Here is a 57,301-nt window from a genome sequence, read left to right on the forward strand (position 1 = left end):
ATCTCAGGGAAACCATGCCCAGCTTAGACGACGTATTTTCGGGCGCTGGTCTGCTTGCGAAGACCATTGATGGCTTTCGTCCCAGGCAAGCACAAACTGATATGGCCAATGCCGTTGCCAACGCTATCACTCACAGTGACAGCCTGATTGTAGAGGCGGGTACCGGTACCGGTAAAACCTTCGCGTATCTGGCACCGGTGTTATTGTCGAAGGGCAAAGCCATTGTGTCTACCGGTACCAAGAATTTACAGGAACAGCTTTTTCACCGGGATTTACCGCTGATCCGCAAAGCGCTGGCCAGCAATCGTAAAACGGCGCTCCTTAAAGGCCGGGCCAATTACCTTTGCCTGCATCGTCTTGCCCAACATGGTGGTAACTCTACGCTGGTCGAAGCCGATGTGCTCAACGAGTTATCAACGGTAAGAGCCTGGGCGAATACCACTAAATCCGGCGATATTGGCGAAATCAAAACTCTCCCGGAAGACGCCCGCGTGATCCCGCTAGTTACCTCAACGGTGGATAACTGTTTGGGCCGCGAATGCCCTGATTACGAAGACTGTTATTTGGTAAAGGCCAGAAAAAACGCCATGGATGCCGACATAGTGGTGGTTAATCATCACTTGTTTTTCGCCGATATGGCGCTGCGCGACACCGGTTTTGGTGAGCTTATTCCAGAAGCCGACTGCATTGTATTTGACGAGGCGCATCAGATACCGGAAATTGCCAGCGAGTATTTTGGTGAGGCCATTTCCACCCGCCAGTTAACCGAGATTTGTAAAGAAATCACCTTGCTTTACCGCACTGTGCTCAAAGACGCAGAACAGCTTGAACGCGCCGGTGAAAAGGTGCGCATGCAGGCGGCTGATTTACGCCTGTTGTTTTCTGACAAATCCCAGCGCGGCCACTGGCTGGAAGCCATGAAACGCGACGAAGTAGCCACCCAGGTGAGCCGTCTGGAAGACGCGGTCGGGGTGTTGTACGACATTTGTAAGCTGCATTTGGGCCGCGATAAAGATCTCGATAACCTGTTTGACAGGATTGTACAAAGTCGCGAAAAGCTGGCGTTGTTTACCACTAAAGAGCACGATGGAATGAGCTTATGGTACGAAACCACGCCGCGCCATATTGTCTTGCACATGACCCCGCTTTCTATCGCCGCAAAATTTCGGCGCTTTGTAGAGTCTGACGATCGTGGCTGGGTATTTACTTCTGCTACCCTGGTGGTGGATGGTGAGTTTACTCACTTTCAGCGCCGCATGGGATTGGAAAATGCCAAAACCATGTTACTTGATAGCCCCTTTGATTATGCCAAACAGGCCATGCTGTGTGTACCGCGCTACCTGCCTGAGCCGCACCAGCCGGCCATGCGCTCGCAGTTAGCTGATATTGCTAAACGCTTAATTAAGGCCAGTGGTGGGCGCTGTTTTCTATTGTTTACCAGTCATGCCGCGCTGCAAGAGGTTGCCGCTACTTTACAGTCGCAAATAGATAATCCGGTGCTGGTGCAGGGCAGTACGTCCAAGCAGGCGCTACTGAGGCAATATCTGGCCGATCCGGCCGCCGTGCTGCTGGGCACGGGTGCCTTTTGGGAAGGTGTTGATGTGCGCGGCAACGATTTGGTTTGCGTTATGATCGACAAGCTCCCCTTTGCCGCACCAGATGATCCACTGTTGCAGGCGCGGCTGGAGGAATGTCGTAAAAAAGGCGGAAACCCCTTTGGTACAATTCAGATCCCCCAGGCTGTTATCACTTTAAAGCAGGGCGCAGGGCGTCTTATTCGGGATCCCAGTGATGCCGGCGTGCTGGTGATTTGTGATAACCGCCTGGTAACAAAGCCTTATGCACAAACGTTTTTGGGCAGTTTGCCAGCCATGAAGCGCACCCGTGATTTGGCCGAAGTCGAATCCTTTTTAGCGGCGATTGAGCATCAGTCAGGCTCGTCGCAATCAGATAAAAGCAAAGAAACAACTAAAGAGTCAGCAGAAGAGCAACAATGAACATTTTAACGATTGATACCGCCACCGAAGCCTGCTCTGTTGCGCTGCAGTACAACAATGCATTGTATACCCGCTACGAGGTATGTCCGCAGCAACATAGCCAAAAAATACTGCCCATGATTGACGCTGTCATGCAAGAAGCAGGAGCCAGTATTGGCCAACTCGATGGCCTGGGATTTGGCCGCGGACCAGGCAGTTTTACCGGCGTACGTATTGCCACGGGGATCATTCAGGGGCTTGCATTTGGCAGCGAACTGCCGGTGGCAGGCGTAAGTACGCTGGCCGCTATGGCCCAGCAGGTCATCGACTCAACAACGGCGAGTGACGTGGCCGTTGCAATCGATGCGCGTATGAACGAAATTTACTTTGGCCGCTTCAGTAACCAGGATGGACTGGCTACCCTGCAAGGAGAGGAAGTGGTTATCGCGCCGGAGGCAGCCCTGGAGCTGCTAGACGACGCACCAGCTGCTTTTGCCGGCACTGGCTGGGCAGCGTATCCTGTCCTCACCGCGCAATTACAAGCGCATGAGGTTAAGGTAAGTTATCCTTATGCTCGTTTTATGCTGCCACTGGCCGAGCGAGCATTATCTGCGGGACAGGGGCAACCAGCTCACGCGGTGACACCTGAATACCTCAGAAACACGGTTACCTGGAAAAAGCTGCCGGGCCGCTAAAACGGCGCGTTTTTTGTATAATTTTATTAGTAGTTGTAGAGGCACGTATCTACCCATGGGTTTGAATGTGGGTATAAAGCGCTATACTGCTAAAAAGCACGCGGATGGGGTTTTTGCTGTGGCACGACACCGCCACAGTTTGTTTAACCCAGATTATTCAATGACTTATTGGTATCATCATTAATCATGGAGATTCGTCAGGCTCTCATTGCGCCATTAATTGAGCGCAATAATAACAGCCCTAAACCTGCATCGCGCACCAGCGATGGGGCGACGCCTGCGCCAGGAAAAGTCGATGCCAAACCAGCGGCACAGCCATTAACCGGTGATGCAGGATCGCATGCAAAAGCGGATGCCTTCAGACGTTCATCCGGTTACGACAAGCCCCAGGGGCCGGCTATTTTAGCGCTCGAAGCCTATGGCAGCCATGAGCGCGAAATAAAGCGGGCAGCAATCCGTGAAATGATGGGGGTGGATATCTATGCGTAAATCCGGCCATCAATTATGCGGTGAGCGGCGGTCAATTCAGCTTACATTCAGTTTTATTTCAGATACTATGTAACAGTAAAAGTGCAAGATGCTGTTTTCTGATCCGAACCAAAGTATTGCGCTGTATAGGATATAGAGTCTTAAATATCCGCAGTAATGCAAACATGGATCCGGCGCTGTTTCCTTAAGTAGTGCTGACTTTCGGATATACGCTGCAACAAAAGGTTTACTATGATATTACGCACAATAGTTGTTCTGTTTGCCCTGAGTTTGTCTGCTTGTGCAATCGTTCCCGAACCAATAAAAGTCGCCGATGAAAGTCAGCTTACCGGATACAATAAAGCGGTGGTTGCCGATGATACTATCGTTGGAACACCAGCGCGGTGGGGCGGCATTATCACCAAAGTAGAAAACAAGCCCAATAAAACCTTGATCGAAGTAGTGCATTTCCCGCTTAATCATTATGGCAAACCCAACACCTCAGAAGACACAGTGGGCCGCTTTAAAGCGGTCATAAATAAATTTGTTGATCCCATTATGTTTGAGGAAGGGCGTACCATAACGTTTGTCGGTACCGTGGGAAAACCCCTGGCTGGCATGGTGGGGGAACAGCCATATATGTTTCCTGCGTTGAATACCGAAAATTATTACATGTGGCGCCAACAACGCATGTACGACACCTCCGGCGTATTTTTTAATTTTTACAGTGGCTGGTACTCGCCGTTTTATCATCCGTTCTGGCGTCCGTGGGGATTTCATTATCCGCGAGCGGTCATTTTACGTTCCAATGACAACCCGCGCTTTAATGGTGGCAGATTTAACGCGATTGCGCCCAGTAACGGCCAAATAATGGGGCCGCTGCGCCGGGACAACGTAAGTCAGTCATCAAGCCGAGCGTTCAGAGGCAACCAGCCAAGCGCCGGCGTGAACAGGCGACAGGTGGAACAACACTGATTTTCGCCCCTCGGGGCAAAATTGGGGCAACAACTGACGGCAGTCGTCTGCCCTTTAGCGGCAACCGATTGGCGCGGTAAGGCAATATCTTGCCGCCCGCCGCTACTCAATTACACAATCGCTGATAGCCAACCCTTCAGTAGGACCGTTAACGTCCAGCCATCCTGATATCGTATTTCGCCTGTACCGCTGTTAAACTTCGTTTCTTTGAAGGTTATGGTGTAGGCAAGGTACGGCAATGCAGCAATGTGAGTTTTTATTATCTGGCGGCGCACTGCGCGGTTTAACTAACGGTGGCACCGGCCCTGTAGTATTAGGACTGCATGGTTTTCTCGATAATGCGGCGAGCCTGGCTTGTCTGGCGCCGGCCTTTAAAGACTATCAGTTTATTGCTCTGGATTTACCCGGTCATGGTAAAAGTTTTCACCGGCCAGCCGGTGCGCAGTATAACCAGCTCGATTATGTGCAGGATATTCACGAACTGGTATTGTCACAGGATTGGCAAAACGTATTTATTGTTGGTCACTCGCTGGGCGGAATTTTAGCCAGTATTTATGCTGCGGTGTTTAGTGAGTATGTCACCGGCATTGCGTCGATTGACGCCTGCGGCCCCTTAACCCTGGAAGCCGATACCACCACTGAACAAATCAGAGCGTCGTTACTGTCCCGTCTGCCCAAACCCAAAAGCGTTGAGCGTGCTACCCCCCGTATTGTCAATCTCGAGTCAGCAGTGCAGGCACGCTGTCAAATGACCGATACCCGGGAAGAACATGCCCGGCAAATTCTCAGCCGCAACATTAAACAGCTGGACTCAGGCGAGACGACCTGGTCGAGTGATCCGCGCCTGCGAACCAAATCAACGCTGCGTTTAACAGCTCAACAAGCGGAAAACATTATGCGCAACATTGCGTGCCCGGCATGGTTCGGTGGCGCGTCAGACAGCTTTAAAAATCTGCAGGATGTCTATGCGGTGCGCAAGGTGTGGTTAAAAAGTAGCCGGTTTGAGTTGTTTTCTGGCGGCCATCATTTTCACATGGTTAATCCAACAGCGGTCGGCGTGGCAATTTGTCAGTTTGTTGAACAAATGTAAACAACAACATTTATCTTTAGATGATCATCCTATATCATAGGCAACAAGTCAGACCAGTAAGCATAACTGGCTGAGTAACACAATAACAAGAGTCGCAGAAAAGACTGACGTTGACAGGAGAGATTGGTGGAAAAAATCTGGCTTGAGCATTATGACTCAAGAGTAGCAGCGGATATCGATCCGGATCGTTACTCTTCTATTATCGAAATACTCGATGAGTCGGTGGCTAAATACGGTGACAAGACGGCCTATATTAATATGGGCCAGACCATGAGTTTCAGCGAACTGGATGCATTATCCAAACAGTTTGCCGCCTATTTGCTCAATAATGGCTTTGAGCCCGGTGATGCTATCGCCATCATGATGCCCAACTTACTGCAATATCCTGTTGCTATGTTTGGTATTTTGCGGGCCGGCATGACGGTGGTAAATGTTAATCCTTTGTATACGGCTCGCGAACTCAAGCATCAGCTCAATGACAGTCAGGCCAAAGCCATTATCATTGTCGATAACTTTGCCCATACGCTGGATAAGATTATATCTGAAACCGGTGTGCGCGAAGTCTTGTTAACCTCGTTAGCCGATATGCTGCCGGCTCCCAAGCGTTGGGTGGTTAACTTCGTGGTTAAGTACGTTAAGAAGATGGTGCCCGATTATGGCCTGCCCGGAGCTAAGTCATTTATGTCGGCAGTTAAAGCGGGCGAAAATCTAAGCTACGAAAAGCCGGAAATGAACGGCGACAGCCTGGCATTTTTACAGTACACCGGCGGTACAACCGGGGTATCAAAAGGGGCCATGCTGACGCATCGCAATATGATTGCCAATCTTGAACAGGTATCCGGTATTTTATCGACAGTGATCACCCCGGGCAAAGATTTAGTGGTCACCGCCTTACCGCTGTATCATATCTTTGCTTTGCTCGCTAACTGTCTGTTGTTTTTAAAGTTTGGTTGTCCTAACTTACTGATCACCAACCCCAAGGATATGCCGGGTTTTGTTAAAGAGTTGAGTAAGTATCCGTTTGCTATTTTGCCTGGCGTTAATACCCTGTTTAATGGCCTGCTCAATACGCCGGGCTTTAGTGAACTGGACTTTTCGCAGTTTAAGTTTGGCCTGGGTGGCGGTATGGCGGTACAGCGACCGGTAGCCGAAAAATGGCAAAAAGTCACAGGTACGGTGTTACTGGAAGGTTATGGTTTAACGGAGTGTTCGCCGGTAGTTACTGTGAACCCGCCGCAGCTCGAAGCGTACAAAGGCGCTATTGGCCTGCCGGTACCGTCAACCGATATTAAACTGGTTGATGAGCAGGGCAATGAGGTAGGTCCTGGCGAGTCAGGCGAATTGCTGGTAAAAGGCCCGCAGGTCATGACCGGTTATTTTAACCGTGCGGATGCTACCGCAGAGATACTTAACGACGGCTGGTTAGCAACGGGTGACATCGCCCGCGCAGATGAACAAGGATATTTCTACATTGTTGACCGGAAAAAGGATATGATTCTGGTGTCCGGGTTTAATGTATTCCCGAATGAAATTGAAGAAGTCGCAGCCATGCACGACCAGGTGCTCGAAGTCGCAGCAGTTGGCGTTCCTCATGATGTGAGTGGTGAGGTGGTCAAATTGTTTATCGTGAGAAAAGACGATTCGCTGACAGCGGAAACCGTTATCTCACACTGCAGAACCCACCTGACCGGGTATAAAGTCCCTAAACATGTTGAGTTTAAAGACGAACTGCCCAAAACCAATGTTGGTAAAATTTTACGGCGCGAGCTGAGAGGATAACCTCTGCTAGCGCCGCCAGGCCTATAGAGAGAGTAGAACCGGCCACGTGCCGGTTTTTTGTTATGGATTATATTTATATTCAGGATCAGGCAACCCTTGATGCCATGTGCGCACAAGCGGCGCGCCAAAAAGCCATCGCCATTGATACGGAATTTGTTCGTACCCGAACACTGGCCCCTGAGCTGGGCTTAATACAGCTGTATGACGGCCACCAACTGGTGTTGATAGACCCTCTCGCCATCGGTGATATGTCCTCGTTGGTTGCCTTGCTGACCAACCCCGATGTACTCAAAGTGTTGCATTCCTGCTCCGAAGATTTAGAAGCTTTTCTGGCAACTTTCAATACGGTGCCATCGCCCATTTTTGACACCCAGTTTGCTGCCAGTTTGTTAGGCTTGGGCGCAACAATGGGTTACGCCAGGCTGATTGAAACGCTGCTCAATAAAGAGCTGGATAAGGGCGAGTCGCGCACCGACTGGCTGGCCAGGCCTTTGTCAGACAAGCAGTGCCGTTATGCTGCCGATGATGTACTGTATTTATTACCCGCATTTGAGCAGCTCTTCGCCATGGTCGAGGCCAAAGGCAAGGTCGATTGGGTGATTTCTGAGTCGGCGTGTTTAGCCGTTAAAAAGCAGGTCAGGCTGCCGCCTCAGTATGCGTACCTGCAGGTCAAGAATGCCTGGCGCTTGTCGAGCCAGCAACTCACCGTGTTAAAACACCTGGCTGCCTGGCGGCTGAGCCGGGCACAAGAGCGCAACATGGCACTTAATTTTGTGTTTAAAGAAGCGCATATGTATGAAATTGCCCTGCGCTTACCGCAGAGCAAAGCGGCGTTATCCGCCATTCACTGCTTAACTCCTCAGGAGCGGCGGCTCAACCCGGACATGGTGTTAAATGCGGTGAGAGACGGGCTGCAGGAATATGACAACGCGGCGCCTGATGAGCGTTTGGAGCGAATAAAACGGCTCATCGATTTTCCAGCCTATAAACAAATCCTGGCGCGGTTTAAACAGGCGGTCACTGCTCTGGCTGCTGAGCACGATGTCACTGAGGAAGTACTGGCCTCTAAAAAACAACTGAATCAACTGTTAAAATACTATTGGTTCGACATCGAGGAGTGCCAGCTCATGGGGCTAAAACCCGATGTGCTGTCGGGTTGGCGAGCGCCGATTTTTACGCCCTTGGTAAACTCCATACTGGATCAGGATAATACTTGTTGAATATGTTAATTGCTGTTTATAAAACGTTGAAAAAAGAAGGAATGTACTTGTATGTTCCTAATAAAGATGATTTTTCGGCCGTGCCTGAGCCATTAATGGCACGGTTTGGTGAGCCGCAGCTGGTAATGATGCTGCCGATTGCAAAGCGCAAGACGCTTGGTGGTGTTGATAAACAAAAACTGCTTGATGCCATGGACGACCCCGGCTTTTATTTACAGGTGCCACCCAAAGAAGAAAACTGGCTGGAAGCCCACCTGATTGAACAAGGAAAGTCACCACGCTCAGCAGAAGGTTAAGCCATGATACGCATTATGTTGTCGTGGTTATACGTATCACTATGTGTAATCGCGTTACCCACCCTTGCCGGCGATGATAATACCGAGCTGGCGAAATTCGACCACTACAAAACACAACTGTACAACGAAGCCCTTGAAGCTGGCTTTGCGCCGCAGTTTGTCGAAGACGTATTCGCGACGGTTTATTACCGGGCGACGGTAGTCAAAGCCGATAAAAACCAGCCAGAAAAGAAAATCACGCTGGATACTTATCTTGAAACCCGCGTGCCAGACTGGAAAGTAGAACAAGGCGTTACGCTGCTCGAAGCGCACCGGCAGCTACTTACAAAAATTGGTCGCGAGTACGGCGTTCAACCACGTTTTATTGTGGCGTTGTGGGGCAATGAGTCTAACTTTGGCCGCTTGCAGGGCAGTTATCCGGTACTCTCTGCATTGGCGTCGTTAGCCTTTGAGGGGCGCCGGGAAGCGCTGTTTAAAGCGCAGTTTATGGCCGCGCTGACTATTTTGCAGGAAAACCATATCGCCATTGAAGACTTTAATGGCTCCTGGGCCGGCGCGATGGGGCAAAGTCAGTTTATGCCCACTTCATTTTTGCAATACGCGGTTGATTACGACGGCGATGGTCGCAAGGATATCTGGGGGACACCAGCTGACGTTTTTGCTTCGATCGCGAATTTTCTATCCTCTGAAGGCTGGCAGAATGATGCAACCTGGGGCCGACAGGTAACAGTTCCGGCTGATTTTGATGCGCAGCTTAGCGGTTTGGATAAAAGCAAATTTAAGCCATTGGCGTTCTGGCAGCAGCAGGGCGTGAGGCGCTTTAACGGTAATGACTTACCCGACGTTGAGATCAACGCCTCGTTAATTATGCCAGATGGGATTAACGGCCGTATTTACCTGGTTTACCAAAACTTTCATACACTAATGAAATGGAATCGCTCCAGTTATTTTGGCATATCTGTGAGTTACCTTTCTGAGCGCATAAAGCGGGGGAATTAATGTATCAGCACCGTAAACCTGATGGTGAGACAATGGCTCTGCCGGTTGGTAAGGTGGTCTGTGTGGGACGTAACTACCTTGACCATATTCAGGAGCTCAACAATGACGTGCCTGAAGAACCATTGTTGTTTATGAAACCCGCAACAGCGTTGTGCGACGTGCGCGAGCCGCTTGCGATCCCGGCCGGATTAGGCGAGTGCCATAATGAATTGGAAGTCGCGGTGTTAATCAGCAAGCGTTTAACGCGCGCCGATGCAACACAGGCCGCCAGTGCGATTGGCGGTGTGGGCTTAGCCCTCGATCTGACCCTGCGTGACGTGCAACAGCGTTTAAAAGACAAAGGCCAGCCCTGGGAGCGCGCCAAGGCGTTTGATAACGCCTGTCCTGTGAGTCCGATGATTGCGCTTGATGATATTGCCCGGCTAGCTGATTTGTCATTTACATTGCACATTAACGGTGAGTTACGCCAACAGGGCAATACCAGGATGATGATGCGTGATACTCTAAGCTTATTGTGCGCTATTTCTGAGGTGTTTACGCTGGAACCCGGCGATATAGTGCTCACCGGCACACCCAAGGGGGTTGGCCCACTTCACAGCGGCGATACATTGACACTAACGATGCCGCCCTGGCTACAGATTGAAACACGGGTAGAATAAATTAATGACAGACCGTTTTTGGGAAACCAAGTCCCTCGATGAAATGACGCAGACAGAGTGGGAGTCATTATGTGACGGCTGCGCCAAATGTTGTTTGCATAAGTTTATCGACGACGATGCCGCCGACGCGCCAGCCACCACCAACTATGTTCAGCAAAGCGAAGAAATTCACTTTACCAGTATTGCCTGTGACTTGCTCAATACCAAAACCTGCAGCTGTACTCAGTATGCCAGGCGCACAGAGCTGGTGCCTGACTGCGTTAAACTGACCAAGGATAATCTAAAAGAGATATTCTTTATGCCGACCAGTTGCAGCTACCGGCGATTGCATGAAGGACGAGGCCTGCCATCCTGGCACCCGCTGTTAAATCGCGGTAAAAAAACAGCTATGCATCGCGAAGGTATGTCGGTGCGCGGTAAAACGGTGGCCGAGGCTGATGCTGATTTGGATAATTTTGAAGAATACATTGCGCTGTGGCCACTGCAGGATTTGGATTAGCTTTACTGCTGGCTGTTAGCCGCTGGCAAGACCAAGCTGAATAACAACGCATCCTGATTTAAAATACGCCGTTTACACACACCTTCTTTTTGTGCTCCGAGGGCTCTGGCCAACTTTATCGACGGTTGGTTGTCGGGTAATGTGAAGTATTCCAGGCGGTGTAATCTGAGGGTTTCCTCTGCTACCTCAATTAAGCGTTTGCACAGCGTGATGCCGAGCCCTTTACCACGCGAATCAGGCGTGAGCCACAGTCCCAGACTGGCATTTAAGTGAACCGGATGGATATAGTTCAGTAAGCCCATCCCAAGACACTGATCATCCCATATCAGCAGGTACACAATACCGTAACCAATGCGGCGCTGGTGCTCTATGGCGTCGAGTGTGTGTTCTGCGTTGCGAAGGGTGGTTGGCACCAGTTCAGAACCCATCCAGGGTTTAACCGAGGGTTGGGCGATTTTGCCCGCTTCGGCGAGCATTGGGGCGTATTTCTTGTGTGCCCGGATGATTTTAACGGGCCCCTTATCTGTCATGATAGGGGCCAGCCTGATAGGTAAGGTAGTAAGGTCGATCAAAAGAGTTTCTTGTCGATAATTCTGGACAGTAATACAACAACCAGGGTCGCAAAATAAACACCGAAAATAATCTGCATCCACTCGGCCATACCCATCGACATAAACTGCCAGCTGTTTTCCAGACAATCGCCTTTGGCTGCGAACACCGCCGGTAACCACTCATGTAAGGGTGCCCATTCCGGAAAATTCGGGAATATTTCGCAGGTACCAAAAAACGGATCGTCAGACTCGATGATCTCGATATGTTCAGAGGCTATCAGGAAGCCACGTACCGCGCTATATCCCCAGATTGCGTAGCCCACCAGACGCGTGAGAGGGTGGTTGGCTAACAGTACCAATGCACCGGCCAAAACAATACCCCACATAGCGGTGCGCTGGTAAATACACATAATGCAAGGCTCTAAGCCCATACCATGCTGAAAATAGAGCGCTGTCAGTTCCAGTGCTAATGCGCTAAGAAACAACACCAGCCAGGCAGACTTTTGCTCTGCCCAACTGCTCAGTCCATGAAATAATTCCATGTCGTTTTATACTCCTAATGACCGCTATTTTCGACGCCGGGTAACGCCGTGTGATGCTCAATTAAGTGCATGTCATAAAGCCACTGGGTGGCGTCAACCAGTCCTATATAGGTAGCAAGCAGGCCAACCACAGCCAACACAATGGTGTAAGGCAGGGCCATGATGACCATGCGGCCGTAGGATAAGCGTAACAGCGGCGCAATCGCTGAGGTCAGCAAGAATAAAAATGCTGCCTGACCGTTGGGCGTGGCAACACTTGGCAGGTTGGTACCCGTGTTAATAGCAACCGCCAGTAAGTCGAACTGATCACGTGTGATTTCGCCATTTTGCAGTGCTGTGGTGACCTCAGTAATATAGACCGAGCCGACAAACACGTTATCACTCACCATCGACAGTACCCCATTCGCCAGGTAGAACATCACCAGCTGTGTGGTACCTTCAAATTCCAGCACCCAGTGAATCACCGGCGCGAATAACCCCTGGTCAATAATTACCGCGACCACCCCAAAAAAGACACATAGCAGGGCGGTAAAAGGCAGGGCTTCTTCAAACGCTTTGCCAAGTGCGTGTTCTTCAATGACGCCGCTCATAGAAGTTGCCAGTACAATGACCGACAGGCCAATCATGCCCACAGCAGCTAAGTGCAGGGCCAGGCCAACGACCAGCCACACACCAATTAATGCCTGTACGCCTAATCGCGCGTTGTCACGCACGGTGCGGCCTTCATCCATGTGTTTGTCGTAATCCACCAGAATATGGCGAACGGCCTCAGGTAACTTTGCGCCATAGCCAAAGAGCTTGGTTTTCTCGAGCAGTACCGTGGTTAAAATACCCATCAAAAAGACCGGTATGGTAATAGGCGACATGCGAATAAAGAACTCAACAAAGTTCCAGCCGGCTTTATCGGCGATGATCAGGTTTTGCGGTTCACCCACCATGGTCATTACACCACCCAGTGCAGTTCCCACAGCAGAATGCATCATTAAGTTACGCAAAAAGGCGCGAAAGTCATCCAGATCGTTGCGGCCAAGCTCTTCCTGAACCGTCTCGTCGCTGGTGTGGTCGTGTTCATGATGGAACTCTTTGCCCGATGCGACTTTGTGATAAATCGTGTAAAAACCAAGGCCTACTGCAATGATCACGGCAACCACCGTGAGCGCATCCAGGAACGCCGATAAAAATGCTGAGGCAATGATAAAGGCCAGTGACAATACGGTTTTATTCTTAACCCTGATAACCAGTTTGGTAAACAAGAACAGCAGCAGGTCTTTCATAAAGTAAATACCGGCTACCATAAATACCAACAACAACAGCACGTCGAGGTTTACCTCGATTTCGTGGAGCATGTGGTCGGGGGTTGTCATACCTATGAATAACGCTTCTATCAACAATAAACCGCCCGGTTGAAGGGGATAGCATTTCAGCGCCATGGCAAGCGTAAAGATAAATTCAATAACCAGTATCCATCCGGCCAAAAAGGGATCGAGCATAAAAATTATCGGGTTGGCAATTAAACAACCAATAATGGTCTTTTTATACCAGTCTGGGGCGTGACCCAGAAAATTCTTATAAATCGCCATGATCATAGATGTTTGCATGGAACTATTTCCTTTTTTATCACAGGCTTAATTTGTTGTTCTTTGGTAATAATAGACGACTACTGCGTTTTTTTTTCAATAACTTTGTAATTTGTAAAACGAGATTGCTGGGATACCAGTGCGATGTCGTCTAAGTATGCAAAGACTAACCGAATTTTTGAATGACAGGAAGCAGTAAAGCGCGCCAAACGTTGAACTCAACGCGTATTCCGACGATTTATTCGTTGTGCTAATGAAAACGCATCTGGTACAATCAGTTTACAAAATAACAATAAGGTTCAGTGGCGAGCAAATATGATATATAAGGCACAAAGTCCGGCTGGTTTTGCCGAAGAATACATCGTTGAATCTATCTGGAGCGGCCGTTTTCCTCCGGGCACTATTCTTCCTGCCGAACGTGAGTTGTCTGAATTAATTGGTGTTACCCGCACAACCCTGCGTGAAGTTCTGCAGCGTTTAGCTCGCGACGGTTGGCTGACTATTCAGCATGGTAAGCCCACAAAAGTGAACAACTTTTGGGAGACCTGCGGTCTGAATATTCTGGAAACACTGGCGCGTCTTGACCAGGAAGGTATTCCCGAATTAGTGGATAACCTGCTGGCTGCCAGAACCAACTTAAGCGCGGTGTTTATCCGTAATGCAATTCGCAACAACCCTCAGGAATCTGCCGATATTATTGCCCGCTATAAGACGGTTGAAGAGGACGGTCTGGCGTTTGCACAATTTGACTACCAGTTAAACCACGATTTGGCGTTGGCATCGGGTAACAAAGTATTTGTGCTCATGATGAATGGCTTCCGCGGACTGTACTCGCGCATTGGCGGCTTTTTCTTTTCAGACCAGCGCGCCCGTGACGTGGTAAAGGATTTTTACGCAAAGCTGCTGAATGCCGCTGAGCAGGGTGAGTACGAGAATGTTCCGTCGATTATTCGCGAATATGGAATTGAAAGTGGCAAGGTGTGGACCGAAGTTCGCGATACCATGCCGCAGGATCTCGTCGACTAAACCACCTGCTCGCCGAGACCTCTCACCTGGGCTACGCTGGTCGTAGCCATCCCCCCTTATTATTTATTCGCCATTTTGGTTTTTAGTATGTGATTTCTAAATTCTTCTTTTACACTGACTACAGTTAGCAAAAGGAGACCAAATCATGGCCGCTAAAGACGATATCAAAAGTAAAATTACTGAAGCTGAAGAATTTGCCCGTAAAATCTGGTTAGCCGGTTTAGGCGCCTACGGGAAAAGTGTTGATGAAGCACAGGGGCAGTACGAAAAACTGACCACTGACGCCAATAAAATGTTTGACGAGCTAGTTAACAAGGGCGAGACACTTGAAACGGAAGCCAAAGACAAGTTTAAAGAAACCACCAGTGAAGTAGAAAGCCGGGTTGCGGATGTGCGCAAAAAACTTGGCCTGGATTCTGACGACACCGATCAAAAAATCGAAGAACTGTCGGCCAAAGTTGATGCGCTGACCGAAGCGGTAGCAAAGCTGGCAGCCAATAAGTAATCACTTGGTAGGCAGCGGTGACGCTGCCTCACCGGTAAGGAGTTACCATGTCAGACAAAAAACCATCATCACCTCTTTTGGGTTGGTTTGAGGCCGGCCTGGGGTTAATGGCCGATCAGATTACCGAGGTCAATAAGCAGGTACAGCAAAAAGTGAGCGAGTCGCAGCAGTCTCTCGATGAACTCGCCTCGCGCGGGGCCGAGGTTGAAAACCAACTGCTCAAAGCGACCGATCCTAACCAGTGGCTTGAGTTGTGGCGTCAATCGCCGCTTCATCATTGGTTACCATCGTTGACTACGCCAAAGCAAAAGCGTGCTATGCGACTGGAAGCCTTATCGGCTAAAGTCGATTTATTAGTTGAGCAGGTAGCACTGCTGGCGGCTAAGCAAGCCGCTGACAAAGCGGCAGCAGATAAAAAAGCCGCCGCAACCAGCACCCCGCGCAAGACTGCGGCTAAAGCGACCAGTAAACCCGCTGGAACAACCAGGACAGCCTCGACCAAGACTGCTGGCAAAACCGCCACTAGTACTGGCAAGCGAGCGCCGGCGAAGCCTAAAGCTAAGCCACAAGAGACCGAGCCTAAAAAGTAGCTATAGCAGCGTACAATGTAAAAACGCCGGCGATATTTCGCCGGCGTTTTTGTTTTTGTCGTTGTTACGGCTTAACAGGCAGGTTAACGCGCTTGACTGTGCGACGTCTTAAAGCATGTGCTTTAAAAACGGCACTGAACGCATATTAATTGCTTTCCCGTTTGGCCTGCAACTCCTGGCGGTATTCCTCAGATAAAGCCTGCAGTTTGGGCATCACCGATTGCATCATGTTTTGTGATATCTGCATCGAACCGGCCATAACGGCAGGCATCTTGTCGACCATCGCTTTACCGACATCAGATTGGTAAAACGCCAGCATGCCGTCAATTTCCTGGTCGGTATAATGGGTTAAGTACAGTTCTATCATGGGGTCGCGCAATTGTTGCCAGCCCATTTCCTGGCGCATTAACCGCTGCACTTTTTGCATATGTGCATTAAAGGCAGGACGCTCGGATTCTTTTATATTGTACTGCTTGGCCATGTTGGCAAACATTCCGTCGAGGCTGGTGTAGATTTGATCGATGACGGCATCGGCGTTAGTGGCTTCAAGCAGTGCTGCTACTTTTTCGCGCCGGGCATCATCGGCCGCGCTAACGGCGTTTGAAAAACAAACTGTGAGTAAAACTAACCAAAAATATTTCATAAATAATCCCTATAGAGTGATAACAATCCAGTGTTGATTCCCCAACAGTTTAGTTGAGTGTCAGGCTTTCGTCGATAGCAATAAACTCGCTGGCCGATTTTATTAGCGAACCGGCGGTTAGCTGAGGTACGCCGTATACTTCAACGCGTTTACCTTTTTCACGCAGTGTATTGCACAGCAAGTCAAAATCACCGTCGCCAGACACCAGTACAATAACGTCGGCATGCGCGGCATACTCAAGGGCATCAATGGTAATGCCCACATCCCAATCACCTTTGGCGGAGCCATCGGCGCGTTGAATAAACGGCTTTAGTTTTACTTCAAAGCCGATGGCGCGCAGGATATTTTGAAATTCATACTGTTTTTGGTCGCCCCGGTCGGTGGCGTAAGCAAAAGCTTTAACCAGCTCTCGGTTGGCCGTCACTGTGGCCCAAAATGCATTGTAATCAAAATTTTTGCGGTATGTTTGCCGGGTGGTGTAATACACATTTTGAACGTCTACGAATATGGCAACTTTGTGCATGATGTTATCCCGGTGAGTAATGTGTGCTAGGGTCGCCAGTAGAGCACACACAGCGCACCGATGCCAGCCCACCTCGAGGCCAGAGCAACTGCCGCGGCGCGTCATTACATTTTTTTACATTTACAGCTGTTGATTTGTTGTACGGTGACGGGATAACAGGATAGGCTGGTGGTTCGGCAAAAGTGCGCCATGGCAAAGCCCTTCCAACGCAACAATTTGCGCATTCGGAATAAAAATAACAGGAATGTTACTATGCCAAACTCTAATTACGTTCACAGGTTTTCAGCACTTCACTCATTGAAGTGCCTGGCTATGCTGGCACTAATGGTGTCGATGAATACCCTGGCGGCAAAGTCAGATAATCTGCATAGCAGTATCGCGCAACATGCTACTGAAATTAACGATGAGCTGATCAGCTTACGTCGCGATCTCCACCAACACCCGGAATTAAGCGGAAACGAACTGCGTACCGAAAAAATGATTGCCGAGTACCTGCGTGCCCTTGGCCTTGATGTGATAACCGGTATCGGCGGCCACAGTGTGGTGGCTAAGTTAGACACCGGAAAGGCTGGAAAACACATCGGCTGGCGCGCCGATATTGATGCCATTGCGGTTAAATCTCACAACGATTTGCCATTTTCGTCGGTTAACAAGGGCGTGGGGCATCATTGTGGTCATGATGTACACACAGCCATTGCGTTGGGAATGGCCAATGTGCTCGCTTCGCTAAAAGAAAGCTTAAGCGGCACCTATGTGTTTGTTTTTCAGCCAGCTGAAGAGGACTTTAGCGGCGCAAAAAGTATGATAACGGCGGGGGTATTCGACACCATTTCCCTCGATGAATTCTACGCTGCGCATATATCGCCGATGCCGTCGGGTGTGGTGGCGTCAAAGCCCGGGTATTTATATGCCGATTATAAGCAAGTCAATCTTACCTTTGATGCGCTGGCTAATAACGAAGCGCTGATAGCCACGGCTAAACAGACGATACTGGATCTGCAAACCGTTGCGGCCGACAGCCCGATTTGGGACACTAAAAACCTGATGGACCCGCAAATAGGCCTTGGGCACCCGCAAACCGTATTTCAGAATTATCGCACAGTAGATAACTACTTTAAGGTTGAACATAACGGCAGCACTGTGACTGTGAGCGGCTTTGTCAGCAGCAGTAATCCGGGGTTGATGGAGGCGGTTATACCAGCGTTAAGCAGCGCTATCGCGCAAACAGACTTTGCATCAAACCTGCAGGCAATCACTTTTAATTCTGAGCAAGTCGGCTTTTCTACTGAGCGACCTAATATTAATAACCACCCACAGCTGACCCGGCGAAGCTTAAATACCTTGTCTGAACTTTACCCGGAGGCGGCCATTCCGCTGTATGGAGTGGTGCCCGATGGCCGCGGCGATGATTTTGCCAGTTTCCAGCAGCAGGTGCCGGGAACGTATTTTTTCCTGGGCGGCTCAGACTTCAGTAAGGGAATTATCGCTATGCCTCATGCTGACAACTTTCGTGTAGATGAGAGCACCATTGGAAAGGGTGTGAAATACTTTTCGTCACTGCTGGCGGAGCGTGCTGCCGCTGCATCAGACTGAGGCTGTTAAGACAGGCGCTTAGCTGACTTTCCAGGGCGGGTTTAAACGGTTTTCGCCTGCCCAAAACAGCTTTATTTTGTTACCTGACGGGTCATGTAAAATAGCCTCTTTCCACAGGTAACGTTGGTCGGTGGGCAACTGTTCAAACTCGATCCCCTTACTGAGTAAATCGTCAACCAGCTCATTGAGCTGCTCATGCTCAAAATAAATCACCGAACTGTTGGTAAATGCTTCGCTGTGTAGCGATAGCGAGAAAGTCGCATTGCCATCGGGGCAGCTAAAACGAGCGTAGTGGGGCGTATCGACTATCAGCGTAAAGCCGAGGGTGCGGTAAAATTCAACGGCCTCAGGCATATTATTCACCGGCAACGTAACCTGATTTAATTCCATTTTGGTTCCTTTGGAGGCGTTTGACTTGCCATCACTTAAGTCAGGGCTACGCCGTTGTTAACTGTAAATGCAAAAGCGGATAAGGGTTGCCCTGGCCGTCCAGTTCGCTGCGCCCTGTTACAACAAAACCGATACCCTGGTAAAAACCGAGCGCTGCCGGGTTTTGCTCATTAACGTCTACCCTTGTGGCTTGTTGACGGGCAATAGCATGTTGAGTTAACGCTTTACCAATGCCTTTGCCCATCGAGGCCGGAGACACGAACAGCATTTCAATGTTGCCATCGAGTACGCCACAAAAACCGACAATATCACCGCTCTCAGTGACGCTGCAGGTTAATGATACCGCGTCAAAGTACTGCTCCAGTATAAGTGGCTTTAGGGCGGCGATTTCGCTGTCGGGCAAAAAGTCGTGGGTGGCGCGCACCGAAGCTTCCCAAATGGTGATGAGTTGCGAATAGTCTGCCTGAGTGGCTTCTCGTAAAATTATAGTCACGATGATGTTTCTCAATGAAGTGTCGGTCGCGTTTATCCGGCTACTTTTTTGCTATCGGATAAATTGCGACTTTACATAGGACGTTAATCGCTGCCTTACTTGCGGGGTGAGGCCTAAACTCACCAGCCCGGCAGAAAAGGTGGCAATAAAGACGATACTTTTTATAATTTTTACGCCGGTGAACACCGCTACCAACACAAGAAACATGGTGTAGAGCAGACCAATGCCGCCCAGGAAAAGACATAATCCTTTAATATCGTTATTCATATCAATTGCTCTTTGTTGCATATCCATAACAAGGAAAGGGAAAATACTGGCATACTTTCACAATCGTGCAATTTTTAATTGTTTCAGGTTGTTGCAGGAGTTTAGCCTCGCAATAGCTCTTAGTTAAAAGTCGTTAAATACAAGGCTTCTACCTTGTCCCGTGCCCATTGCGTTTTACGCAAAAATTTAAGCGAGGATTTAATCGACGGGTCGTTACTAAAACAATTGACGTTGATGTGTTGGTACAAACCATCCCAACCGTAATGGCCGTGCAGTCGGGTGAGAATGGTTTCAAGGGTTAAACCATGTAAGGGGTTATTGGGTTGTTGTTGATTCATAGTGTGGCTTACAAAATAAGTGGATGCTAAAAGTTTACCAGACACATTAACGTTAACCACGTTTAACCTGCAATTTTTAGCTCGGTGGTATAGCCCCGTCAATTTGGTAACAGTAATGCAACCAGCTCGCTAACAAAGAACAATCTTGTGTAGTTTAACCGTCTGGCTAGCCGTTTAACTGAGTAATATGTAATAGCTCGCCAGCGGGACCCCACAGGTAAAATACCTGGCCCCATGACTCCTGCTGTATCGCTGTTATCTTGGTTTTGTCGCTGGATTTTGCACACAGCTCATAAGCTTGTTGTATGTCTGATACACAAACCTGAAGCATAAAGTTACTGGCTAAGGTCTGGTTATAAAAGCGCTGTAAGAAAAACCAGCAATCGCCATTTTGAAACAACGTAAGATCGTCAGAAACGTACTCGGGCTTAAAGCCAATGTCAGTGTAAAAGCGTTGTGATACTACGTAATCTTCGCTTGGGACGAATGCCTTTATATCAGTAACTTGCATTACCTTTACCTATTTTTTGAGTGCCTGAGGTGAGCCACTTCGCGCTGCGGCAGGCCCGCGTTTAGCCGCAGGCGATTTCAACAAAAACCTGCTTGTCAGCGATTAGTTGTTTCGTGTTCAGTGAAAAACAACGTTCGATGTATACAGATTTCCGTCATTTTTGTATCGGTTATGTGCATTGCGTACTTGTGAATACCGAACTACAAACTATAGTTTATAAAAATTACGCGGTGAGGCCATTATGTTTTTAACAAGACTTATTTATACCAGTACCATTGCGCCGTCTTTTTCGGCAGATAGCATTGAAGAGATTTTAGTCACCGCTCGTCGCAATAACAGCAGAAATAATGTTACTGGCATGCTGTGTTTTAACAGAAAGTATTTTCTGCAATGTCTCGAAGGCTCGAGAACCGCTGTTAACAACACCTACCATAATATTTTAAACGATCCGCGTCATAGCCACATCATCATGCTGGACTACAAAGAAATTGTTACCCGGGAGTATGCAGAGTGGTCGATGGGCTATATGCCGGAATCGGGCTTTACTGCAGGGCTTAATCTCAAATTCTCCGGAACGCCAGGCTTTAACCCCTATGAAATGTTAGGAGAAAGCGCGCAGCAAATGATGCTGGCCATGAAAGAAATCGTACCAAGCAAGAATAAATGCTAGCTGCCTATAGCGCTCAAAGCGGAATACGCGCAACGTTAAACCCATCCTTGCGAGGGGCGCGTGTTTTATAGCCACTAAACTATGAGCGCAGCCTAAGCGCTGTATTATAGTTTCTCACTCAGCGCCAGTTTTAGCCCGAGTCCGGCAAAGCTTAAGGCAAACAGTTTTTGCATGGCCACCGTTGCCTTTTTGGAATTAACGATAAACTGGCTAAAGCTACCCGATAAAACGCCATAAATCACAAAGACAATAAGTGTCATAAGCATAAAGGTGCCGCCTAGTAAGAGCATGTTTATCAATACGTTTGCTGTATTAGCAGGGATAAATTGCGGAAGAAACGCCAGAAAAAAGATAGACAGCTTCGGATTTAATATGTTGAGCAAAAAGCCCTTAAGCGCAATGCTGGTGTACCGGGTGCGGGTACCTGTTGTACTTACTGACAACGCAGAAGAGGACCGCCACATTTGCCAGGCGAGATACAGCAGGTACGCAACCCCTAAATACTTAACCACCTGAAAAACGAGCGCGCTGGTATGAAACAATGCCGCTAAACCCAAGGTGCTTGCCAGCAAGGCGGGAATTATGCCCAGCGTACACCCCAGCGCGGCAACTAAGCTGGCACGTTTACCAATAAAAAGTCCTGTTGCCACGGTATATAAAACCCCGGTACCGGGAATTAGCACAACAACGAGCGATGTAAGTAAAAATTCGATTGAAATCATGTGAGAGTTCCTTTCCCTTTGCAGGCTGTTAGTTTCAATTAGCCGAATGGTGCGTGGCTGACGGCATTGACTTGTTTGTATTCCCCTGAGCTAACATTGTGATACCCAGTAATAAAAACCAAATAATCTGAGTGATACCAAAAATTTCGGTGAAGAGCTCATCGGGGTATAGTGTTGCAATACCAGAACAACCAACCATGACGCCAAGGTAATTGAGTCCTCGCGGAAATTGTTTTGCTTTTATAGCCACTATACTGATCAACAAGACCCAAAGTCCACCAACCAGTTCATTGCCTCCCCCAAGACTTTCTATGAGCACTGAAATCAGGTTCCACGTATCAAGGGCTTTCCCGGCGGATACGTCATTCAGTTTGAGGGCGTGAGAGAGACCGACAGTAGCCAGCATACCACTAGCCATAACCAGAACAACCCACACAACTCCAAACACAGAACCCACTTTAAGCATCGGATCATTGGTTTGTTTTAGTTTCTCATATAAGCCGACAACAAGAATCGCGAGAAAAATACCAAACACGGCATACATCAGAAAATAAAACAGTGAAAATACCAGTTGGTTGTCGGCCAGATAGGCCATTTTATCAGGTGCGCTGCCTTCTGCGGGGTAGCGCCAAAATGCCCCAAAATACACGAAAGCGGCAATATAGATGAATGCCTCAAAAATAGCCGAAAGGCCCGCAATTTTTTGTAGACTATTCATTTATCTCTTTTCCGTATTAGTAACTGTATTCAAACCGCATTACCGGCGTGAAGCGAACATCGCCGGCGCCGAGTCTCTCTTTGTATTTAGCTTAGCGCGCTCGCAGGCAATCGCCCGGCGGCGTACTAGCCAGTTCTAACCACTAACATTAAACCCGAGGCCCATGCCATGCGAACGGAGGTATACCCGGGCAGCGCTTCGATTTGTTCAACCAGTTCCTGCACCAGAGGTGCGTGGCCCTCGGGCCAGTTTGGTTGAGGGAGAAGGTCATCAATAATGTACATACCGCCGGTATTAAGAATATTCAGGGCAAGCGGCAGGTGAGAAAATTTACCGGGCCATGCATCAGCAAAAATAAAGTCGTAGCGCTTATCCTGATGGGTTGCCAGCCATTCTGCGCCATCAGCGCATATTATGCTAAAACGTGGGTCATCTCCGAGGTATTCAAACGCAACACCCTGAGCGTTTTCATCGCTATCAATGCTGACCAGCGTTGATTGTTCATCCATTCCCTTTAACATCCAGGCAGCAGACAACCCGGTGCCCGTGCCGATTTCCAAAAAGCGACCGCCTGGTTTTGTTGCAGCCATCGTTTTAAGGAATGCCCCGGTTCTGGGTTCGGAGGCCATATCAAAGCCAAGAGACTGTGTCTCGTTGACAATCTTGCCAAGCGCTGGTGGGGACTCATAAATTATGTGATCGTCCATGTCCTTCCTTTATTGTCCAAAACCTGTCACTAACAATAAGAATAGTAGCGGTGGCAGGTAAACATCTTGCAAACTTTAATAGCGCATTAAAATGCTGATACTAAGCGCGTAAGCCTACTTATGTGTTTCGTTATGGCGTTTGGTTAACTCTTTCGTCGAGGGCTTTAATAATGGCCGTTTGTTGTGCTTTATTAAAACGACGCAGTTCAAAATAAATATTTTTCTTTGCTCCGTACACCGTTATTGTTTTGGAGAACCAACCATGTATTGCATAGGTTTTAAATTCTGACCAGGGAATAATGTCGAGGCCCGCCAGGTGCCCGTACCTAAATTCTCTGTCGGTGAGTTCTACAAAGTACTCGTCGATGCGTGACTTGCCGGAGTTAAAAAACACTAACCATAGTGTGAGCAATGCTGGTATACCAAACATTAACAGGAGAGTTGTACTAATGATACTTTGGGTGTTCGGGTCGTCAATATCGACGACTAAGAACAAAAGTAATAGTAAAAAAAAAGACGGCGATAATACATTTTTAGTTCTGAAAATGATGCTTTGTAGCCTGCTTTGAGTGTATTTCATTGGTTCGATCCTTCGTGCTTATCTGGCGATACCGTCATGTAGACTTAAAACCATTGAATGGCTTTTTAGTAACGAAGCAGCTTGCTGCCCCTCGATGTTTCCCGCATATTCAACCCCTGCTGATTGGTAAAGTAATATGGCTGCGGCGTTTGACGGGGTAACGGAAAGTTCGAGCCAATCCAGCTGCGCAGCCCGCGCCCATGCAATGACAGCGTCTAATAATTCCCGACCGACGCCATTTCCCCGGGCGTCGGCAGCAACCCACATCTGATAAATATATCCGGCTTTGTCATTGTTGCTATGTTGTACGCCCCACACCAATCCCTGCGGTTTTCCGTCAATTTCGGCAACAAGAGGAATGGCCATGGTTTTATGCTCTCCCCGCTCCAGTTTTGCCATCCACGCAGAATCCTGCAGCATAGATTCACTTGCAAATGTGGAATCGAATGCCTCAGGTGAATCTTGCAAGGCTCTCAATCTCAATGATTTATATAACGCCCAGTCATTGACTGATAGAGCGCGAATGCTGCACTTACTCACTCTATATCCTTATCATTGTAATGGGTCGTACAGGGTCATATTGCAGTTGTTATACGCTCGTCCCAGACAACACACGGTTTAAGCCTTTGCGGATAAGCTTACCTTGTAAATATCTATTTAATAGCATTGCCCCGACAATACTAATTCCCGATGCCAGAATGGTTGGTAGTGATAATGGCCCTGAAAATGTTAAAGCCAGCGCAACCGGAGTAAAAAACAGCGCAAGGCTACCAAAAAAGTAAGCGGCGCTTATACCATTGAGCTGTAACGTCGAAAAGGCCTCATACCTGGCTTGTTGTAAGATTTTCTCCTGCTCATCGACAGGTAAATGGCGTATTTCTGTATAGTAGTTGATATAAGCTTTACTCATGATTTACCTGTCGATGTAATGAAATAAGTAACGGTAACTATGCAATCTGTATGGCGACATACAGCGGCGCAAATCTGCCTGAACCTGCGCCAATCGCTTTTTTATGTCGCTATTTGTTTACTATGAGCCATTAAGTAATAAAGCAGGTACGTTAAGCCAGTGGCTATTACCATCCCCAACAATACGCTAAGTAAATTTTAAGTTTCACACATTGCCCCTGAAATTCCTCATTGTTCCGGCGAGCTTGATAGCGATTAAAGCGGTTCATTACGCGTTCGTCTCATCCGCACTATAAATATCATCGAGCACACGTTTGAGTAGCAGGGCACAACCCCCTAATACGGATATCGGAGACACTAAAATGAGTAAGGAGTCCGTATTGCTGCTTTGCGCAAAGTGACCGATTATTTTGATAAAAATCACGGGGGATAATGTCGCTAAAAGAGCCAGACCAAAGTGCCTTTTTATTGCTGTTTCAATTTTCTTGTTTGCTTTAATACCCACCACTTTCTTCCTTTATAGTTTGTCGAGCATATGACTAACTTGTTTTATTTAATAAAAAAAATACCAGATTTTTATATTCTTGCATTGTTTTTATATTCTTGGTCACCGGCTTGTATTTACCGTTAATAATTAATGTCGGTACGCCTGTAAAACCCTGAGCGCGAATATCCCCGGTGTTTTTTTGCATCTGTTTAGCTTTCGCGTCTACAGAAAAACTTGAAAAAGTCTTGTTGAATTTATCTCCTGCTACGCCATTAATAATAAACAGGTTTTTTATATCTTTCTCATTCGTAAAGTCGGCTTTGCTTTCATGAATATAGTTAAAGATGGCTGGAACAAGCCTTTTATCAACGTTTAAATGCTCAGCGGTAATCAATGCCTTCGTCAGCAGGTACTCTATTTCAGGTTTTCTTCCTGGCATACCGTCAACATGATTTTTATTGAAAACGCTATCATCAGGTATTGACGCTTTAAGCTCATTCATAAATGGTTCTTGCCTGAAGCAGGCGGGGCAGTAAAATGAAAAAAATTCTGTTATTTCTTTTTTTTCAGTCAGGTTTCCTGCCAGCTCCAGGTAGTGATCGCCCTCGTTAAACTGTGCAGATTGCGCCCCTAGAAGTGGGCAAAAAAATGAAATGAACAAGATTAATCTGTAAAGCATGTTTTTTCCTTTGGTATGCCAGCACCCATTGACGGGCACAAATATAAAAGCTAAATCAGTTGGTAAGGCAATGTGAACCTGGATGTTCAAAGCTAAGATAACGCTCTGAGCGACTATGTTGAATTACCCAAAGCCCTTGCTGGTAGCGCAGTGTGACTTACACAGCTGTTATGCGCCGGAATCCTCACGGTGTTTTTTAATTGATTGAGAAACCGCTTTGGTTGTAGCTTGTGAGCGCTTTTGACAGGCAGCTCTATCCTCGGGGTGACCAAACGAGCAACTGTCCTTAGCTGACTCGCCTTTAATCACGGCCGAGGTTGTATTGTATATTGCGTCCACAGCGTTGTTATGTGTATTAATTGTGCCGCAGCCCGGTAAACAACAAGCTATGATGGATAAAGCGAGGTATTTCATTTTTAATAATCCCTTAATGTGAATCGCATCCTGATGGGGCGATGCAAACTTGTATTTAAAACCGCCCTGGTGTTTATGTCGCAAAATTTTACTCTTCAACGCCGCAGACTAATTTGCTGGTATCTTCATGATTACGCAGCTTTATAGGCGTTGGTAACGACAGCAGATATGTCACTATAAGCAATAATTGAGCGCCAGTACACCCCACGGAAATGGCTTAATACCAACTGATTGACACCTGCAGCGGCAGCGGTCTTTGGCGCGACCTTAACTCTTTGCGCCGCTTCGTTTGCTGGTCAGGTTTACTTCCATTTAATGCCCATTGTTACTTTTTCAAATACTCTTTGTTTAGCAACGCTATGCACCAACGCTCTTGGAATTGGCTCACTGATAGCAAAGCGAATGGTGTTTTGCGAGGAAACCAGCGAACCAAGCTCCGTTTTTAAATGCGATATGACTGAAGGTGTAGGATGAAGACTGATATAACGTTTAATCTTGCAAGGCGGGCCTTGTTTGTGACCACTACAATCTAAGGTTTTGTGCCTCATGTGCAGTGCAATATATTCCGGGTCGCAGGTGTTGCAAAGCCAAATTTTGTCCGCTTAATAAAAGACACCAACGTGGCTATATCACCGGCGATGGTGTATTTCACTACTCCATAATCCTCTCAGGGGTATGATCGAACAATCTTGCTTCGCGGGCTTTAAGTTTTCTGAGCATGCTCCGCAGGGTTTCGCTAATACGGGTGTTGCGCGCTATCACATCGAGTTGCGGCCAGGTGGCTTTTTCGCCACTTATGATGAGGTCCTCAATGCTTTTCAGGGTAGGGTTGGCGGCAACCTGCATAAGGTTACGCAACTGCTTTTGCGGCAGAATATTGATATTGCCAACGTATTGTTGATCTATCACCGAGCGTACCTTGTGTATGGCTAATTTGCTGCTGCGGTTGGGGACAATTTGCTCCATTACATCAAATGCATAAATGCTGTTCGCTTTGACTAACTGGCGTAAATGCCGAAACGTAATGCTCGACAGGGTTTTAGCCTGCGTCCGGGATGACGATAAAAATGGCACCGCCAACGGGTTGGTCTGGCTCACTATACTGTGATTTACGCCATACAGGCGCGACAACCCCTCAATCGGCAGATCAGCCATGATGGAGCCGTCGGCAAAACGGCGGTTGGGAATATACGGCACAATGTCACCGCTGGCGGTTTTCGCTTTAAGTTGCACCGCGGTAAATAACAACGGCACCGCACAAGAGGCTCTGACTGCCTGCATAATAAGCGCATTGGGCGAGGTTTTGGCATTTAACAAACGTGAATACTGATGCAGATCGGCGGGCGACACACTCACGGTAATATGACGGCCGGTTTTTTTATAGGCTTCTTCAAATGTGGTTAAATCGAACAGGGTAATCAGCGTGTTTTCTAATGCGCGGCTGTCTAAAATGCTGTTGCGCCCCAAGCCTGCCCACAACCGCCAGTTCTGAAAGTGTTCATAAATAAATTCTGCACTGAGTGCTTCAAGGAGCTCAGTGTGGGTGCGCGTACCTACCATGGCGGCAATAATGGAGCCTGCACTGGCGCCCGATATTACCGATGGCAGCAGGTTTTGTTCGTTGAGCGATTTCACCACGCCGCAGTGAAAAAAGCCTAAACCGGCGCCGCCCGACAGCATCAGACAACTGCGTCCAAAGGAATGGGCTGTTTCTTCAAAAAACGATAGCTTATCGTAAAAATCCACCTCGGCCTCGTCGGCGTTATAAATGTGCTCCAAGGCGCTGACGACCTGATTAATAAACTCTTCAATGAGATGTTTGGTCCCGGTTTTACAATGACCGAGCAATTCGGGGTTGGCAATGTTGCCTAGGTTGCCATGCAGCCCCTCGTGCAAAATCGACATCAGACTGTGAATATCATTTTGGCTTTGCGCCAGCTTTATCCGTTGAACCCGCTTGCGAATAAGCCGGTAGTCATATAGGCGGCAGGGATCCTTGGCTTTCCAGTCATCGGCACCGGAGAGTTGGTCGTGGGCTTCACAGGCTTGCTGATATTCCTGATACGTTGTGGCATGGGCCATTGCCCGCTCAAGCGCGCCTAATTGTGATCGAAACAACGTCATACATCCCCCTCATGCAGGTACGCGGTCACATACGTTGGCCTTTGCGCTTGCTACCGTGATGAATGCGGCGTCGGCGGTTAATACCTGCAAGAACTTTTACCTGCAACAACATTTACTTTTTTCTATCAGGCAGTGTAGAGCGCATAATTAGAATCAGCTAACTAATTTACGCTGGTCAACATCCTGACTACCATTATTGGGCAACATCGCCTGGCTAACGTTCAGATTATGGCGTTTTTGCTTGTTGGTACCAATTACCGCTGGCCCATTTATTTGATCCAGACACAGCTATATACAAAGTTAATTTGACCGCAGGGCGGGCAAACAGTAGCCTGAACAATGACAATTATAACCACAGCCACGTAGCACCTATAATGGACTGGAATTTACAAACCTTAAGTTTGCTGTCGATCCCGCTAATCAGCGCACTGGTCGGGTGGAGTACTAACTACCTGGCGGTTAAAATGATGTTCTATCCTTTAACCTTTGTGGGGTTTCCGCCGTTGTTGGGATGGCAGGGTTTAATACCAGCTAAACGCCGGCAAATGGCCGAAATCGAGGTGGAGCTGGTACTTGGCCGCTTGCTCAGTGTTGAAGAGCTGGCTAATCGTATTGAGCCGGCAGCGCTTACCGAGGCAATCAGGCACCGCTTGCATCAGGTTGTGCGCAAAATCGTTAATGAAGTTATGCAAGAGTCTGCACCGCAACTGTGGGCGTCACTGCCCGTGCAAGGCAAAAATCTGGTGTACCGGCGCATCGAAGACGACATCCCGTATGTGGTCAGTAAAATGGTCGAAGACTTTCAGCACAATGTTAATGAAATCCTCGATATTAAAGAGCTGGTGGTTGAGAAACTGGTTAATTCACCTGAGTTGATCAACGAGATCTTTTTGCGCTCCGGCGAACGTGAGTTTCCATTCATTGTGCGCTCCGGCCTGTACTTTGGCTTTTTGTTTGGTTTGCCAACCATGGCATTGTGGTATTACTTTCAGGCCTGGTGGCTACTGCCGCTGGGTGGGCTGTTGGTGGGCTATTTTACCAATTGGATCGCAATTACCATCATTTTTGAACCTAAAAGGCCTGTCCGCATCTTTGGGTTTTCGGTGCAGGGCATGTTTTTAAAGCGTCAGCATGAAGTCTCGCGGGTGTATGCCGATATTATCGAAACCAAACTGATCAACTCTAAAAATATTACTCACATGATATTACACGGCTCCGGCTCGGCGCATTTGCTGGAGCTTATTGAGCTGCATGTGAACGATGCAATCGAACGCTATGTCGCCATTGCCCAGCCTTATTTTGCCCTGGGCGTGGGCTCCGAAAACTACTATAAGATGAAGTCGATGGCGGTTAAGCGCCTGTTCGAAGACTCCGACAAATACCTGTTTTATGCTTTCGACTACGCCAATCAAGCCTTGCGGGTGGGCGACGATCTCTGTGCCAGATTGCGGGCGCTGTGCCCGGAAGACTTCGAGGGCATTTTGCGCCCGGCGTACCAGCAGGATGAATGGAAGCTAATTCTAACCGGAGCCATTCTGGGTATGGCGGCCGGCTTTGCTCAAATATACCTTGTGATGTTAGGCTGAGAGCTATGGCCGGTAAAACTGCACAACGTATTTTGGCAACCGCATTAACCTTGTTTAACGAACATGGTGAAAACAGCGTCACGTCAGTCGATATTGCCATGGAGCTAAATATTAGTCCGGGCAATTTGTACTACCATTTTAAAGGCAAAGAGCAAATTATCGATGGTCTGGTGCAGTGGCACAGCGATGCAATGCTTGCGTTGTTCAAGCCTGCCACACTCAATAAAGTGGTGGCCGAAGACTTTTTTTATTTTTTGGCCATCGTGCTCGACAAGCAGCAACTGTTTCGGTTTATGTTTCGTAGTCCGGCCGATCTCGCCGAAAAATACCCCAGGGTAAAACACTGGCATAAGCAGCAAATTCGCCAGTTGGAGTCGAGCTTACATACCTTACTGCAAAACTTTGCAGCGCAACAAACGCTGTTGGCAAACAGCGCAGAGCAGCGCTTGCTGACCGATTTAATTATTATGATCCTCACGCAAACCAGCCAGTACGATGATTTGCGCAACAGTCACGATCCACAAACGCAAAAGTTTCATGCGCTGAGTTTAATGATGACCGCCTTGTTACCGCGCTTTCATCTGCAAGAGGATACCGTTTTGCAATTACGTAAAGCGATTGCCCACCATTCTATGGCTAACCTTACACCGCCCAGAGTCGGGGAGTAAGCATGGGGCAAAAACTGTCATTTCTCGATCGTTCGTTTTGGATCACCGAAACCAAAGCCAACCCTAAACATGTGGGCTGTTTGCAATTGCTCGAAATGCCCGAAGGGAGCGATCCTGAAACCTATATCAAGGCCTTGCATCGCGACATGCAGTCGTTTGCACGGGCCAGCCCGCCGTTTAATTGCAGGGTAAAAGCGTTTTACATTTGGCCAATCGGTTTGCAGCCGGTTAAGCATATGCACATGGACTACCACGTGCAGTACCATCAAGTTGATGTCATCAATGAGCGTCCGGCTCTCGACGATTTTGTTGCCCGCATGCACGAAACCCGGCTCGATCCCGACAAACCCTTATGGCAATACCACTTTTTGTATTCACCCGGGCAGCGGCTGTTTGCAATTTATGCTCGCGTACATCATTTGTACGGTGACGGGTCTACCCTGGTACGCTGGTTTCAGGCGGGTTATCAGGATGCGCCTCAACCCGACGCTTTTGTGCCGCTGTGGGCCGTAAAGCGGCTTCGCCATCGCAAACGCCGGCAACAGTTTGGCCGCCTTAAAGGTTACTGGCTTGCGACCAAAGATGCTGTGTTATCGGCATTTGATCTCGCGGCCATCTTTATTCGGCTGCTTTTGCGTCTGTTACGAATTAATCGTCATTATATGCCGGTGCCATTTACCGGTACAAAAACGGTTTTAACCGGGCAGGTAAAACCGGGCAGGGCGGTGGCCACCTTCGACCTCGATTTTGCCCGGATACGCAAGCTGGCCCGCCGCACACGCGCCTCTGCAAACGAAGTGCTGCTTACCGCTATCGATATTGGCATGCACCGCTTGCTGCAGGATCACGGCCAGTTGTTTACCCAGGCGTTGTACACCAATATGCCCATTAACCTGCGCAAGCCGGGCGAAAAAACCACTGGCAACCGTATTGCCATCGTGCCGGTACAATTAGCCCACGCTGAGAGCGATCCGTACCTGCGGTTACGGCAAATTATTTACCACCACCGCATCGTTAAGCACGCAGCCCAGCGGGCGCGTCCGTCTGCCTTTAGCAATTACACCATTGTTATTCAGGCATGTGCGCTGGTATTTGAGTGGCTGCATATCTCCGATTGGGTAAAACCCATTGCCAATGTTCTGGTCTCGAATATTCCCGGCCCTAAACGTCAAAAGTATTTTAAAGACAGTAAGTTATTAGCCTGTTACCCCATTTCTACCATGACGCCGGGCGGCGGTGTTAACGTGACAATAATGACCTACAATGGCACCGCAAACGTGGGGCTGGTGTGTTGTAACAGTAAAATAAAGTCATTGCAGCCACTGGCTGAGTATTGCCGCGAGGCCTTTGATATGCTCGAAGCCAGCATTGACGATCCGACGCTGAGTATCGATGATATCGGCGAGCATACCAGTGAACTGCCGTTGTCTATCGTGTCAGATCATTAAACGCGCTTTCGTGCTAATATTGGCGCCATTGTTTGTTTGAGAGTGTCTTTTTTATGTGGCGTTGTCCGTTATGTCAGCACCCCCTGTCGCAGCCCCATCCATCACAACAGCAGCGCAGCTGGGAGTGCCCCAACCGACATACCTTTGATGAAGCGAAATCCGGTTACCTGCATTTGTTGCCGGTACAGCAAAAAAAATCAAAACACCCCGGTGACGACAAAACCATGGTCAACGCCCGGCGTCGCTTTCATGATGCCAAAGGGTATGCGCCACTTATGGCGGCGCTGGTAGAGCAAATCAAACAGCAGGTTAATACCAACCGCCCCGTGCATTTATATGACGCAGGATGCGGTGAGGGCAGTTATTTAGGCTTTATTGCTAATGCGCTTACCGGTGAGGGATACAACGTTGAAGCCGCCGGTAGTGACATCGCCAAGCATGCTGTGGATATTGCCGCTAAACGCTATAAAGCGTGTCGCTTTGCCGTGGCCAGCAGTGTAAAACTGCCCCTGGAAGATGCCTCACAGCACGTGGTACTGCAAGTGTTTGCCCCCGGTAACGACGCCGAATACCAGCGTATTATTGCCAGTGGTGGTTTACTCATCACCGTGGATCCCGCGGCCAATCATTTGTGGGCAATAAAGCAGGCCATTTATGATAATCCGCGTCAGCACGACGTGCAATTTAATGATAAGCCCGGCTTTGCCAAACTCGCCTCAGAGCGTATCAGTTTTACGGTAGCGCTGGAGCAACCCGACATCCGCCAGGCTCTGCTCGAAATGACACCTTATTACTGGCGCCTGCCGAAGGATAAAGCCGATGCAACGTTTGCCGGTATCAACAGTGTCGAGGCCGATTTTGCGGTGCATATATGGCAGCGTAGCGAACGCTAGTGGCTGGCAGTTGCGCACACATTGGCGGCGTTATTCCGGCGTAAAGTAAAATCGTAGTTCGTTATCTTCCACACACACGCGCTGCCCCCAGCGGGCAAATAAAAACTCGCGCCAGTGATCGTCACGCATAGGATACTCAAACGCCCGCTCGTCGAGTTTAGTGAGCAACTCGTTGACGATGCGCGGTTTATGGTATTCCAGGATCCGCTCCGTACCGCCGTGCAGGTAAAGCGACAAATAGTCCAGCGCCTGATCGGTAGAGCCTGCCGACACCACATTTAACGCCGAGCGCAACGGTTGGCTGAGCAGCGAGCTAAGGCCCGATACTGGCCTCGGCAACAGCCGCTCTATTAAAAAACGGGTATCTTTTACCAGGCTGTAACGGCCGTTAAGCAGGTGAATAAAGTCAACCTGCGTGTCGGTAATATGCAGGGTCTGCGAGGCCGAAAAATAATTGGGCAGGGCGCTTACGCCCGCCGCGATATGCGCTTTATAAATGGTGTTGCCCATTACCTTTATATCGATAGCGCAGAGCATTTGCAGCGTGAGCCGATTAGTCGCCACAGGCATGGTTAACTCACCTTCTAAGCAGGTGAGGTGGCCTTCTCCAATTGGAATATCGAGCTGCTCTGTAAACGGAAAATGCGGTGCAATGAGATCGTTTAATTCTTGCTCGGTGAACATATCGTATTGCAGGCGGCCGGTTTTGAGCAGGCAATACCCTACCGCGAGGTTTACCTTATCGCGCCAGCTAAACTGATCTAACAGCACAGCGACTCCGGCACAATAATAGCGATTTTTGGGTTGGGCATAGCGCGGCTCAGGCCTGTTTAATGTTGCTCAAATGGACTGGCGATGGTGAGTCATTGCAGGCGCATCACGGCCAGTTTTTTGCGTGATGGTATGGTAGCGCATTTTGCTGCCATACAACCACTAAAAATCTTTGCGCTTAAGCGCCGAATGGCGTAGCGTATAAGCCACTGGTACAATCAGTTTACTTATGCTCGGAGCAACAGCTTACCATGCAAATACCGGTTCAGGAGTTTGATTATGTGATTGTCGGCGGCGGTTCTGCCGGCGCTGTACTGGCCGCACGCCTGACCGAAAATCCGGTGATTAGAGTTTGCCTGGTAGAAGCGGGTAGTAGCGATCGAAATCCCTTTATTCATATACCTTTTGGCTTGTCGTTATTATCGCGGTTCGACAGCATTGGCTGGGGCTATAATACCGAACCCCAGGCAGAGCTTAACCACCGCGAACTGTTTTGGCCACGAGGTAAAACCCTTGGCGGGTCAAGCTCAATCAACGCCATGTGTTATATCCGCGGTCAGGCCGAAGACTACGATCGCTGGGCCCAGGAAGGCGCCGACGGCTGGCACTTCGACGCCGTATTACCGTATTTTAAGCGCGCTGAAAACTATTGCCGTGGCGCTGATGACTTCCATGGCGAGGGCGGGCCCCTTGATGTCAGTGACCTGCGCCATACTGCCAGCATCTCCAACGCATTTGTGGCGGCTGCAGAGGATGTGGGATTAGCGGTTATCGACGACTTTAACCGCCGACAGCGTGAAGGGCTGGGGTTGTATCAGGTTACCCAGCGTAATGGCCAGCGCTGTTCCACGGCCAAAGCATACTTAAGTGAAGCTAAAAAGCGCGGCAACCTTACCATTATAACCCGTGCGCTGGCGGAACGGATTCTGATTAAAAAAAGCGCCGCTAGCGATAGCCCCAAACGTGCAACCGGTGTGCAGGTGAGAGCAAAAGGCAAGGCCATGCGTTTAATGGCAAGCCGGGAAGTGATCATCAGCGCCGGGGCCATTAACTCGCCACATCTGTTGATGCTATCGGGCATTGGCCCGGCGGAAGCACTGCAAGACAAAGGCATATACGTACAACAGGATTTACCCGGTGTAGGGCAGAACCTGCAGGATCATCTCGATGCCATTGTGCAGTATCGCACCAAGTTGCCGGTAGGTTACCCCATCGCGGCGCGGGCGCTGCCTCATTATATTAAAGCGGCGTTTCGGTATCTGTTTAAACGTGATCACATTTTTTCTTCTAACGTGGCCGAAGCCGGCGGTTTTGTGCGGTCGTCACTGGCGGCTGAGTATCCTGATATCCAGCTGCATTTTTTACCGGCGATTTTGCAGGATCACGGACGGCGGTTCGTGCATGGCTTTGGTTATGGAGTACACGTATGTTGTTTATACCCCCAAAGTCGTGGTGAAATTCGTCTGCAAAGCAACCATCCGGCTGATCACCCGGCCATTGAACCCAATTATCTGCAGCACGAGCGAGACATGGCAGTTTTGATTGATGCCGTGCGCTTTGCTCAGCGTATCCTCGACAGCAAAACCATGGCGCAGTTTGGTGGTCATTTGAGTATCGATGGGCATAATCTTGATAGTGACGACGCCATTGCTGAGTTTATTCGTGATAAAGCCGAAACCATTTACCACCCTGTGGGCACGTGTAAAATCGGCGCCGATGACGATCCGATGGCGGTGGTTGACAACCAGCTTCGCGTGCGCAACATTGACGGCCTGCGCGTGGTGGATGCGTCAGTTATGCCATCGTTAGTGGGCGGCAATACCAATGCGCCGACGGTGATGATAGCCGAACGCGCGGCGCAGTGGATACGCGAAGCGCAAAGTTAATCCCCGTTACATACTCCGGGTAATGTGCTGCCCAGTTGTACTGCGCTGCTACAAACTGTGACCTTTTATATCGCTGTGCTGGCTCAACAGCATCGCAACGGCACAGTCACACATATCATCAATGTGTGCTGAGTCGTCATATACGCCGTCGATGATGAGCTTGGCGAGGCCATGAAGTGTCGCCCAAATAACCTGGGTTTGCCGTAATGCCGGTTCATTTTGTAATAACAAGCCTTGTTGTTGCCAGTGTGAAATAAGCTTCAACATATACTGAAAAGCCGGATAAGCAATTTCTTTGAGCTCTTCGTCGGCCAGCTTGTGCTTCCAGATAGGGCGACCAAACATAATGTCATATAACTGGGGGTGAGCGATGGCCCAGCGAATATAGCCGTGCACAAACTGTTTGAGTCGCTGAGTGGCACTGATAACCTGCGCTTCGTCGCGCTCCTGAGTCATCGACAGCCACTGATCAAAGCCGCGCGCGGCTACCGCATTAAGCAGCGCGTTTTTATCGCGAAAATGGTGATACAACGCCGAGCGCGATACGCCAATATCATCAGCCAGCTTGCGCAGCGACAACGCCGCAATACCCTCACGCTCGATGCGTTGCGACGCCGCATCCACAAGTGCTGTTCTTAAATCGCCATGATGATAGGTTTGACTGCCCGCTGGTACTGACTGCGCCATGCAAAATCCGCTGTGTTGACTATGCTAAATAGCATAATGTTAATCTTGACAGTGTCAAATTAAATGCCTATCTTGACACTGTTTAGTTATTAAAGCCCGCTAACATGTAAAGCGGGCATTGGGCGAATTCGCTACCAAGGGGTACACATGACACAGGCCACCGCAACACTACATCAGCAATATCCGCATTTATTTGAACCGCTCGATTTGGGCTTCACCCAGCTTAAAAATCGTGTCGTCATGGGATCAATGCATACCGGTCTGGAGGAAATGCCCAATGGTCATGTGCACATGGCCGAATTTTACGCGGCGCGGGCGCGCGGTGGTGTGGCGCTGATGGTAACTGGCGGTATCGGCCCTAATCAGGAAGGCGGAGTGCACATCAAAACCAAGATGCTCGATTCTGACCAGGCGGTGGCCGAGCATAAGCAGGTGACCGATGCGGTGCATGCTGCCGGTGGCAAAATTTGCATGCAGATTCTGCATACCGGTCGTTATGCGCACAATCCCAACCTCATTGCGCCGTCAGCCCTGCAAGCCCCCATTAACCAATTTAAGCCACGAGCGCTTGGCAGCGACGAAATAGACGGTCAGATTAACGACTTTGTGGCAACGGCCAAACGGGCCCATCAGGCTGGTTATGATGGCGTCGAGATTATGGGCTCAGAGGGTTACTTTTTAAACCAGTTTATCGTTTCGCGGACTAATCATCGTACCGATGAATGGGGCGGCGATTACGAAAACCGGATTCGCTTACCCATAGAGGTGGTGCGCCGGGTGCGCGAAGCCGTGGGCGAAGAATTTATTATTATATACCGGTTGTCGATGCTTGACCTGGTTGAGGGCGGCTCGACCTTCGATGAAGTAGTGACCTTAGGTAAAGCAATCGAAAAGGCCGGTGCAACCATTATTAACACCGGCATAGGCTGGCATGAAGCGCGTATACCTACGATTGCAACCAAAGTCCCCCGTGCCGCCTTTACCTGGGTGACGGCTAAATTCCGTGAACACCTGTCGATTCCGGTGATCACATCAAACCGAATAAACATGCCGGATGTGGCGGAGTCGGTACTGGCCCGGGGCGATGCAGATTTAGTGTCTATGGCGCGCCCGTTTTTGGCTGATCCGGATTTCGTGATTAAGGCCGAACAACAGCGCAGCGATGAAATTAACACCTGTATTGGCTGTAATCAGGCCTGTCTTGATCATGTGTTTGTGGGCAAACTCACCAGCTGTCTGGTCAACCCGTTTGCCTGTCATGAGTTGATGTACACCATGCAGCCTGCCGAGCAGCCAAAGCATATAGCCGTTGTGGGCGCTGGCCCGGCAGGGCTGGCAGCCGCGACCACCGCTGCTAAACGCGGCCATACCGTGGTGTTGTTCGATGGCGCCAGTGACATTGGCGGCCAGTTTAATATTGCCAAGCAGATCCCCGGTAAGGAAGAGTTTTATGAAACCTTGCGATACTTTAAACGTCAGTTAGCGCTGCACAACGTTGAGGTGAAACTCAATACTACCGTCACGGCGCAAACGCTCAATGACGGTGGTTTTGATGAGGTTCTTCTGGCCACCGGCATCGTGCCGCGCATGCCCGACATTGAGGGCATTGAACACGCAAAAGTAATGACCTATCTTGACGTTCTGCGCGACAAACAGCCGGTAGGCGCCAAAGTGGCTATTATTGGTGCCGGTGGTATTGGCTTTGATACCGCCGAGTATTTGAGTCACGGCAAATCGGTACCCAGTCAGGATATCGCTGCATTTATGCGCGAGTGGGGTATTGATATGAACTTTACTGCCCGTGGCGGCGTTGAAGGCATGACGCCTCAACCAGAGCCGTCACCACGGCAAATCGTGCTGCTGCAACGCAAATCCTCAAAAGTCGGGGCGGGGCTGGGTAAAACTACCGGTTGGGCGCACCGCATTGGTCTGCAAATGAAGGGGGTTAAAATGATCCCCGGTGTGCAGTATCACAAAATTAGCGATGAAGGCTTGCATATTAGTGTGGGCGAAGAAGCACAGGTGCTTGATGTGGATAACATTATCATATGCGCCGGCCAGGAACCCCAGCGTGCCTTGGTTGAGGGGCTGACATTACCCTATCACTTAATTGGCGGTGCCGATGAGGCCCTGGAGCTTGATGCAAAGCGGGCCATTGAGCAGGGCACCAAAGTGGCAATGGCGGTATAAAGCTGTCGGGCAGTTATGCCCTCAGCCCGGATCAGGTTGGGGGCGATGCTCGTTGTGACTAGCAGCGCTGATACGCCCGTCAGGCGTTACTCTGTTGACTGGCGGACCACCGCGTTGGGCGCAATATACTGCGCATTAAAGTCTTCAAACGGCATAGGACGGGCAAAATGATAGCCCTGAAGAACATCGACGCCCATCATTTTGAGGCGCAGGTGTTGGGACGCATCCTCTACGCCTTCTGCCACCGAAGACAAGCCAATGGCTTTGGCAATGGTAATAATGCCGTTGATCATCGACTGATGCTCAGCAATATTTAAATCATCCACAAAGGCTTTGTCGATTTTGAGAATGTCGAAGGGTAACTCACGCAAATAGCTAAGCGATGAATAGCCGGTACCAAAATCATCCAGGGCAACTCTGAAGCCACTTTCGCGGAGCTTTTTAAGTTGCTGCTTTGATTCTTGCAGATCCTGAATAAGCACCGTTTCGGTGATCTCCAACGTAAATAACGAAGTGGGTAACTGGTACTCTTCAAGGATATGCAGAATATCGTCGAGAAAGGTAGAGCGGTTGAACTCCCAGGCTGACACGTTAATGGAAATACACTGGTTATTATCCAGCAACCACTGACGGTGCGGCGCCAGTAACGAGGCCGTTTTACGGCACACCAGTTTGCCAAGGTCATGAATTAAACCAAAACTCTCGGCAATGGCAATAAATTCGGGGGGCGGAATGAAGTTGCCCTGCTTATCCTGCCAGCGCACCAGGACCTCGGCGCCATAGAGAGTATCATGCTGGGTAAATTGCGGTTGAAAAACAATATCTATTTCGTTGTTTTGGATGGCGTTTTTGAGTGCCAGTTTCATTTTTAGCTTTTGTAAACTGCTGTCACGGGCTATGTCCGAATACAACGAGGTGCCGCCTTTATCCATTTTTTTGGCGTGCTCAATGGCGCGTTCGGCAATAATAAAAATATCCTGTGAAGCAGCCAGATCCTTTATATCGAGGTCAAACAGGCCAATGGTGCAGCCCAGTTCAATAATCCGGTCATCCACCTGCAAGGGCTGTTTTACCAGTTCATGTAACTCATTGGCCAATCCCTGCAAGGTCATATCAGGCGATGCATGAGGCACCAATACAATAAACCTGTCTTTATCAAATCGTGATGTCAGCATGCGCCGTTGCTGGGTAAAGTTAAGTAAACGACGGCCTATTTTCGCCAATATCTGATTACCGATATCATGGCCAAAGGCATCGTTGAACACTTTAAAGTGGTCGAGATCCAACACACAGACGGGGAGCTTTTCAACATGTTCTGACGCGTTGAGAAGGGCTTCAATATCAGCCTGAATGCCTGCTCTGTTAGGTGTCTGGGTAATGTTATCGTTGTAAGCCAGCTCCCTGAGTTCGCTTTGCATTTCAAGATAACCTTTAAAAATGAAAAAGCTGAATACTGCAACCAGGTAAACATAGCCACTTAACGATAATATAATGCTCTCAAGGCCGGTAAAAAGCACCAGAGAGTCGTGTATCGCTAAACCAATAATCAACACCAGGTAGCCAACAATAAATTTCACTTCCTGGTGCCTGGCCTGTTTTATGTGGAGTAATAACGATGCCACAACCCACACCAGCACCACCAAAAAGCCAATATCACGCACCATACCTGTCACCGACAAGGGCCCAGTTATGGCGTAAACGGTGTCTCCCCACAATAATTGTTGCTCAAATACTATCGGCGCCTGCTCATAGCGTATGGGGATATCCGCACTAAAACCGAGTATCGACATCACCAGTGTGTACGCAAAAAAGAGCAATAAAACGGGTTTGGAATAAAGCTTTCTGGTGAGCATTGTTACCATCACTACAACAAAAAAGCATAGCCACACAGCAAGATGGTGCTTGAGCGAGCTGTAAAAATAGGATTCTGCAATGCCGCTCACCTTGTAATCCAAAAAATGTACATACTGGATGGCGCCGGCGGTGATTGCTGTAAGCAAAACCCAACTTCTGACGTGTTGGTTGCTGGAAGGCACTTTGTTGTAACAAAGCAGCAATAGCGTAATTGCCGCGACGGCAAACATGATGCCGCTGCTCATTACATAAAAAGTGGTCACTATCGTCATAACTGTTACTACTCGGAAGTCTGTACAGACTAAATTCTGGGTTCTTTAAAAAGATAGTACATATTTCGTCGTGCGCTGCGATTTTGCCAGCAGACGAAAAATGAAATACTAATACCAATCGGGCGGTAACTCACTCAATTTATTAATAAACGCGCCAAAGCTTGAGGCAAGTTAATGTTACAAGCGTAGCTGTTACTCGCGGTGAACAGTCGCCAGTGTATCACCTCGGTGTTAATAACAACTCCGAGCTGCCCTGCTCGAGCTTAAAATTAAACTGTTTAAGTACATTCATCCCCAGCAAACCATCGGCATTCAGCATGGTGTCGCGGGGCAATACCAGCACGCCAATGTCGGTCAGTTCGTAGGGCCCAAGCTGCATGCTTTGAACGCGGATAAGCGGCGAGCGAATAAGGCCACCGGCGGTGCGAACGTCAAACAGCCCCATTACTTTAATCGCATTAAAACGTTTTAAGGTTCGATATAACTCAAAGCTGATCGCCGTGCTGCTGGCCCCCGTGTCGATTAACAACTTTACAGGGCGTTGCAGAATTCTGGCATCGACAATGTATTGATCGCCATAGCGGGTCAGAGCAAGACGCGTCAGCGGCTGCTCAGCGGGTAACCTGAGATCGTCAGTCAGCGCGCTGTCCTCAAGTAAGTCATTGGCGTTGCCATAGCGTTGTCGGATACTGCGTGCGCCGGCATGATCCGGCGCCAGACTGGCCAGGGTATCTTCCATAAGCGTAAATTTTTGTTGTCTGGCGTAAGCTTCTGCCAGCTTGAGTGTTATCTGTTCATCGCTGCTGTTTAACTGATACAAAGGCTCAATAAACCGCGCCAGCAAATCCCAGTCACGGGCATTGTAAAGGGCATCAATGGCATTGGAAACCAGGGTCTCTGTGCGCGTTGTTAAGGCGGCGTGTTGTGGCGGGCTGAACACGGTTAATTCCAGCAGGGTGTAAAAATGAAGCACGGCCGTTGATAAAGGCTTAGTGGCTAAAATTAAGTCGGCTTCCAGTAGCAATAGTGCTGGTGAATGGGGGGCTTCCCTCAGCGCATTGATAAGGTAGCGTTCAACCCTGGCATAGTCGCCATTATTGAGCCATTGACGTACTTCACTCAGGGGTGTAGCCCTTGTCTGCACGGCGTCAGGTGGCACTGCGGTTAGTGACGATTCGGCCCAATCCTCGGTTGGACCGGCAGTTGCAGTAGCAACTGTGCTGGCCGGTTGTGGCTGAGCTGGGCTTTGCTCAGGTTGCACGCGTGGCCACAGTAAATAGCCATTGAGCGCTATCGATGCACACAAGCACAGGGTAATGATTGGGTTGTAGCGCCACATCATCGGAATCTGTTTCAGGCTGTGGGGCGGGGAACGCAGGCCGGCATATACACATCGGCAAAGGCTTTAGGCATACGACTGGGTTGGCCACTGTCGAGTTTTATACACGCAAATTGCGTGCGTCCCTGGTATACCGTTTCGCCACTGCTTTGGCGGATATACTGAAACTCACGGGTCAGCAAGAGTTTGCCGTCGCAGTCAGTAATCCAGGTGGCGCATTGTAAGGTGTCATCTAAAAAGGCCGGTTTGAGGTAATTAAGCTCATGCCGGAAAATTACCATGCCTTTGCCTGCCTGTTGATAATGCTCAAAGCCCAGTCCCAGCGAATGGGAGTGCGCCCAGGCGAGGCGCTCCTGCTGGCTTAAATAGGCAACATTATTGACATGATTATAGTGGTCAATGTCGTTGGCGGTAATGACCCAGTCAGTCACAAACGGGTTGGCATATTGCCACGGGCTCAAATCAGACATCAGGTAGCGGGTTCTCCGTCGTTAGGTCAACCCGACTATCAAGTAGCCTGGCATTGAGTTCGGTTTCTGTTGCGACCACCGGTTCGATAAAGGCGCTTACATCGCCGAGATCCTTAAAGGCGCTAAAACCGCGTTGTAAGAATTCGTGCATACTCAGTAAGCCTGCCAGTTTAGCCGGCCGGCGCGACAGTTTTATCAACAAGCCGACCCCGGGGATGCGAACCACATCGGCCAGTTGCCTGCCTAAACCGGCAACAAGTTTAATTTGCTGTTCGCGATCAGCGTTACGGCCTACAGCCCGATAGGCATTTGCGTACGTGGTGCGATTGAGTGGTTCACCATCAGGCGGCTGCTCACGGCGCAATTCCGCGGCAACGGCCATGTCTAAGTCAAACGATAATGCGTTAAGCCACAGGGCCTGTTCGATAGCTTGCATGGCTTTATTGGGTAAGGCTTTAGCGAGCTTAGGTATGACCCGCATGAGATCGGCATCACGCTGGCTGAAGTCTTTCGGACCATAGAGTTCATCAACAAAAAAATCCATGGCTTTGGCATAGGCCGGCTTTTGCGCCATCTGTGCGTGAGTCGCCAGCAATCGTTCGCACTGCCACTGCTGCAGGGCCTGGATAGGGCGTAATAACTGCATGTTCTCGGCTTCGGTGCGCCGCTTGTTTACCTGCTGCAAATGGGCAATTATCGCATCGACCACGGAGCATCCTTGTGCAAAATAGAGTAATAATACAGATACACTATATTACCCTAAACAGACTAACAAATCTGGAGCCGTCAGGCAGATTTTGCTATTCTGCGCGGCCTTAACCAACCGTAATTTCGGCTCAGAGAACAATTTATCACCCGTATGCAGTATGTCGTTGCCCACAGTGCACAGAAAGTTCAGGAACAGCCAGACCCGGATGTAGCGCCGCTTATGGCGTTGTTCGATGAAACCTTCTATGCCACCTACAACACGCGATTAATAAAAGGCGGTGATGAGCCGATCTACGTGCCTGCCAGTAGTAATACAAAGCATGATGCGCAACCGGCTTTAAGCAGCCCTGCAGCGTCTGGCGCGGCAGTACGTGACTATCATCAGATAGTGTTTGCCAATGGCTATTTTTCCAGCGCGCTGCATGAGATAGCGCATTGGTGTATTGCCGGCGACAAGCGCCGCCTGCTGGAGGATTACGGTTATTGGTATTGTCCTGACGGCCGTGATGCCGACCAGCAGCATGCCTTTGAACAGGTTGAAATAAAACCCCAGGCACTGGAGTGGGCCATGACAATCGCGGCAGGTCGTCGTTTTCAGGTGAGCACCGACAACTTAAATGGCGTAGAGCCTGATCGGGCAGGGTTTACCCGGCGCGTGCGTGCCCAGTTGCAACAGTATATGGAGCACGGCTTCCCCCATCGGGCAGAGAGGTTTATCGACGCGTTGCGACACCAGTTTAACGGCCCGGCCCTCACCAATGACTGGCTGGCCAGGGAGTACCCTAATGAGCAGTGAGACTAACGTATTTCGACTGGGAGTGGTGATTAACCCTTTTGCAGGCATTGGCGGCGCCATGGCTTTAAAAGGCAGCGACGGTGACGCGATACGGGCCCAGGCGCTGGCCATGGGGGCGGCTAAGCAGGCCAACGATAAAATGCGCCGGGCGCTGGTTAAGATAAAAGATGTCGCCCAGCTGGTGACCATATTCACTGCCAGTGGCGAAATGGGCGCTCAGTGTTGTGGTTCACTCGATTTGCCGCATCAGGTGGTTTACACCAGCAACACCGAGGTTACGCAAGCGGCAGATACCGAACAAGCCGTGCAGGCGCTGGTTGACACCGGTGTCGATCTGATTTTATTTGCCGGAGGCGATGGCACAGCGCGCAATGTCTGTCATATCGTGCAGGACAGTGTACCCGTGCTGGGCGTGCCGGCCGGCTGTAAAATTCATTCCGGCGTTTACGCCGTTACGCCTTCTGCGGCTGGTGAAGTGGTGGCCAAAATGCTCACGGGCGAGTTAGTCAGCGTGCGACAGGCCGAGGTTCGGGATATCGACGAGCAAGCCTTTCGCCAGGGTAAGGTACAAGCCCGTCATTTTGGCGAAATGCAGGTACCGGATGAGCTGACCTACGTGCAGTCGGTGAAAATGGGCGGTCGTGAAGACGAGTCGATGGTGGTCAATGAGATTGCTGAATATTTAAGCGAGATTATTCTTGATGAGCCCGACTACCTTTACGTGATTGGCTCGGGCTCTACGATGGCTGAGGTGATGGCTCGCCTTGAACTGCCAAATACGCTGTTGGGCGTTGATGTTGTTCAACACGGCAGCGTCATTGCCGCAGATGTTACCGCCGCGCAGTTACTTGAGCTGGTCAGTAACACGCCCAGCCGGTTAATGATTACCGCTATTGGCGGGCAGGGCCATGTATTTGGTCGTGGCAATCAGCAACTGAGTCCGGCGGTGTTGCGTGCTATCGGGCGTGACAATTTTTATATTGCCGCCAGTAAACAAAAATTACAGCAACTCGATGGCCGGCCACTGCGTTCTGATACGGGCGACGACGCTTTGGATAAGGCGTTAGGCGGTATTGTAGCTGTGATAACCGGGTATGACGATCGGGTTTACTATCCGTTAAAATAGCCACGATCTCTCATTGGTTCGCAGCAGATCAGTACAAGTCAGCCTGCCTGATGGAGGAGGGGCCACTTGATCCCCCTTATTGTTAACATTTAATTGAGGAAAGTGAGACACTATGCAGCAACACGTACCGGCACCGGCGCAATTTGTTACCCTCGTCGAGAAGATTGATCAATCGCTTGATGCGGTAGTTGATCACGGTAGCGACGACGAGCTGTTTATTGCCAGTTACCTGCAGGGCCACTTTGCCGTAGAAGCGCGCAAACTTGAGCTCGATAGCACGGCCAACCTGACGCAATTAGCCAGCAATATGCAACATAGCCTCGACCAGGCCTTTAGTAACAACGAATTGGAAAAAGCCGATCAGCAGGCTGTGTTTACCCTGTGGCAAAAACTGCTGGCTTCCTGCGTTGATGAGGCATAACTTTGCCGCCAGGCTGCCATTGATGGTACCTGAAGTCGCCTTTTCCGGGCGGCGCCGTCAATTTTCATTACGTTTTAAAGTGGTGTGATTATTGCAGCCCCTGCCATATCAAGATAGAGCAGGATCGACACATGACAATTTTTGTGCAGCGCAAAGCGACGCAAATCATCGGTTTGCTGGGCATATTATTGCTGGGCAATGCAGGCGGTTGCAGTTCAGCGCCCGACAATATCGAACTCATCAACGAACAGGTGCCCGACGCCGCTCTGGGCAATGTCGAATACCATACCTATGTGCTGGCCAATGAGCTGTTTGCTAACCTGCGGCCGGTGCGCCAGTCTCGTTATGCTGTTACCGGCTTTGTGCCGGTAGATTCGCTCGCCTATAATGAAAACCTGCAGCATCCGTTGCAATTACTCGGTCACCAGTTGCAGGAAGGCTTGCTCACTGAGGCGACCAAGCGGGGCTTTACGGCACAAGAGTTTCGCCTAACCCAGGATATTATCGTCAGCGACCGTTCAGACCGTGTATTGTCCAGAGACATCGAGTTACTGACCGCGATGGGCCGCATCGATTATTTTATTACCGGTACGCTGGTGCATCAGGAAGCCGGTGCCATTGTCAATGCACGTATTATTGATGCACAAACCCGAGACGTTGTGGCAGCCGCTACGCGTTTTTTTCCGGCGGAGTTGTTTTGGCAAACAGAGCAAGTTACGTCACGAAACGGCCGGTTATATCGCACAGAGAATAAAGGGTAATGGTTATGGGTAAGGTTTTAAAACTCAGCACGGTATTGGTTGCCGCCCTGGCACAGATGGGGTGTCAGAGCCTGGATGAAGAAGCGGCACAATCAGGCCCGGCCAACCGTTTGTCGGTGATGGATATTACGGCCCTCGATCGGCCTGCGCCAGATAATGCGCCAGTGGTAGCCGATGAGACAGAACAATACGGCCTGCTCGGCCAGCCACCGGTGTATTCAAGCGTACAGGGAACCTATAAAGGACGCCCTCTAAGCAAGCACGTTGGTGACTACGTCAAAGTGCTGACTCAGGATTTGGTCGCCAATATGGAGGTGGTCAATAACCAGACTCCGGTGGGCGTCACCCATTTTGCATTACTTGATTCAGCGCTTAACAAAACCAATTTACTGGGTCAGCAGATGGCCGAATCGTTTGTCCACGAGTTACATAAATTTCGTATACCGGTTATCGACTTTAAAGCCACCGACTTTATCCGCGTGACACCGGAAGGTGATTTTCTGTTAACCCGCGATTACCTGGAACTGGAAACGAACTTACCTCTGGAATTTGTGCTGACCGGCACTATGGCGAGGCATCAGGGTGGGGTAATGGTGAATGCCCGGATCATAGGTATTGAGTCACATTCAGTGGTGGCCAGTGCGCAAATGTTAATTCCGTATTATGTCGCCGATGCGCTCATTCCCAGTGATGGCAATGAAAGCGACAGTATGGGTGGGCGCATTAAATTCAGCAAAGGATAAATCTTACCGCTGATTATATCCGGGCGCATTGTTACCGCCTGAGGTCGCCAAGCTGTAACCTTGACTTTAGAGCTTTGCGGAGGCGGCTGGCGCATAACCGCATAACAATGACCCGGCTAAACACCCGCTCACGTTCGCCCTGCCATTATTGCACCGGGCGGCGTAAGTTACGTAGTTGAAAACGCTCGGGTGCCAGCGCTTGCAGCAGAGTTTCGCTCATGGGTAAGGGCTCGTGGCTCAGCTGACTGGCAAGCACTTCAGCCATCAGCGGGGCGGTGGTGAGGCCACGCGAACCAAGCCCGGTTAGCACTAGCAACCGCTGTGCGTCACTGACCTCAGGGTAACTGTTTACATGCTTACCTTTATACAGATCCTCATACCGTTCGGTAATTATCTGCGGCGCTATTACCCCTCCTACAATCGGCTGATGATCGGCAGTGCCAAGACGTATTGCTGCTCTGGCGTGATTGTCGTGGGTCAGCGTTGATGACCAGTCATAGTGCGCCAGTGCTTTGGCATGAATGGCCAGGTTCTCGGTACTTTCTGCTTCTCTGGGTGTTGTATCGGTATCGCCTTTAACATACGTGGAACCAAGAGCATGACGGCCTTGCCAGTCAGGCGTCAGGTAGCCCTTATGGCACAACACGGTTTTCAACTGATTAATTGGCGCCTGGGCCGGCAATGCCTCTACCTGACCGCGCACCGGGCGCAGTGGTAAATGGGCCAGCGCGTCAATACCGGCACATTCATGGCCCGATGCCAGCACAACGCGGTTTGCCTGCCATCGCTGCTCCCCCGCCGTTAAATAAACAGTATCGCCACGGGTGACCTGTGCGGTGTCATCAAGGCCTGCCAGCGTTACCCGGGCATTGTAATGTTCAGTAAGCAAGCCGGTATCCCGCGCCGCCTGTAACTGCGCTGCAACCAACTGGGCGGGGCAAATCCAGCCGCCCTGGCGAATAAACAAACCGCCGTCAGATAACCCAATACCGCTTAACTCGCTGGCCTGTTCGGCCGAGACCGCTGTGACCAGTTCCTCAGGCCATATGTCGTTGTTGATGAGCTTTTGCTGGCGACGTTTTACCTCATCGTTAAAACCAAGCAGTAATACTCCGCAATTGTCATGTTCAAAGGCCAGCCCCGCAGCGCTTAGCGCATCGTAATAGCGTTTTGCATATAAAAAACCATGGGCCTGAATTTGCGCCGGATTACTTAAACTGGCCTGTAATTGCGGGTACAGCCCGCCCTGCCGGTTACCAGAGGCGCCATCGGCCGGCCCCGGACCATGGCCGAACAGCGATACCTTTATACCTCGTGTACACAACGCCAGGGCCAGGCTGCTGCCGGCCAGTCCCGCGCCAACAATAGCAATATGCTCGTTGTTTGTGGCGGTTTCGGTGGGATAGCGATAATGCCATGGCGCGTTAGTGCGCCGCGCTGGTGGCGTTTCGAGCTCACCGGTGAGCATATCCCGCTTGCGCCCGAAACCTTTACGTTTGGTAATGCTAAAACCCGCTGCTTTTAACCCTCTTTTTACGATTCCGGCGGCAGTAAAGGTGGCAAAGGTTGCACCTGGTTTACTCAGTCGCGCCATTTGCGTAAATAAGGTGTCGCTCCACATATCGGGGTTTTTACTGGGCGCAAAACCATCTAAAAACCACGCATCAACCAACCCATTGTGCGGACAATGCCACTGTGGCAGGAGGTCGTGGATGTCGCCAAGCCACAGATCGATAGTCGTGTGCCACTCGCTGAACGCCAGGCGGTGACATCCGGGCAGGGGGGCAGGATATAACTCAATGAGTTTATTTACCTGCGGGCCCACGGCAGGAAACACTGCCAGTGCCTGTTGTAAATCGCTGGCGTTAATCGGGTATTTTTCGGTGGTGACGATAAACAGACGTTTGAGTGGGTGCGATGGATTTGCCGCTCGGAACTGTTTAAACAGTGCCATGGTGATCAGGCAATTAAGGCCGGTACCAAAGCCAGTTTCGGCGATAACAAAATGGGGCTGCTGCCAGGCTTGCCAGCGCTGCGTGATATCGTTACCGTCAATAAACACGTGCCGGGTTTCGTCAATGCCACTGTCATTCGAAAAATAAACATCATCAAAGCTGTCTGCTACCGGGGTGCCCAGAGAATTAAAATGAACATTGGCAGTGCGCAGGCGGTTGGTCATAGATGTGGTGTAATAGTAAGTAAAAAAAGACGCAGTATAGTAACAGTATTGCGCCAGACTGTTGACCCTTATTGATGGTATGGAGGCGTGTTTTCGTCGGCTGGTGTTTTACAAGGTGCGCGTTGCAGCAACGATAATACGCCTGCGAGCTTAGGTAAATAGGGTAAAAAAGTGCGCTTCGCGCTGTCATCAACAACCCGTTATTTGCTGGCGCAGTCCGATATTGCCCTTGAAATCCACTACAATATAACCAAGCTTAATAAAAACAGCGCGGTAAAGGTGGCAATTTGCTGCGAAATCACGTAGAAAAGGGTCGCAAAAGAGCAGACCACTTAGTGTCTCAAAATCATTACTATAGGCGGCACTAACGCAAAAGGATAATTATGAGAAGAGCAGTTATTACAGGACTGGGTATCGTATCCAGTATTGGCACCAATCAAGATGAAGTTACAGCCTCTTTAAAAGCGGGCAAATCTGGTATTACCTTTTCCGAACAGTTTGCTGAAATGGGCCTGCGAAGCCAGGTATGGGGCAATGTCGACATTGACTTCAAAGACCATATCGACCGTAAAATATTGCGTTTTATGGGCGGCGCGGCAGCGTATGCCTATATCGCCATGAAGCAAGCGGTGGAAGACAGCGGCCTGACAGAAGCCCAGATCTCCAATATTCGCACGGGAATCGTGGCCGGCTCCGGTGGTGGGTCGTCTGAAAATCAGGTCGGCTCGGCCGATGTGATCCGCGAAAAGGGTGTTAAGCGCGTCGGGCCTTACATGGTACCGCGCTGCATGGGCTCAACCGTATCAGCATGTCTGGCGACGCCGTTTAAAATACTGGGCGTTAACTATTCTATTTCGTCGGCGTGTGCCACCAGTGCCCACTGTATCGGCCATGCGCTTGAGCTTATTCAACTGGGTAAACAAGACGTTATCTTTGCCGGTGGTGGCGAAGAATTAAGCTGGGCCCTGTCAGGGCAGTTTGATGCCATGGGCGCGCTGTCAACGAAATACAACGATAATCCGGCAACAGCCTCTCGTACCTACGACGCTGACCGCGATGGGTTCGTCAGCAGCGGCGGTGGCGGTATGGTTGTGGTTGAAGAGCTTGAGCACGCCTTAGCGCGCGGTGCAACGATTTACGGTGAAGTGGTTGGTTACGGCGCTACCTCTGACGGTTTCGACATGGTTGCGCCATCAGGCGAGGGCGCAGTACGGTGTATGCAAATGGCATTACAAGGTATTGATGCACCTATTGATTACCTTAATACCCACGGTACCTCTACGCCAGTTGGCGACGTAAAAGAGCTGGCCGCCATTCAGCAAGTCTTTGGTGATTCTGGTGTACCTCTGGCATCTACCAAATCGCTGACTGGCCACGCACTGGGTGCAGCCGGCGTTAACGAAGCTATTTACAGCCTGCTAATGATGAAGCACGGTTTTATCGCGCCATCAATTAACATCGATAACCTCGATGAAGCGGCCGCTGGTTTGGATGTAGTGACGTCAACCCGTGAGACTACCCTCAATACGGTGATGTCGAACAGCTTCGGCTTTGGTGGCACCAATGCCTCGCTGGTAATGAAACGCTACGAGCAATAATCAGCGATATCTGTCGATGATATGAAAGACCGGAGCAGATGCTCCGGTTTTTTAGTTTTTAGCTATAACAAAATGTTTTTCAGAACTATTGGCACTTAATATACACTGCGCTTTATGAAAATACGCTACGAAAACTCATTGCCCCTGGCGGCTGAATTCTTTTCCTCGCTCGGCCATGCCGAGGGGTTTGATACCGGTACGCTCAAGCCCGAAGATCTCATCGGTGTGGATGTACTTGCCGTACGCTCTACCACTCAGGTGCATGCTGAACTGCTCAGTTGTGCTAACCGATTGCTCCTGGTGGGCACCGCCACGGCGGGCATTAATCACCTTGATACCGCCTATCTTGACCGTGCCGGGATCCGTTGGATGTCGGCTGCCGGTTGCAATGCTCAGGCAGTTGCAGAGTACGTACTTAGCGTATTGTTTAATGCCCATAAGCAGCAGATTACCAATTTAAACAATGCTACCGTTGGTATTGTTGGGGCGGGATTCGTGGGCACTGCCCTGGCTGAGTTACTTGAGGTGTTAGGGATTGCCTGTGTGCTGTACGACCCGCCCCTGCAAGAGCGCGGCGATCCGCGTGACTTTGTCTCCTGGCAACGCATTGAAGAGTGCGACGTAATTACGTTGCATGTGCCGTTTACCCGTAACGGTGATTACGCTACCGAGGCTATGATCAATGAGCAGGTACTCAGTAAGCTTAATTGTAAGCAGCTGTTGATTAATGCCTGTCGTGGCGAAGTGATTGACGAGCCCGCGCTGAAACAGCGTTTGATGGCAGACGATGCGCCCGTTGTGGTACTTGATGTATTTGCCAATGAACCCGGCATTGATATGGAGTTGCTGCCCCTTTTGTGGTTGGCGACACCGCATATTGCCGGGCACAGCATTGAAGGCAAATTACTCGGTACACAGCGTGTTTATCAAGCTGTTTGTGAGCTGCTGGGCATCACAGCAGATAAAACCCTGAGTGATTTTCTGCCTGAACGGCCAAATTTGCATCTTGACCTTGAATTATGCCGCGATCAAAGCGACAATCTTGCCCCCGCATTATCACTGGCTTTGTCGGTGTATGACGTGACTAACGATAATAATAACTTTCGTCAGGGAATGACCGGGGCTGAAACTTTCAGTGCAATGCGTAAAGCGTATGGTATTCGCCGTGAAATAGCGGGTCATCAGGTCGATGGGCTGACTCAGGCGCAGCCTTTGGTCGCAGCGCAGCTTGCACAGTTAGGCTTTAACCTAAAATAACGACAGAATGATTACCGTCAGTTTTTTTAATGGCAAATGTTTGCCAAGCAAGTTAGTGTATTAGGAGCACAACCTATTATGTCACAAGCCTTCAACGTAGCCGTTCTTGGTGCCACAGGTCTGGTTGGTCAGACCATGATTGAAATTCTGGAACAACGGAAGTTTCCGATCGCTAAGCTGTATCCGTTAGCCAGTAAACGTTCGGCCGGCGGCACGATTACGTTCAAGGGCGAAGAAGTAGAAGTACTGGATGCCGCTGAGTTTGACTGGACCCAGGTTCAGTTTGGTTTTTTCTCTGCTGGCGGCAGTGTCTCTGCAGAATTTGCGCCACGCGCAGCGGAAGCCGGTTGTATTGTTATCGATAACACCTCACATTTCCGTTACGAGCCGGATATTCCGTTGGTCGTGCCAGAAGTTAACCCACAGGCGCTGGCTGATTTTCGTAATCGCAACATTATTGCTAACCCGAATTGCTCTACCATTCAGATGCTGGTGGCGTTAAAGCCCATTCAGGATGCTGTTGGTATTGAACGCATTAACGTCTGTACTTATCAGTCGGTATCAGGTGCGGGTAAGTCGGCAATGGAAGAGCTGGCCAAGCAAACTGCGGATTTACTCAGCGCACGTGAAATCACGCCAGAAGCCTTCAGCCGCCAGATTGCGTTTAATGCGATCCCGCAAATTGATGTGTTTATGGACAACGATTACACCAAAGAAGAAATGAAAATGTCCTGGGAAACCAAGAAAATCATGGGCGATGAGAGCATTTTGGTGAATCCTACCGCTGTGAGGGTACCGGTCTTCTTTGGTCACGGTGAAGCGATTCATATTGAAACCCGCCAGCCGATTGACGCTGAAGAGGTTAAACAACTGTTAGCCAAGGCACCAGGCATTAAAGTGTATGGCACCCGCGAGGAATTCCCGACGCAGGTAAGCAGTGCCAGTGGTAACGATGAAGTGCATGTGGGACGTATTCGTAACGACATCACCCATCCGAATGGCATCAATATGTGGGTAGTCTCCGACAATATTCGTAAAGGTGCAGCCACTAACAGCGTACAAATTGCTGAAGTGTTGGTTCGCGATTATTTATAATTAGTCGCTCAACACACTTGTTTATGGTGCCAGCGGCATTAAAACAGGGACTAAACTTCTGACCACAGTGGTCGATAATAACAAAAGCGGGCCGGTTCCCGCTTTTGTTGGTTTTAAACTGCCGGAAAACGATTTAAAGCCAGTACCGGTCATCTACTTGCAACATTTTCTAGATCGACTCGGGTAACTGGTTTATATTTTGTATAAGAACAAAATACGGTAAACGCGTAAACACACATCAGAGCGAGTTATCGGTGATCTGCCATCGGTTGGTTTACGGTTACTGTACCCTGATAAATACGGGTAAATTGCCAACATAACAACAAACACGCCAGGTGGTCCGCGCTATGATACCGCTGCTGGCATTTGCGAATGTGAACCAGTAATGCTACAGGTCGCATGACGCTTTAGGGCAAAAAAGGAACGCTATGAAATTGCATTTAACCGGCTGCTTGCTACTAATAATGCTATCCAGCATGATGAGCGAACCGGTTGCAGCACAAAGTACTCCGCTGCGAGGACCTAAAGACGCTACCAATCAGTATTCCGGCGTAGTGTTTGGCCCGATTGACTCCGACGATACCTTGTGGCGGGTTGCGAATCGTTACCGGCAGAATCCGAACCTGTCTATTTATCAGGTTATGGTGGCGATTTACGAACTTAATCCTGATGCCTTTGAACAAGGCAACCTCAATTTAATGGTCGACGGGGCAACGCTACGGCTCCCCTCAGAACGCTATATTGCCCGCATAGATAAGGAAAAGGCCCGTCAAAAGGCCGAAGCCGATGATGCCGCGTTTGCGCGTATGGCAAATCAACCCGGCGACAGCCTGCGTAATCTCAAACCGCCCGTTCCACTGGTGAATCAGGATGATTTAAGCCAAACCAAAACCCAGATTGAACAACAGCTTTCGCAAATCGATCAGTCGCAGGCCCGTCAGTTTGAAGAGTTACGCAACCAGTTTGCGTTATCGATAGACAGTGTTCAGGCCTTGCTTGACGATAATCGACAACTGTACGAGCGCATTGACAAAATAAACGAAGATCTGAATGAGTTGCGCAATCGGGTTGGCGAAGATGTAGAAGCTAAGGTTGATGAGCAGTTAGCGCTGCAAAAAGAGCTGCGTGAACTGTTGATGAGGGAACGCGCAGAAAAAGAAGCCGAAGCTTCAAGTTCGCTGATGAACAAGCTCACCAGCCCAATGGCACTGATCATCGGCAGCGGCTTACTGAGCGTATTAATGATAGCAGGGTTGGCCGTATGGTTAGTAAAGCGTAAACCTGCGACCCGCGAAGAAAAAAAACAACCTGAGCAGGAAGCGCCCCGCCAGCCTGAAGAAGGTATTGCCGATTTATCCACCACCGTCGATAGCGATTTAGGTGATGATGAGCTTTCGGATGAAGAGCTGTTCAACGATGATGATTTGCTCGATGATGTGTTGTCATCTGAACTGGAAGAGTCGCTGAATGAAGAAGACAGCTTTGACTCCCTCGATGATGATATGTTGGTGCCGGAAGATACCGATGAATTTGACGTCGGTGACTCTTCGTTGGATCAGGACGATCTTGATAACCTGTTTGACGACGAGTTCAGTAAAACTGACAGTGACGAAGCCATTGACCTGTCTGATGATGACGACCTGCTTGATGAGTTTGACAGCGGCGACGATGAGACTGAAGAGTCGGAATCGGCTACTGACGAAGAGCTGGCAGCACTGCTTGATGGCACAGACGAAACCGAAGACGGCACTGATGCACCCAAGCAAGATGCTGACGATGACAGTGCAGAAGAACTCACCGACAGTGATGATATTGATGCGTTGCTGGCTGCCGAACAATCGACTGACGATGCCATAGCAAGCATTGACGACGACGATGATACCCCGGAGATATCCATCGATGACTTGCTGGAAGAAAACCAGCAAAACAAAGTTGAAGAAGCCAGGTTACCAATAGAAGACGGCCCGGTTGGCGAAGAAATGCTTGAAAAACTGGACGAAGAAATCGTTCAGCAATCGCAGGAGCTGGATCGCCTGACCGACAGCATTATTGATGAAATGGACCAGATCGACATGATGGGCGATTTGCTGGGTGATTGGGACGAGGACGAAGACGACAGTGATGCTGCTGAGGACGAAATCACTACCGATACCGCCGCCGTCGACGATCAGGCCAAGTTACGCAGTATCGACGATATCACCGACGATTTAGACGACATCGATTTAGATAATATCGAAAACGCTGACGCATTTAATGACCCATTATCAGACGAGTTACTTGCCGAATTAGAAGCAGAGTTACCGGAAGAAGATATTGACGATGAAGCACTGCCGGAAGATGCAGATATTGATGAAAGTCTGTTTGAGCAGGATGTCAGTGATGATCTGACCAATGAATTGCTCGAGGAGCTCGGCGTAGAAGACGAGGCCGAAGCAGGCACTGAGGAAAGCCCGGCAGATAACGCAGATACCGACGATGATGACGATATTGACGATGAGTTAACCAAAGAGCTGCTGGCAGAATTAGAACAGAGTGATGACACACCCGAGCCTGAAGCTGAGCCGGAGCCTGAAGCCGAGTCTGAGTCTGAAGCTGAACCCGAGCCTGAAGCCGAGTCTGAGTCTGAAGCTGAACCCGAGCCTGAAGCGGAGTCAGAGCCTGAAGCTGAGCCGGAGCCTGAAGCCGAGTCTGAGTCTGAAGCTGAACCCGAGCCTGAAGCGGAGTCAGAGCCTGAAGCGGAGTCAGAGCCTGAAGCTGAGCCGGAGTCTGAAGCTGAGCCGGAGTCTGAAGCTGAGCCCGAGCCTGAATTAGAGCCCGAGCTTGAGCCGGAAGCAGAACCAGAGCCTGAAGAGTCACAGAGCGATGAAGATCCGCTGGAAAAGGCACTGGCTGATTTCGATAAGCAAATGATGGATGATATTCCATCTTTGTCAGGCGGATACGAACAAACTGAGGCGCATTCAAGTAATGATTTCGATGATGACATCCTTGATGAGGCGTTAAGCGATTTCGACAGTGATGCTGATAGTTTCGAGCTCGAACAGGAACAAGATGGTGTTCTGCCAGGTGAACAAAATGACGCGCCGGCAAGAGCAAAAAATCAAAGTATTGAGGTCGATGAACTCGAAGACGTTCCGGGGTTAGATGACTGGCTGGATGACGCCGACGGCGCAGAAGAGCTGTCGATACTGGACGATCTCGATAACAGTGAGTTTGACGATCTCTTAGGTGAGTTAGGCAATGAGTCTGACACATCGCCTGAGCAAGCGGACGAAGAGCTGAAACTGGACAATCCGGATTTAGATCTCGATGCACTGTTCAGTGAAACAGCAGATGAGAGCGACCCGGACCTGGCCCCGGCAACCGACGATAAGACAGAGTCAATGTCGTCACCTGGTGAGGAAGACGACTATGTTGATGTCGACACCCTCATGGCAGAAGCCGATGATATCCTCGATGAAGAAGAAGAGCGCGAGCTTGAGCTGGACGTGAGTCTGGGTGAATTCAGTGGCGTAAATGACGATGACGATGTGTTCGATATCGACAAAGATGCCGGCCAGAACGCCAATCTTGATTTAGCCAGGGTATACATCGAAATGGACGATCACGAGGCAGCTAAAGAACTGCTCGAGGAAGTAATGAACAAAGGTTCTGAGGCGCAGCAGGAAGAAGCACGCAGCCTGATTGACTCATTGACAAACCAGTAATATCCCCAACGTTTATGCAGCGCGCTGGCGTTATATGCATTGATACCTGTCGCTGATAACCCGGTGTTATCGGCGACATTTTTATTTGGTTATTAATAGGAATACAACACATGGACTATAGTCGCCGTAAACAAGTTAATCAGCGCTCGTTAACAGGCGCATTTGTGGTTGCAGCGGGCCTGATTTTTGGCGCCGTGCTGCCGGGCCAAGCCGCGCTTTCAGACCAACAGGTTACCACCCTCGACACGATCAAAAGAGACGTGTCAGCTGCATCGCACTCCTATCAGCTTATCGAATCACTCACCACCGAAGTGGGTGCGCGTATGGTGGGCACCCCCGGTGCGGATCTGGCTACTGACTGGGCCGTTAACAAAATGAATCAACTGGGTTTCGACAAGGTCTGGGTGGAAGAAAGCGACGCGCAGCTATGGCAACGCGGCGATCTGAGCGCGAGTATCACGGCGCCGTATCCGCACAAATTAGTGGCTATTGCCCTGGGCGGTAGTGTGGGTACCAATGGCAAGCCAGTCGAGGCAGAGGTGGTGTATTTTGCTAATTTGCAGGCCCTTCAGGACGCCCCGGCAAACAGCCTGACAGGCAAAATTGCCTACGTCGGCTATCGCATGGAGCG

General features: G+C 49.7%; 58 protein-coding genes (1 of these 58 cut by a window edge). 32 read left to right on the top strand and 26 right to left on the bottom strand.

The annotated features are described in order from the left end of the window. The first annotated feature begins 14 nt into the window (after nt 1-14). The 11 genes from yoaA (at nt 15) to OIK42_RS07445 (ending at nt 10,656) form a co-directional block, all read left to right on the top strand. Nucleotides 15-1,997, top strand: a complete 1,983-nt coding sequence (gene yoaA / locus OIK42_RS07395) for a DNA repair helicase YoaA (protein ID WP_273639506.1) — start codon at nt 15-17, stop codon at nt 1,995-1,997. Next, nucleotides 1,994-2,671 carry a tRNA (adenosine(37)-N6)-threonylcarbamoyltransferase complex dimerization subunit type 1 TsaB gene (gene tsaB / locus OIK42_RS07400; protein WP_273639507.1) on the top strand — a complete coding sequence of 226 codons (678 nt, stop codon included), beginning with the start codon at nt 1,994-1,996 and terminating at the stop codon, nt 2,669-2,671. Before yoaA ends, tsaB begins: the two co-directional genes overlap by 4 nt. Nucleotides 2,672-2,839: 168 nt before the next feature. Next, nucleotides 2,840-3,160, top strand: coding sequence for a hypothetical protein (locus tag OIK42_RS07405; RefSeq protein WP_273639508.1), 321 nt, complete (start codon nt 2,840-2,842; stop codon nt 3,158-3,160). Between the two features lie 231 nt (nt 3,161-3,391). Further along, nucleotides 3,392-4,114: a Slp family lipoprotein gene (locus tag OIK42_RS07410; protein ID WP_273639509.1), complete on the top strand. Its 723-nt coding sequence runs from the start codon at nt 3,392-3,394 to the stop codon at nt 4,112-4,114. Between the two features lie 238 nt (nt 4,115-4,352). Then, nucleotides 4,353-5,204, top strand: a complete 852-nt coding sequence (locus tag OIK42_RS07415; RefSeq protein ID WP_273639510.1) for an alpha/beta hydrolase — start codon at nt 4,353-4,355, stop codon at nt 5,202-5,204. A gap of 126 nt (nt 5,205-5,330) precedes the next feature. Then, nucleotides 5,331-6,983 carry a long-chain-fatty-acid--CoA ligase FadD gene (gene fadD, locus OIK42_RS07420; RefSeq protein ID WP_273639511.1) on the top strand — a complete coding sequence of 551 codons (1,653 nt, stop codon included), beginning with the start codon at nt 5,331-5,333 and terminating at the stop codon, nt 6,981-6,983. Nucleotides 6,984-7,045: 62 nt separating this feature from the next. Beyond that, nucleotides 7,046-8,203, top strand: coding sequence for a ribonuclease D (gene rnd / locus OIK42_RS07425; RefSeq protein ID WP_273639512.1), 1,158 nt, complete (start codon nt 7,046-7,048; stop codon nt 8,201-8,203). Between the two features lie 2 nt (nt 8,204-8,205). Then, complete coding sequence (locus tag OIK42_RS07430; protein WP_273641428.1) at nt 8,206-8,499, top strand: YcgL domain-containing protein; 294 nt, start codon at nt 8,206-8,208, stop codon at nt 8,497-8,499. A gap of 3 nt (nt 8,500-8,502) precedes the next feature. Then, nucleotides 8,503-9,498, top strand: coding sequence for a lytic murein transglycosylase (locus tag OIK42_RS07435; RefSeq protein WP_374211843.1), 996 nt, complete (start codon nt 8,503-8,505; stop codon nt 9,496-9,498). After that, nucleotides 9,498-10,157, top strand: coding sequence for a fumarylacetoacetate hydrolase family protein (locus tag OIK42_RS07440; RefSeq protein ID WP_273639513.1), 660 nt, complete (start codon nt 9,498-9,500; stop codon nt 10,155-10,157). Before OIK42_RS07435 ends, OIK42_RS07440 begins: the two co-directional genes overlap by 1 nt. A gap of 4 nt (nt 10,158-10,161) precedes the next feature. Further along, nucleotides 10,162-10,656, top strand: coding sequence for a YcgN family cysteine cluster protein (locus tag OIK42_RS07445; protein WP_273639514.1), 495 nt, complete (start codon nt 10,162-10,164; stop codon nt 10,654-10,656). A 2-nt stretch (nt 10,657-10,658) separates the two neighbouring features. On the opposite strand, the gene OIK42_RS07450 is transcribed toward OIK42_RS07445, so the two are convergent. Genes OIK42_RS07450 through nhaB form a run of 3 tightly spaced genes read right to left on the bottom strand, consistent with a single transcriptional unit; the run spans nt 10,659 to nt 13,347 of the window. Further along, the gene (locus tag OIK42_RS07450; protein ID WP_273639515.1) at nt 10,659-11,186 is read right to left on the bottom strand and encodes a GNAT family N-acetyltransferase; all 528 of its coding nucleotides are present in this window, start codon (nt 11,184-11,186) and stop codon (nt 10,659-10,661) included. 38 nt (nt 11,187-11,224) lie between these two features. Then, complete coding sequence (gene dsbB, locus OIK42_RS07455; RefSeq protein ID WP_273639516.1) at nt 11,225-11,749, bottom strand: disulfide bond formation protein DsbB; 525 nt, start codon at nt 11,747-11,749, stop codon at nt 11,225-11,227. 14 nt (nt 11,750-11,763) lie between these two features. Next, on the bottom strand, nt 11,764-13,347 hold the full coding sequence (gene nhaB / locus OIK42_RS07460; RefSeq protein WP_273639517.1) for a sodium/proton antiporter NhaB: 1,584 nt from the start codon (nt 13,345-13,347) through the stop codon (nt 11,764-11,766). Nucleotides 13,348-13,641: 294 nt separating this feature from the next. Between nhaB and fadR the strand changes: the two genes are divergently transcribed. The 3 genes from fadR to OIK42_RS07475 all read left to right on the top strand — a co-directional run bounded on the left by fadR (nt 13,642) and on the right by OIK42_RS07475 (nt 15,447). Then, nucleotides 13,642-14,352, top strand: coding sequence for a fatty acid metabolism transcriptional regulator FadR (gene fadR / locus OIK42_RS07465; RefSeq protein WP_273639518.1), 711 nt, complete (start codon nt 13,642-13,644; stop codon nt 14,350-14,352). A 145-nt stretch (nt 14,353-14,497) separates the two neighbouring features. Further along, nucleotides 14,498-14,857 (top strand): phasin-related domain-containing protein, encoded by a 360-nt coding sequence (locus tag OIK42_RS07470; RefSeq protein WP_273639519.1) that lies wholly within the window; start codon nt 14,498-14,500, stop codon nt 14,855-14,857. 47 nt (nt 14,858-14,904) lie between these two features. Continuing rightward, on the top strand, nt 14,905-15,447 hold the full coding sequence (locus tag OIK42_RS07475; protein ID WP_273639520.1) for a hypothetical protein: 543 nt from the start codon (nt 14,905-14,907) through the stop codon (nt 15,445-15,447). Nucleotides 15,448-15,592: 145 nt separating this feature from the next. Here OIK42_RS07475 and OIK42_RS07480 read toward each other — a convergent pair whose 3' ends face one another. Then, nucleotides 15,593-16,090: a DUF2059 domain-containing protein gene (locus tag OIK42_RS07480; RefSeq protein WP_273639521.1), complete on the bottom strand. Its 498-nt coding sequence runs from the start codon at nt 16,088-16,090 to the stop codon at nt 15,593-15,595. A 49-nt stretch (nt 16,091-16,139) separates the two neighbouring features. Further along, complete coding sequence (locus OIK42_RS07485; protein ID WP_273639522.1) at nt 16,140-16,613, bottom strand: NYN domain-containing protein; 474 nt, start codon at nt 16,611-16,613, stop codon at nt 16,140-16,142. Nucleotides 16,614-16,865: 252 nt separating this feature from the next. Between OIK42_RS07485 and OIK42_RS07490 the strand changes: the two genes are divergently transcribed. Continuing rightward, complete coding sequence (locus tag OIK42_RS07490) at nt 16,866-18,206, top strand: M20 metallopeptidase family protein (RefSeq protein ID WP_273639523.1); 1,341 nt, start codon at nt 16,866-16,868, stop codon at nt 18,204-18,206. 18 nt (nt 18,207-18,224) lie between these two features. On the opposite strand, the gene OIK42_RS07495 is transcribed toward OIK42_RS07490, so the two are convergent. From OIK42_RS07495 to OIK42_RS07515, 5 genes are all read right to left on the bottom strand, one after another. Beyond that, nucleotides 18,225-18,596 carry a VOC family protein gene (locus OIK42_RS07495; RefSeq protein WP_273639524.1) on the bottom strand — a complete coding sequence of 124 codons (372 nt, stop codon included), beginning with the start codon at nt 18,594-18,596 and terminating at the stop codon, nt 18,225-18,227. 46 nt (nt 18,597-18,642) lie between these two features. After that, nucleotides 18,643-19,083 (bottom strand): acetyltransferase, encoded by a 441-nt coding sequence (locus OIK42_RS07500; protein ID WP_374211865.1) that lies wholly within the window; start codon nt 19,081-19,083, stop codon nt 18,643-18,645. 57 nt (nt 19,084-19,140) lie between these two features. Further along, nucleotides 19,141-19,356: a hypothetical protein gene (locus OIK42_RS07505; protein ID WP_273639525.1), complete on the bottom strand. Its 216-nt coding sequence runs from the start codon at nt 19,354-19,356 to the stop codon at nt 19,141-19,143. 119 nt (nt 19,357-19,475) lie between these two features. Further along, on the bottom strand, nt 19,476-19,694 hold the full coding sequence (locus tag OIK42_RS07510; protein WP_273639526.1) for a VF530 family protein: 219 nt from the start codon (nt 19,692-19,694) through the stop codon (nt 19,476-19,478). Nucleotides 19,695-19,860: 166 nt separating this feature from the next. Then, entirely contained in the window at nt 19,861-20,205 is a 345-nt protein-coding gene (locus OIK42_RS07515; protein WP_273639527.1) for a VOC family protein, read from the bottom strand. Between the two features lie 241 nt (nt 20,206-20,446). On the opposite strand from OIK42_RS07515, the gene OIK42_RS07520 reads away from it, so the two are divergent. Next, nucleotides 20,447-20,875, top strand: coding sequence for a BLUF domain-containing protein (locus OIK42_RS07520; RefSeq protein ID WP_273639528.1), 429 nt, complete (start codon nt 20,447-20,449; stop codon nt 20,873-20,875). A 104-nt stretch (nt 20,876-20,979) separates the two neighbouring features. Here the strand turns inward: OIK42_RS07520 and OIK42_RS07525 are convergent, their stop codons facing one another. From OIK42_RS07525 to OIK42_RS07565, 9 genes are all read right to left on the bottom strand, one after another. Continuing rightward, complete coding sequence (locus tag OIK42_RS07525) at nt 20,980-21,597, bottom strand: LysE family translocator (protein ID WP_273639529.1); 618 nt, start codon at nt 21,595-21,597, stop codon at nt 20,980-20,982. A gap of 34 nt (nt 21,598-21,631) precedes the next feature. Further along, nucleotides 21,632-22,315: a DUF4386 family protein gene (locus OIK42_RS07530; RefSeq protein WP_273639530.1), complete on the bottom strand. Its 684-nt coding sequence runs from the start codon at nt 22,313-22,315 to the stop codon at nt 21,632-21,634. 125 nt (nt 22,316-22,440) lie between these two features. Continuing rightward, nucleotides 22,441-23,022, bottom strand: a complete 582-nt coding sequence (locus OIK42_RS07535; RefSeq protein ID WP_273639531.1) for an O-methyltransferase — start codon at nt 23,020-23,022, stop codon at nt 22,441-22,443. Nucleotides 23,023-23,152: 130 nt separating this feature from the next. Next, nucleotides 23,153-23,602 carry a hypothetical protein gene (locus OIK42_RS07540; RefSeq protein ID WP_273639532.1) on the bottom strand — a complete coding sequence of 150 codons (450 nt, stop codon included), beginning with the start codon at nt 23,600-23,602 and terminating at the stop codon, nt 23,153-23,155. An 18-nt stretch (nt 23,603-23,620) separates the two neighbouring features. Next, nucleotides 23,621-24,142, bottom strand: coding sequence for a GNAT family N-acetyltransferase (locus OIK42_RS07545; RefSeq protein WP_273639533.1), 522 nt, complete (start codon nt 24,140-24,142; stop codon nt 23,621-23,623). 49 nt (nt 24,143-24,191) lie between these two features. Continuing rightward, nucleotides 24,192-24,512: a hypothetical protein gene (locus OIK42_RS07550; protein ID WP_273639534.1), complete on the bottom strand. Its 321-nt coding sequence runs from the start codon at nt 24,510-24,512 to the stop codon at nt 24,192-24,194. Nucleotides 24,513-24,779: 267 nt separating this feature from the next. Beyond that, nucleotides 24,780-25,019, bottom strand: a complete 240-nt coding sequence (locus OIK42_RS07555) for a hypothetical protein (protein ID WP_273639535.1) — start codon at nt 25,017-25,019, stop codon at nt 24,780-24,782. A gap of 31 nt (nt 25,020-25,050) precedes the next feature. Continuing rightward, on the bottom strand, nt 25,051-25,677 hold the full coding sequence (locus OIK42_RS07560; RefSeq protein WP_273639536.1) for a thiol:disulfide interchange protein DsbA/DsbL: 627 nt from the start codon (nt 25,675-25,677) through the stop codon (nt 25,051-25,053). Nucleotides 25,678-26,742: 1,065 nt separating this feature from the next. Continuing rightward, nucleotides 26,743-28,215, bottom strand: coding sequence for a DUF3336 domain-containing protein (locus tag OIK42_RS07565; RefSeq protein ID WP_273639537.1), 1,473 nt, complete (start codon nt 28,213-28,215; stop codon nt 26,743-26,745). A 374-nt stretch (nt 28,216-28,589) separates the two neighbouring features. Between OIK42_RS07565 and OIK42_RS07570 the strand changes: the two genes are divergently transcribed. From OIK42_RS07570 to OIK42_RS07585, 4 genes are read left to right on the top strand one after another with little or no spacing between them, the layout of a single operon-like run. Next, a complete protein-coding gene (locus OIK42_RS07570; RefSeq protein ID WP_273639538.1) occupies nt 28,590-29,801 on the top strand; it encodes a DUF445 domain-containing protein in 1,212 nt (403 codons plus the stop codon). 5 nt (nt 29,802-29,806) lie between these two features. Beyond that, on the top strand, nt 29,807-30,469 hold the full coding sequence (locus tag OIK42_RS07575; protein ID WP_273639539.1) for a TetR/AcrR family transcriptional regulator: 663 nt from the start codon (nt 29,807-29,809) through the stop codon (nt 30,467-30,469). 2 nt (nt 30,470-30,471) lie between these two features. After that, nucleotides 30,472-31,917 carry a wax ester/triacylglycerol synthase domain-containing protein gene (locus tag OIK42_RS07580; RefSeq protein WP_273639540.1) on the top strand — a complete coding sequence of 482 codons (1,446 nt, stop codon included), beginning with the start codon at nt 30,472-30,474 and terminating at the stop codon, nt 31,915-31,917. Between the two features lie 53 nt (nt 31,918-31,970). Further along, a complete protein-coding gene (locus OIK42_RS07585; RefSeq protein ID WP_273639541.1) occupies nt 31,971-32,810 on the top strand; it encodes a putative RNA methyltransferase in 840 nt (279 codons plus the stop codon). Nucleotides 32,811-32,840: 30 nt separating this feature from the next. On the opposite strand, the gene OIK42_RS07590 is transcribed toward OIK42_RS07585, so the two are convergent. Beyond that, the gene (locus tag OIK42_RS07590) at nt 32,841-33,581 is read right to left on the bottom strand and encodes a DUF1439 domain-containing protein (protein WP_273639542.1); all 741 of its coding nucleotides are present in this window, start codon (nt 33,579-33,581) and stop codon (nt 32,841-32,843) included. A gap of 251 nt (nt 33,582-33,832) precedes the next feature. On the opposite strand from OIK42_RS07590, the gene OIK42_RS07595 reads away from it, so the two are divergent. Next, nucleotides 33,833-35,467, top strand: coding sequence for a GMC family oxidoreductase (locus OIK42_RS07595; RefSeq protein ID WP_273639543.1), 1,635 nt, complete (start codon nt 33,833-33,835; stop codon nt 35,465-35,467). Nucleotides 35,468-35,515: 48 nt separating this feature from the next. Here OIK42_RS07595 and OIK42_RS07600 read toward each other — a convergent pair whose 3' ends face one another. Further along, on the bottom strand, nt 35,516-36,154 hold the full coding sequence (locus OIK42_RS07600) for a TetR/AcrR family transcriptional regulator (protein ID WP_273639544.1): 639 nt from the start codon (nt 36,152-36,154) through the stop codon (nt 35,516-35,518). 147 nt (nt 36,155-36,301) lie between these two features. Here OIK42_RS07600 and OIK42_RS07605 point away from each other — a divergent pair, with 147 nt between their 5' ends. After that, nucleotides 36,302-38,344 carry an NADPH-dependent 2,4-dienoyl-CoA reductase gene (locus OIK42_RS07605; RefSeq protein ID WP_273639545.1) on the top strand — a complete coding sequence of 681 codons (2,043 nt, stop codon included), beginning with the start codon at nt 36,302-36,304 and terminating at the stop codon, nt 38,342-38,344. An 86-nt stretch (nt 38,345-38,430) separates the two neighbouring features. Here the strand turns inward: OIK42_RS07605 and OIK42_RS07610 are convergent, their stop codons facing one another. From OIK42_RS07610 to OIK42_RS07625, 4 genes are all read right to left on the bottom strand, one after another. Further along, on the bottom strand, nt 38,431-40,470 hold the full coding sequence (locus tag OIK42_RS07610) for a putative bifunctional diguanylate cyclase/phosphodiesterase (protein WP_273639546.1): 2,040 nt from the start codon (nt 40,468-40,470) through the stop codon (nt 38,431-38,433). Nucleotides 40,471-40,690: 220 nt separating this feature from the next. Then, nucleotides 40,691-41,812, bottom strand: coding sequence for a retropepsin-like aspartic protease family protein (locus tag OIK42_RS07615; protein WP_273639547.1), 1,122 nt, complete (start codon nt 41,810-41,812; stop codon nt 40,691-40,693). Between the two features lie 11 nt (nt 41,813-41,823). After that, nucleotides 41,824-42,279 (bottom strand): acyl-CoA thioesterase, encoded by a 456-nt coding sequence (locus tag OIK42_RS07620; protein WP_273639548.1) that lies wholly within the window; start codon nt 42,277-42,279, stop codon nt 41,824-41,826. Beyond that, a complete protein-coding gene (locus OIK42_RS07625; protein WP_273639549.1) occupies nt 42,272-42,988 on the bottom strand; it encodes a DUF8198 family protein in 717 nt (238 codons plus the stop codon). The genes OIK42_RS07620 and OIK42_RS07625 overlap by 8 nt, the downstream gene beginning before the upstream one ends. A 150-nt stretch (nt 42,989-43,138) precedes the next feature. Between OIK42_RS07625 and OIK42_RS07630 the strand changes: the two genes are divergently transcribed. From OIK42_RS07630 to OIK42_RS07650, 5 genes are all read left to right on the top strand, one after another. Further along, nucleotides 43,139-43,783: an elongation factor P hydroxylase gene (locus tag OIK42_RS07630; RefSeq protein WP_273639550.1), complete on the top strand. Its 645-nt coding sequence runs from the start codon at nt 43,139-43,141 to the stop codon at nt 43,781-43,783. Continuing rightward, a complete protein-coding gene (locus tag OIK42_RS07635) occupies nt 43,773-44,909 on the top strand; it encodes an ATP-NAD kinase family protein (protein ID WP_273639551.1) in 1,137 nt (378 codons plus the stop codon). Before OIK42_RS07630 ends, OIK42_RS07635 begins: the two co-directional genes overlap by 11 nt. A 112-nt stretch (nt 44,910-45,021) precedes the next feature. Beyond that, nucleotides 45,022-45,330, top strand: coding sequence for a YfcL family protein (locus OIK42_RS07640; protein WP_273639552.1), 309 nt, complete (start codon nt 45,022-45,024; stop codon nt 45,328-45,330). A 131-nt stretch (nt 45,331-45,461) separates the two neighbouring features. Continuing rightward, complete coding sequence (locus tag OIK42_RS07645; protein ID WP_273639553.1) at nt 45,462-46,091, top strand: FlgO family outer membrane protein; 630 nt, start codon at nt 45,462-45,464, stop codon at nt 46,089-46,091. A 5-nt stretch (nt 46,092-46,096) separates the two neighbouring features. Beyond that, entirely contained in the window at nt 46,097-46,834 is a 738-nt protein-coding gene (locus OIK42_RS07650; RefSeq protein WP_273639554.1) for a FlgO family outer membrane protein, read from the top strand. 145 nt (nt 46,835-46,979) lie between these two features. Here the strand turns inward: OIK42_RS07650 and mnmC are convergent, their stop codons facing one another. Next, nucleotides 46,980-49,013, bottom strand: coding sequence for a bifunctional tRNA (5-methylaminomethyl-2-thiouridine)(34)-methyltransferase MnmC2/FAD-dependent 5-carboxymethylaminomethyl-2-thiouridine(34) oxidoreductase MnmC1 (gene mnmC / locus OIK42_RS07655; RefSeq protein WP_273639555.1), 2,034 nt, complete (start codon nt 49,011-49,013; stop codon nt 46,980-46,982). A gap of 383 nt (nt 49,014-49,396) precedes the next feature. Here mnmC and fabB point away from each other — a divergent pair, with 383 nt between their 5' ends. From fabB to OIK42_RS07680, 5 genes are all read left to right on the top strand, one after another. Beyond that, a complete protein-coding gene (gene fabB / locus OIK42_RS07660; protein ID WP_273639556.1) occupies nt 49,397-50,611 on the top strand; it encodes a beta-ketoacyl-ACP synthase I in 1,215 nt (404 codons plus the stop codon). Nucleotides 50,612-50,725: 114 nt separating this feature from the next. Next, a complete protein-coding gene (locus OIK42_RS07665; protein WP_273639557.1) occupies nt 50,726-51,868 on the top strand; it encodes a 4-phosphoerythronate dehydrogenase in 1,143 nt (380 codons plus the stop codon). A 78-nt stretch (nt 51,869-51,946) separates the two neighbouring features. Continuing rightward, nucleotides 51,947-52,963: an aspartate-semialdehyde dehydrogenase gene (locus OIK42_RS07670; protein WP_273639558.1), complete on the top strand. Its 1,017-nt coding sequence runs from the start codon at nt 51,947-51,949 to the stop codon at nt 52,961-52,963. Nucleotides 52,964-53,391: 428 nt separating this feature from the next. Then, a complete protein-coding gene (locus OIK42_RS07675; RefSeq protein ID WP_273639559.1) occupies nt 53,392-56,670 on the top strand; it encodes a FimV/HubP family polar landmark protein in 3,279 nt (1,092 codons plus the stop codon). A gap of 110 nt (nt 56,671-56,780) precedes the next feature. Next, nucleotides 56,781-57,301: the start of a M28 family peptidase gene (locus tag OIK42_RS07680; protein ID WP_273639560.1), read on the top strand. It continues 910 nt past the right edge of the window; the window shows 521 of its 1,431 coding nt (coding positions 1-521); its start codon is at nt 56,781-56,783; its stop codon lies beyond the right edge, outside the window.

It is taken from the genome of Alteromonas gilva (assembly GCF_028595265.1).
Classification (GTDB): domain Bacteria; phylum Pseudomonadota; class Gammaproteobacteria; order Enterobacterales; family Alteromonadaceae; genus Alteromonas; species Alteromonas gilva.

Excerpts from the sequence above, each read along its gene's own strand:
- OIK42_RS07575 (WP_273639539.1), top strand. The coding sequence starts at position 29,807 with ATGGCCGGTAAAACTGCACAACGTATTTTGGCAACCGCATTAACCTTG.
- nhaB (WP_273639517.1), bottom strand. The coding sequence starts at position 13,347 with ATGCAAACATCTATGATCATGGCGATTTATAAGAATTTTCTGGGTCAC.
- dsbB (WP_273639516.1), bottom strand. The coding sequence starts at position 11,749 with ATGGAATTATTTCATGGACTGAGCAGTTGGGCAGAGCAAAAGTCTGCC.
- OIK42_RS07475 (WP_273639520.1), top strand. The coding sequence starts at position 14,905 with ATGTCAGACAAAAAACCATCATCACCTCTTTTGGGTTGGTTTGAGGCC.
- OIK42_RS07430 (WP_273641428.1), top strand. The coding sequence starts at position 8,206 with ATGTTAATTGCTGTTTATAAAACGTTGAAAAAAGAAGGAATGTACTTG.
- OIK42_RS07670 (WP_273639558.1), top strand. The coding sequence starts at position 51,947 with ATGTCACAAGCCTTCAACGTAGCCGTTCTTGGTGCCACAGGTCTGGTT.
- OIK42_RS07605 (WP_273639545.1), top strand. The coding sequence starts at position 36,302 with ATGACACAGGCCACCGCAACACTACATCAGCAATATCCGCATTTATTT.
- OIK42_RS07675 (WP_273639559.1), top strand. The coding sequence starts at position 53,392 with ATGAAATTGCATTTAACCGGCTGCTTGCTACTAATAATGCTATCCAGC.
- OIK42_RS07600 (WP_273639544.1), bottom strand. The coding sequence starts at position 36,154 with ATGGCGCAGTCAGTACCAGCGGGCAGTCAAACCTATCATCATGGCGAT.
- OIK42_RS07665 (WP_273639557.1), top strand. The coding sequence starts at position 50,726 with ATGAAAATACGCTACGAAAACTCATTGCCCCTGGCGGCTGAATTCTTT.
- tsaB (WP_273639507.1), top strand. The coding sequence starts at position 1,994 with ATGAACATTTTAACGATTGATACCGCCACCGAAGCCTGCTCTGTTGCG.
- OIK42_RS07585 (WP_273639541.1), top strand. The coding sequence starts at position 31,971 with ATGTGGCGTTGTCCGTTATGTCAGCACCCCCTGTCGCAGCCCCATCCA.
- OIK42_RS07580 (WP_273639540.1), top strand. The coding sequence starts at position 30,472 with ATGGGGCAAAAACTGTCATTTCTCGATCGTTCGTTTTGGATCACCGAA.
- OIK42_RS07550 (WP_273639534.1), bottom strand. The coding sequence starts at position 24,512 with ATGAGTAAAGCTTATATCAACTACTATACAGAAATACGCCATTTACCT.
- OIK42_RS07415 (WP_273639510.1), top strand. The coding sequence starts at position 4,353 with ATGCAGCAATGTGAGTTTTTATTATCTGGCGGCGCACTGCGCGGTTTA.
- OIK42_RS07470 (WP_273639519.1), top strand. The coding sequence starts at position 14,498 with ATGGCCGCTAAAGACGATATCAAAAGTAAAATTACTGAAGCTGAAGAA.
- OIK42_RS07480 (WP_273639521.1), bottom strand. The coding sequence starts at position 16,090 with ATGAAATATTTTTGGTTAGTTTTACTCACAGTTTGTTTTTCAAACGCC.
- OIK42_RS07520 (WP_273639528.1), top strand. The coding sequence starts at position 20,447 with ATGTTTTTAACAAGACTTATTTATACCAGTACCATTGCGCCGTCTTTT.
- OIK42_RS07535 (WP_273639531.1), bottom strand. The coding sequence starts at position 23,022 with ATGGACGATCACATAATTTATGAGTCCCCACCAGCGCTTGGCAAGATT.
- OIK42_RS07435 (WP_374211843.1), top strand. The coding sequence starts at position 8,503 with ATGATACGCATTATGTTGTCGTGGTTATACGTATCACTATGTGTAATC.
- OIK42_RS07505 (WP_273639525.1), bottom strand. The coding sequence starts at position 19,356 with ATGAATAACGATATTAAAGGATTATGTCTTTTCCTGGGCGGCATTGGT.
- OIK42_RS07640 (WP_273639552.1), top strand. The coding sequence starts at position 45,022 with ATGCAGCAACACGTACCGGCACCGGCGCAATTTGTTACCCTCGTCGAG.
- OIK42_RS07570 (WP_273639538.1), top strand. The coding sequence starts at position 28,590 with ATGGACTGGAATTTACAAACCTTAAGTTTGCTGTCGATCCCGCTAATC.
- OIK42_RS07440 (WP_273639513.1), top strand. The coding sequence starts at position 9,498 with ATGTATCAGCACCGTAAACCTGATGGTGAGACAATGGCTCTGCCGGTT.
- OIK42_RS07525 (WP_273639529.1), bottom strand. The coding sequence starts at position 21,597 with ATGATTTCAATCGAATTTTTACTTACATCGCTCGTTGTTGTGCTAATT.
- OIK42_RS07485 (WP_273639522.1), bottom strand. The coding sequence starts at position 16,613 with ATGCACAAAGTTGCCATATTCGTAGACGTTCAAAATGTGTATTACACC.
- OIK42_RS07450 (WP_273639515.1), bottom strand. The coding sequence starts at position 11,186 with ATGACAGATAAGGGGCCCGTTAAAATCATCCGGGCACACAAGAAATAC.
- OIK42_RS07565 (WP_273639537.1), bottom strand. The coding sequence starts at position 28,215 with ATGACGTTGTTTCGATCACAATTAGGCGCGCTTGAGCGGGCAATGGCC.
- OIK42_RS07615 (WP_273639547.1), bottom strand. The coding sequence starts at position 41,812 with ATGATGTGGCGCTACAACCCAATCATTACCCTGTGCTTGTGTGCATCG.
- OIK42_RS07515 (WP_273639527.1), bottom strand. The coding sequence starts at position 20,205 with ATGCAAGTTACTGATATAAAGGCATTCGTCCCAAGCGAAGATTACGTA.
- OIK42_RS07495 (WP_273639524.1), bottom strand. The coding sequence starts at position 18,596 with ATGGAATTAAATCAGGTTACGTTGCCGGTGAATAATATGCCTGAGGCC.
- OIK42_RS07610 (WP_273639546.1), bottom strand. The coding sequence starts at position 40,470 with ATGACGATAGTGACCACTTTTTATGTAATGAGCAGCGGCATCATGTTT.
- OIK42_RS07410 (WP_273639509.1), top strand. The coding sequence starts at position 3,392 with ATGATATTACGCACAATAGTTGTTCTGTTTGCCCTGAGTTTGTCTGCT.
- rnd (WP_273639512.1), top strand. The coding sequence starts at position 7,046 with ATGGATTATATTTATATTCAGGATCAGGCAACCCTTGATGCCATGTGC.
- OIK42_RS07490 (WP_273639523.1), top strand. The coding sequence starts at position 16,866 with ATGCCAAACTCTAATTACGTTCACAGGTTTTCAGCACTTCACTCATTG.
- OIK42_RS07540 (WP_273639532.1), bottom strand. The coding sequence starts at position 23,602 with ATGAAATACACTCAAAGCAGGCTACAAAGCATCATTTTCAGAACTAAA.
- fadR (WP_273639518.1), top strand. The coding sequence starts at position 13,642 with ATGATATATAAGGCACAAAGTCCGGCTGGTTTTGCCGAAGAATACATC.
- OIK42_RS07620 (WP_273639548.1), bottom strand. The coding sequence starts at position 42,279 with ATGTCTGATTTGAGCCCGTGGCAATATGCCAACCCGTTTGTGACTGAC.
- OIK42_RS07635 (WP_273639551.1), top strand. The coding sequence starts at position 43,773 with ATGAGCAGTGAGACTAACGTATTTCGACTGGGAGTGGTGATTAACCCT.
- mnmC (WP_273639555.1), bottom strand. The coding sequence starts at position 49,013 with ATGACCAACCGCCTGCGCACTGCCAATGTTCATTTTAATTCTCTGGGC.
- yoaA (WP_273639506.1), top strand. The coding sequence starts at position 15 with ATGCCCAGCTTAGACGACGTATTTTCGGGCGCTGGTCTGCTTGCGAAG.
- OIK42_RS07530 (WP_273639530.1), bottom strand. The coding sequence starts at position 22,315 with ATGAATAGTCTACAAAAAATTGCGGGCCTTTCGGCTATTTTTGAGGCA.
- OIK42_RS07510 (WP_273639526.1), bottom strand. The coding sequence starts at position 19,694 with ATGAATCAACAACAACCCAATAACCCCTTACATGGTTTAACCCTTGAA.
- OIK42_RS07645 (WP_273639553.1), top strand. The coding sequence starts at position 45,462 with ATGACAATTTTTGTGCAGCGCAAAGCGACGCAAATCATCGGTTTGCTG.
- OIK42_RS07595 (WP_273639543.1), top strand. The coding sequence starts at position 33,833 with ATGCAAATACCGGTTCAGGAGTTTGATTATGTGATTGTCGGCGGCGGT.
- fabB (WP_273639556.1), top strand. The coding sequence starts at position 49,397 with ATGAGAAGAGCAGTTATTACAGGACTGGGTATCGTATCCAGTATTGGC.
- OIK42_RS07560 (WP_273639536.1), bottom strand. The coding sequence starts at position 25,677 with ATGCTTTACAGATTAATCTTGTTCATTTCATTTTTTTGCCCACTTCTA.
- OIK42_RS07650 (WP_273639554.1), top strand. The coding sequence starts at position 46,097 with ATGGGTAAGGTTTTAAAACTCAGCACGGTATTGGTTGCCGCCCTGGCA.
- OIK42_RS07630 (WP_273639550.1), top strand. The coding sequence starts at position 43,139 with ATGCAGTATGTCGTTGCCCACAGTGCACAGAAAGTTCAGGAACAGCCA.
- OIK42_RS07445 (WP_273639514.1), top strand. The coding sequence starts at position 10,162 with ATGACAGACCGTTTTTGGGAAACCAAGTCCCTCGATGAAATGACGCAG.